Annotated in this window: 49 protein-coding genes (1 of these 49 running past the window's edge); 26 read left to right on the top strand and 23 right to left on the bottom strand. The window is 33.6% G+C overall.

What is annotated here, in order from left to right; genetic code table 11:
• The 4 genes from hemN to ABW636_RS14585 all read right to left on the bottom strand — a co-directional run.
• Positions 1-1,191, bottom strand: the 5' portion of a protein-coding gene (gene hemN, locus ABW636_RS14600; protein ID WP_367590803.1) for an oxygen-independent coproporphyrinogen III oxidase. 174 nt of this gene lie to the left of the window's left edge; only the first 1,191 of its 1,365 coding nucleotides appear in the window; its start codon is at positions 1,189-1,191; its stop codon lies off the left edge, out of view.
• Between the two features lie 56 nt (positions 1,192-1,247).
• The gene (locus ABW636_RS14595; RefSeq protein WP_367590802.1) at positions 1,248-2,090 is read right to left on the bottom strand and encodes a universal stress protein; all 843 of its coding nucleotides are present in this window, start codon (positions 2,088-2,090) and stop codon (positions 1,248-1,250) included.
• Between the two features lie 671 nt (positions 2,091-2,761).
• Entirely contained in the window at positions 2,762-3,820 is a 1,059-nt protein-coding gene (locus tag ABW636_RS14590) for a response regulator (RefSeq protein ID WP_367590801.1), read from the bottom strand.
• Positions 3,821-3,871: 51 nt separating this feature from the next.
• Positions 3,872-5,110 (bottom strand): PAS domain-containing sensor histidine kinase, encoded by a 1,239-nt coding sequence (locus ABW636_RS14585; protein WP_367590800.1) that lies wholly within the window; start codon positions 5,108-5,110, stop codon positions 3,872-3,874.
• A 102-nt stretch (positions 5,111-5,212) separates the two neighbouring features.
• Here ABW636_RS14585 and ABW636_RS14580 point away from each other — a divergent pair, with 102 nt between their 5' ends.
• The 4 genes from ABW636_RS14580 to trxA all read left to right on the top strand — a co-directional run bounded on the left by ABW636_RS14580 (position 5,213) and on the right by trxA (position 7,546).
• Complete coding sequence (locus ABW636_RS14580) at positions 5,213-5,620, top strand: hypothetical protein (protein ID WP_367590799.1); 408 nt, start codon at positions 5,213-5,215, stop codon at positions 5,618-5,620.
• Between the two features lie 81 nt (positions 5,621-5,701).
• Positions 5,702-5,986 (top strand): hypothetical protein, encoded by a 285-nt coding sequence (locus ABW636_RS14575; protein ID WP_367590798.1) that lies wholly within the window; start codon positions 5,702-5,704, stop codon positions 5,984-5,986.
• 314 nt (positions 5,987-6,300) lie between these two features.
• On the top strand, positions 6,301-7,173 hold the full coding sequence (locus tag ABW636_RS14570; RefSeq protein WP_367590797.1) for an RsiV family protein: 873 nt from the start codon (positions 6,301-6,303) through the stop codon (positions 7,171-7,173).
• 76 nt (positions 7,174-7,249) lie between these two features.
• Positions 7,250-7,546 carry a thioredoxin gene (gene trxA, locus ABW636_RS14565; protein WP_367590796.1) on the top strand — a complete coding sequence of 99 codons (297 nt, stop codon included), beginning with the start codon at positions 7,250-7,252 and terminating at the stop codon, positions 7,544-7,546.
• Between the two features lie 211 nt (positions 7,547-7,757).
• Here the strand turns inward: trxA and ABW636_RS14560 are convergent, their stop codons facing one another.
• The 3 genes from ABW636_RS14560 to ABW636_RS14550 all read right to left on the bottom strand — a co-directional run bounded on the left by ABW636_RS14560 (position 7,758) and on the right by ABW636_RS14550 (position 14,742).
• Positions 7,758-8,597, bottom strand: a complete 840-nt coding sequence (locus ABW636_RS14560) for a universal stress protein (RefSeq protein ID WP_367590795.1) — start codon at positions 8,595-8,597, stop codon at positions 7,758-7,760.
• A 170-nt stretch (positions 8,598-8,767) separates the two neighbouring features.
• On the bottom strand, positions 8,768-11,077 hold the full coding sequence (locus tag ABW636_RS14555; protein WP_367590794.1) for a GEVED domain-containing protein: 2,310 nt from the start codon (positions 11,075-11,077) through the stop codon (positions 8,768-8,770).
• 653 nt (positions 11,078-11,730) lie between these two features.
• Positions 11,731-14,742 (bottom strand): fibronectin type III domain-containing protein, encoded by a 3,012-nt coding sequence (locus tag ABW636_RS14550; RefSeq protein WP_367590793.1) that lies wholly within the window; start codon positions 14,740-14,742, stop codon positions 11,731-11,733.
• A gap of 418 nt (positions 14,743-15,160) precedes the next feature.
• Here ABW636_RS14550 and ABW636_RS14545 point away from each other — a divergent pair, with 418 nt between their 5' ends.
• The 5 genes from ABW636_RS14545 to ABW636_RS14525 all read left to right on the top strand — a co-directional run bounded on the left by ABW636_RS14545 (position 15,161) and on the right by ABW636_RS14525 (position 17,637).
• A complete protein-coding gene (locus ABW636_RS14545; RefSeq protein WP_367590792.1) occupies positions 15,161-15,295 on the top strand; it encodes a hypothetical protein in 135 nt (44 codons plus the stop codon).
• A 3-nt stretch (positions 15,296-15,298) separates the two neighbouring features.
• Complete coding sequence (locus ABW636_RS14540) at positions 15,299-16,435, top strand: RNA polymerase sigma factor (RefSeq protein ID WP_367590791.1); 1,137 nt, start codon at positions 15,299-15,301, stop codon at positions 16,433-16,435.
• A gap of 90 nt (positions 16,436-16,525) precedes the next feature.
• Positions 16,526-16,882: a YciI family protein gene (locus tag ABW636_RS14535; RefSeq protein WP_367590790.1), complete on the top strand. Its 357-nt coding sequence runs from the start codon at positions 16,526-16,528 to the stop codon at positions 16,880-16,882.
• A 12-nt stretch (positions 16,883-16,894) separates the two neighbouring features.
• A complete protein-coding gene (locus ABW636_RS14530) occupies positions 16,895-17,107 on the top strand; it encodes a hypothetical protein (protein ID WP_367590789.1) in 213 nt (70 codons plus the stop codon).
• A complete protein-coding gene (locus ABW636_RS14525; RefSeq protein WP_367590788.1) occupies positions 17,104-17,637 on the top strand; it encodes an SRPBCC family protein in 534 nt (177 codons plus the stop codon). The genes ABW636_RS14530 and ABW636_RS14525 overlap by 4 nt, the downstream gene beginning before the upstream one ends.
• Before the next feature lie 60 nt (positions 17,638-17,697).
• Here the strand turns inward: ABW636_RS14525 and ABW636_RS14520 are convergent, their stop codons facing one another.
• The 13 genes from ABW636_RS14520 to ABW636_RS14460 all read right to left on the bottom strand — a co-directional run bounded on the left by ABW636_RS14520 (position 17,698) and on the right by ABW636_RS14460 (position 35,303).
• Entirely contained in the window at positions 17,698-20,832 is a 3,135-nt protein-coding gene (locus tag ABW636_RS14520; RefSeq protein WP_367590787.1) for a TonB-dependent receptor, read from the bottom strand.
• Positions 20,833-20,971: 139 nt separating this feature from the next.
• Positions 20,972-21,655 (bottom strand): TIGR04282 family arsenosugar biosynthesis glycosyltransferase, encoded by a 684-nt coding sequence (locus tag ABW636_RS14515; RefSeq protein WP_367590786.1) that lies wholly within the window; start codon positions 21,653-21,655, stop codon positions 20,972-20,974.
• A 567-nt stretch (positions 21,656-22,222) separates the two neighbouring features.
• Positions 22,223-22,924 (bottom strand): sulfite exporter TauE/SafE family protein, encoded by a 702-nt coding sequence (locus ABW636_RS14510; RefSeq protein WP_367590785.1) that lies wholly within the window; start codon positions 22,922-22,924, stop codon positions 22,223-22,225.
• Positions 22,925-22,929: 5 nt separating this feature from the next.
• On the bottom strand, positions 22,930-23,376 hold the full coding sequence (locus ABW636_RS14505) for a FixH family protein (RefSeq protein ID WP_367590784.1): 447 nt from the start codon (positions 23,374-23,376) through the stop codon (positions 22,930-22,932).
• Positions 23,377-23,391: 15 nt separating this feature from the next.
• Positions 23,392-24,813, bottom strand: a complete 1,422-nt coding sequence (gene ccoG, locus ABW636_RS14500) for a cytochrome c oxidase accessory protein CcoG (RefSeq protein WP_367590783.1) — start codon at positions 24,811-24,813, stop codon at positions 23,392-23,394.
• A 95-nt stretch (positions 24,814-24,908) separates the two neighbouring features.
• Positions 24,909-25,868: a cbb3-type cytochrome c oxidase N-terminal domain-containing protein gene (locus ABW636_RS14495; protein ID WP_367590782.1), complete on the bottom strand. Its 960-nt coding sequence runs from the start codon at positions 25,866-25,868 to the stop codon at positions 24,909-24,911.
• Entirely contained in the window at positions 25,865-26,050 is a 186-nt protein-coding gene (locus ABW636_RS14490; protein ID WP_367590781.1) for a CcoQ/FixQ family Cbb3-type cytochrome c oxidase assembly chaperone, read from the bottom strand. Before ABW636_RS14490 ends, ABW636_RS14495 begins: the two co-directional genes overlap by 4 nt.
• A gap of 4 nt (positions 26,051-26,054) precedes the next feature.
• Positions 26,055-28,262: a cytochrome-c oxidase, cbb3-type subunit I gene (gene ccoN / locus ABW636_RS14485; RefSeq protein WP_367590780.1), complete on the bottom strand. Its 2,208-nt coding sequence runs from the start codon at positions 28,260-28,262 to the stop codon at positions 26,055-26,057.
• A gap of 1 nt (position 28,263) precedes the next feature.
• The gene (gene ccoS, locus ABW636_RS14480) at positions 28,264-28,464 is read right to left on the bottom strand and encodes a cbb3-type cytochrome oxidase assembly protein CcoS (protein ID WP_367590779.1); all 201 of its coding nucleotides are present in this window, start codon (positions 28,462-28,464) and stop codon (positions 28,264-28,266) included.
• Between the two features lie 355 nt (positions 28,465-28,819).
• Positions 28,820-30,250, bottom strand: a complete 1,431-nt coding sequence (locus ABW636_RS14475; protein WP_367590778.1) for a pyridoxal phosphate-dependent decarboxylase family protein — start codon at positions 30,248-30,250, stop codon at positions 28,820-28,822.
• 102 nt (positions 30,251-30,352) lie between these two features.
• Entirely contained in the window at positions 30,353-32,155 is a 1,803-nt protein-coding gene (locus ABW636_RS14470) for a hypothetical protein (RefSeq protein WP_367590777.1), read from the bottom strand.
• 138 nt (positions 32,156-32,293) lie between these two features.
• Positions 32,294-32,917, bottom strand: a complete 624-nt coding sequence (gene pdxH, locus ABW636_RS14465; protein ID WP_367590776.1) for a pyridoxamine 5'-phosphate oxidase — start codon at positions 32,915-32,917, stop codon at positions 32,294-32,296.
• Complete coding sequence (locus ABW636_RS14460) at positions 32,898-35,303, bottom strand: heavy metal translocating P-type ATPase (RefSeq protein WP_367590775.1); 2,406 nt, start codon at positions 35,301-35,303, stop codon at positions 32,898-32,900. The genes pdxH and ABW636_RS14460 overlap by 20 nt, the downstream gene beginning before the upstream one ends.
• A gap of 120 nt (positions 35,304-35,423) precedes the next feature.
• On the opposite strand from ABW636_RS14460, the gene ABW636_RS14455 reads away from it, so the two are divergent.
• The 7 genes from ABW636_RS14455 (at position 35,424) to ABW636_RS14425 (ending at position 40,823) form a co-directional block, all read left to right on the top strand.
• On the top strand, positions 35,424-36,275 hold the full coding sequence (locus ABW636_RS14455; RefSeq protein ID WP_367590774.1) for a universal stress protein: 852 nt from the start codon (positions 35,424-35,426) through the stop codon (positions 36,273-36,275).
• An 11-nt stretch (positions 36,276-36,286) separates the two neighbouring features.
• Positions 36,287-37,141, top strand: coding sequence for a universal stress protein (locus tag ABW636_RS14450; RefSeq protein WP_367590773.1), 855 nt, complete (start codon positions 36,287-36,289; stop codon positions 37,139-37,141).
• Positions 37,142-37,156: 15 nt separating this feature from the next.
• Positions 37,157-38,005 (top strand): universal stress protein, encoded by an 849-nt coding sequence (locus ABW636_RS14445; protein ID WP_367590772.1) that lies wholly within the window; start codon positions 37,157-37,159, stop codon positions 38,003-38,005.
• A 68-nt stretch (positions 38,006-38,073) separates the two neighbouring features.
• Positions 38,074-38,922 carry a universal stress protein gene (locus ABW636_RS14440; RefSeq protein WP_367590771.1) on the top strand — a complete coding sequence of 283 codons (849 nt, stop codon included), beginning with the start codon at positions 38,074-38,076 and terminating at the stop codon, positions 38,920-38,922.
• A 212-nt stretch (positions 38,923-39,134) separates the two neighbouring features.
• Positions 39,135-39,839 (top strand): universal stress protein, encoded by a 705-nt coding sequence (locus tag ABW636_RS14435; RefSeq protein WP_445012690.1) that lies wholly within the window; start codon positions 39,135-39,137, stop codon positions 39,837-39,839.
• Between the two features lie 58 nt (positions 39,840-39,897).
• Complete coding sequence (locus ABW636_RS14430) at positions 39,898-40,266, top strand: hypothetical protein (protein WP_367590770.1); 369 nt, start codon at positions 39,898-39,900, stop codon at positions 40,264-40,266.
• Between the two features lie 113 nt (positions 40,267-40,379).
• A complete protein-coding gene (locus ABW636_RS14425; RefSeq protein WP_367590769.1) occupies positions 40,380-40,823 on the top strand; it encodes an Hsp20/alpha crystallin family protein in 444 nt (147 codons plus the stop codon).
• Between the two features lie 148 nt (positions 40,824-40,971).
• Here ABW636_RS14425 and cls read toward each other — a convergent pair whose 3' ends face one another.
• A complete protein-coding gene (gene cls, locus ABW636_RS14420) occupies positions 40,972-42,393 on the bottom strand; it encodes a cardiolipin synthase (protein ID WP_367590768.1) in 1,422 nt (473 codons plus the stop codon).
• A 22-nt stretch (positions 42,394-42,415) separates the two neighbouring features.
• Positions 42,416-43,258: a universal stress protein gene (locus tag ABW636_RS14415; RefSeq protein ID WP_367590767.1), complete on the bottom strand. Its 843-nt coding sequence runs from the start codon at positions 43,256-43,258 to the stop codon at positions 42,416-42,418.
• Positions 43,259-43,938: 680 nt separating this feature from the next.
• On the opposite strand from ABW636_RS14415, the gene ABW636_RS14410 reads away from it, so the two are divergent.
• From ABW636_RS14410 to ABW636_RS14370, 9 genes are all read left to right on the top strand, one after another.
• Positions 43,939-44,415 carry a glycine-rich domain-containing protein gene (locus ABW636_RS14410; protein ID WP_367590766.1) on the top strand — a complete coding sequence of 159 codons (477 nt, stop codon included), beginning with the start codon at positions 43,939-43,941 and terminating at the stop codon, positions 44,413-44,415.
• On the top strand, positions 44,415-45,332 hold the full coding sequence (locus tag ABW636_RS14405; protein ID WP_367590765.1) for a hypothetical protein: 918 nt from the start codon (positions 44,415-44,417) through the stop codon (positions 45,330-45,332). Before ABW636_RS14410 ends, ABW636_RS14405 begins: the two co-directional genes overlap by 1 nt.
• 13 nt (positions 45,333-45,345) lie before the next feature.
• Positions 45,346-47,715, top strand: a complete 2,370-nt coding sequence (locus tag ABW636_RS14400; RefSeq protein WP_367590764.1) for a TonB-dependent receptor — start codon at positions 45,346-45,348, stop codon at positions 47,713-47,715.
• Positions 47,716-47,743: 28 nt separating this feature from the next.
• The gene (locus ABW636_RS14395; protein WP_367590763.1) at positions 47,744-48,955 is read left to right on the top strand and encodes a DUF4374 domain-containing protein; all 1,212 of its coding nucleotides are present in this window, start codon (positions 47,744-47,746) and stop codon (positions 48,953-48,955) included.
• The gene (locus ABW636_RS14390; protein ID WP_367590762.1) at positions 48,955-49,656 is read left to right on the top strand and encodes an ABC transporter ATP-binding protein; all 702 of its coding nucleotides are present in this window, start codon (positions 48,955-48,957) and stop codon (positions 49,654-49,656) included. The genes ABW636_RS14395 and ABW636_RS14390 overlap by 1 nt, the downstream gene beginning before the upstream one ends.
• A 50-nt stretch (positions 49,657-49,706) precedes the next feature.
• Positions 49,707-51,143, top strand: coding sequence for an ABC transporter permease (locus tag ABW636_RS14385; RefSeq protein WP_367590761.1), 1,437 nt, complete (start codon positions 49,707-49,709; stop codon positions 51,141-51,143).
• Positions 51,136-52,572: a DUF3526 domain-containing protein gene (locus tag ABW636_RS14380; RefSeq protein ID WP_367590760.1), complete on the top strand. Its 1,437-nt coding sequence runs from the start codon at positions 51,136-51,138 to the stop codon at positions 52,570-52,572. Before ABW636_RS14385 ends, ABW636_RS14380 begins: the two co-directional genes overlap by 8 nt.
• Before the next feature lie 82 nt (positions 52,573-52,654).
• Complete coding sequence (locus ABW636_RS14375) at positions 52,655-54,871, top strand: DUF5916 domain-containing protein (RefSeq protein WP_367590759.1); 2,217 nt, start codon at positions 52,655-52,657, stop codon at positions 54,869-54,871.
• A 2-nt stretch (positions 54,872-54,873) separates the two neighbouring features.
• A complete protein-coding gene (locus ABW636_RS14370) occupies positions 54,874-56,232 on the top strand; it encodes an MATE family efflux transporter (RefSeq protein WP_367590758.1) in 1,359 nt (452 codons plus the stop codon).
• Positions 56,233-56,250: 18 nt separating this feature from the next.
• Here the strand turns inward: ABW636_RS14370 and ABW636_RS14365 are convergent, their stop codons facing one another.
• Positions 56,251-56,865: a class I SAM-dependent methyltransferase gene (locus ABW636_RS14365; protein WP_367590757.1), complete on the bottom strand. Its 615-nt coding sequence runs from the start codon at positions 56,863-56,865 to the stop codon at positions 56,251-56,253.
• Between the two features lie 193 nt (positions 56,866-57,058).
• Between ABW636_RS14365 and ABW636_RS14360 the strand changes: the two genes are divergently transcribed.
• Complete coding sequence (locus ABW636_RS14360) at positions 57,059-57,436, top strand: Fur family transcriptional regulator (protein WP_367590756.1); 378 nt, start codon at positions 57,059-57,061, stop codon at positions 57,434-57,436.
• The last annotated feature ends 235 nt before the right edge of the window (positions 57,437-57,671 follow it).

The following is a 57,671-nucleotide window of genomic DNA, read 5'->3' as shown; positions in this document are numbered from 1 at the left end:
TTGTAATTCAGGGAAAATGCTTGTTTCCTCTGCCCAACTGGTTGTAAAATGGCACATTAGATTTAGAATATGTTTTCTAATGATTTCATCTTTTTTGTTTAATAGATGTCCACGATATACTGGAATAATATTTTGATGAACCAAATTTTGGTATTCTTCTATCCCTTTTACATTTTGAGCAAAACCATACCAACTATCACTAATAGAAGATGCGCCCAAACCAATCATTAATTGAGTTTTTGAAGCTGTATAGCCCATAAAATTTCTATGTAGTCTATCATTTTGCATAGATTGGTATAAGGTATCGTTGGTTAAGGCAAAATGATCCATTCCAATTTCTATATATCCTGCTTCTGATAAGAGTTTTTTCCCTGTTTCGTATTGATTACGTTTGTGCGCAGCAGTTGGTAAATCAGATTCAAGAAACCCTCGCTGTCCGTTTCCTTTTTGCCAGGGAACGTGAGCATAACTATAAAAAGCCAATCGATCTGGTAAGAGTTTTTTTGTTTTCAGAATGGTATCAATAATTGTTTCTTCTGTCTGAAAAGGAAGCCCAAAAATAATATCGTGTCCTACAGAAGTATACCCAATTTCGCGAGCTATTTCTGTAACATATTTCACATTTTCAAAAGGTTGTATACGGTGTATAGCTTCTTGTACAGTTTTATTGTAATCCTGAACTCCAAAACTGACTCTTCTGAACCCTAGATCATAAAGTTCTTGCAAGTGTTCTTTGGTAGTATTGTTTGGGTGCCCTTCAAAGCTAAATTCATATTTTTCTGCTCGTTCGGCATACCAAAAAATTCCGTTGATTAGATATCGTAAGTTTTCTGGTGAGAAAAATGTGGGGGTGCCTCCTCCCAGATGCAACTCTTTTATTTTGGGTTTGTTTTCAAAAAGATTAAAATACAATTGCCATTCTTTTAAAACGGCCTTGATATAAGGTATTTCTACGTCATGCCTTTTGGTAATACGTTTATGACACCCACAAAAAGTACATATACTTTGACAAAAAGGAAGGTGAATATAAAGACTGATTCCTTCGGAATCATTACTTTCTTTAAAAGACCGAATCACAGATGATTTCCAATCTTTTAATGAAAAGGAATCATTGTCCCAATAAGGAACGGTTGGGTAGCTTGTATATCGTGGGCCAGGGACATTATATTTATGTATTAGATTGGTGCACATTTTTTTGAGTTTTGAATTTTTGGTACTTCCTGAAAAATCTTTGGTATTATTTACTACTATTCATGCAGGACTAAAAAAGGGATCGAAATATGATAGCTTATTTTCTCTACGGTGGGTTGAAACAAAATGCGTTGAAAAAAATTAAGGTTTTTTGCAACCATAGTAATCATATCAATATCTCTGCTTTCTACAAAACATTGTACTGCAGTTTCAAGATCTACATTAGATAAAAAGTGAAAACTATACTTTTGATTTTGAAGTACATCTTCTAAAAAATATTTATTATTTTTTTGTAAATCAGTTAGATCCTGCTCTTTTTTTGATACATGAAGCACGCGTAAAGAACTCTTTGTTAGCGTTAGTATTTCTGTAATGGTAGAAAGTACTTTGTTTTTATAGTAAATGTTATAATCTGTAGGGAAAGCAATTTCATTAATACGTGTATAGGATGCTTTTTCGGGAATGACTAATAAAGAACATTTTACTTTGGTAATAACATCCCCTGTATTTGTACCAATTATTTTTTCTTTTAATCCTGATGCACCTTTGGTACCCATTACAATGTAATTGATGTTTCTGTCGATTACCTGTTTTCTGACGACATCTATAAATAGCCCGTATTCTATAGTAGTAAAAAAAAGATGGTTTTTATTATGAGTGATTTTTTTGATTCGCTTAAGAAACGAATTCATTTGTTCTTTGTTTTTCTGCGATGTTTTTCGAACTACAATTTCTTCAGGTTCGTATAAAGGGATATTAACCCTCATTAACCTTTCAGAATTTACAACATGTAATAAGTGAAAATTACAGTTTACATTTTCAAAAAAAGACAACGCATAACTAATGGCGTTCCATGAGTTTTCTGAAAAATCTATTGGTATTAGGATATTTTTTTTCATAGACACATCATAATACAACAAATGTATTGGTATGTGTTTATGAAAAGTATGACAAAAATCAGTTTACCATTTTATTAGTGAAACTCTGTTTTGAAAGTTTGCGTAGCAATGCATTCAAAATAGATAGTGTACCTTTTCCGTTCTTTAAGGTATAAAATACCTCAATGCTAATCTAAAGGAGTGATTTTTCATAATAAAATGGAGAAAAATTGTATCGAGAATAGCTTTTGAATACTTTGTTTTTCATAGGTTTATATATTATTGAATTTTACCTAACTTCCTTTGATTTAGCTTTCTGTTCATTTTCTTTGCTCGCCCAAAGAAAACGAACCAAAAGAAAAGGCGCTTTTTTCAAGGTATTTTTCAGTTATACTGAAAACCAGATTTGTTTTGCTAAAATCTTTCCAAGGTTTCAAGATTTTTTAACGCAAAACAAATCTTATACTGGTGAAAAAAGATGCTCAAAGCTCTGCTTTGGAACGTCAGTTTATTCACTGGATAAAACTTGTATTGGATGTCTCAAACTGACGCATTTCAGATTAATCGAACTCAGGTTAGTATAACTAATCCCGCTTTTTTAATGGGATCAGAGATTTAATACCTCGAAGTTTGTTTTGGAATATTAAAAATTATTTTTAGTTGAATGCTTTGTGGAATTTCCCGAGGATCATTTACTCTACCAATCGAAGTCCTTTAATGTCCAGAATTTTAATGTTACGTCCTTCGATTTCTATCAAACCATCTTTTTTAAAACTAGATAATGTTCTAATCAGACTTTCTGTAGCAATACCGGCAACACTGGCGAGGTCGTTTCTAGAAATCTTAATACTTTCTTCTGGACCTTTACTCAAAACCTCTGTAAATTGTAGAATGGTTTGAGCCGTTTTTTTTCGTACCGAGCTATAGGCCATTTGCAATAGTTGTTCTTTAATTTCTGATAAGTTGTCGGTAAGTAATTCCATTAACTCCAGAGATACATTTTTGCTTTTTTCTAATATTTCCCTAAGTGAGTTTTTGGATACTCCAGCAAGCTCACAATCTTCTACAGCCGTTGCAGACTCCTGATATGGGATATGGTCTACAAAAGAGGTAAATCCAAGAAAGTCATCTTCTTTATACAAAGCAGTGATTAATTCTTTGCCATTCTCATCCATTTTATGGGATTTAATAACTCCTTTTAAAATCAAATATATTTTGTTAGAATGATCCCCTTCTTTATAAATCAATCTTCCTTTTTTAAAAGAAGAAATTTCACCATAATCATCAAAGAAGTTTTTAAGTTCATGCAAACTTCTTAGGTTTTGCTCATCCTGAGCTTCTTCCTTCTGTATAGAAGGCACTCTTAGGTTACTGGCAAGGATTTGTGCTTTTGCCAATCGGCTCTCGACTGCACTTAATAACTCTTCTTCTTCAAAAGGTTTGGTTAGGTAATCATCGGCACCCAAATCCATTCCTTTTCGGATCTCTTTATGTTCTGTTTTGGCAGATAAAAAAATAAAAGGGATTTGATTGGTTAAGTGATCCTGAGATAATGTTTCTAATACGCCATAACCATCTACTTCGGGCATCATAATATCACAGATGATGATATCCGGTTTTTCTTGCTTTGCAGTAGCAATTCCAATTTTACCATTGGGTGAAGTAACTACTTTGTAGTTAGATAGCTCTAGTAGTTCTGCAGTGTTCTCTCTTAAAGCTGCATCATCTTCTATTAAAAGGATCGTTTTCATCTATTTTTGATTTGTGTGCTGTGAATCTAATTAACCTGACCAGTACTCATTTTATGATGATGTTGGTTTAGCTACTATAGGAATTTTAACAATAAAAGTAGATCCTATATTTTCTGTACTAGTAAAGGTAATAGTACCCCCTAAGTTTTCCAAATGACTTTTTACAATGTTTAATCCAATTCCAGTACCTTGATCTAATAAGGCATTTTCTGCCCTAAAATATCGTTTAAAGATAAACTCTTGTTCTTTTTTAGGAATTCCCATCCCTTGATCAATGATATGAAATGTTAACCAATCGTTTTCAAAAGCTACCTGCATATCAATCACGGTATTTTCTCCAGAATACTTGATCGCATTATTAATTAGGTTGGATAGTACTAGTTCCAAAATTTTTTCATCAAATTCTAAGGTATATTCATCTATATCATTTGGATAGTTAATTCGTTGTCCGTCTTTGAGTAACATATTGGCATCATATACTACTTCGTTAATCACTTTGCTAAGCGGAAACGTACTATACTTATAGGTTACCTTACCGGTTTCAAGCCGTTCTATAGATAAAAAATCATTTAAAATATTATCCAGATATTTTACCTTATTTTTAATAGTATACAGGTGTTTGTCACGTTTTTCCTGCTGCTCTTCTTTTTTGTACTTTCCCGCCAAAGTTGCAGAGGTAAGAATACCACTTAGCGGAGTTTTAAACTCATGAGAAACTAAAGAAAGAAACTTCGTTTTTAATTCATTAAGATCCTGTTCTTTTTTTAGAGATTCTTTAATTCTTGCCTCAGCCTCCATACGAAGCTTTACTTCTTCCTGGAGCTCTTCTATGGTTTGTCTTAGTTCCTCTGTTCGTTTCTCGATCTTCTTTTCGAGTTGAACATTTAATTCTTTTATCTGATGTTCTTTTTCTTTTCTTTCAGTAATATCTATTACCAAAGCCATAATATAACGGGTTCCATAAATAACAAATGGATTTAACCCTACTTCCAAAGGAAATTCTGTACCATCTTTTCTAACCCCATAAAGATCTCTTCCCCGTGCCATTTTTCTTTTTTCTGAATGTTTGGCAAAATTCTCAACATGACCCTTGTGATTATGATGGTATCTTTGAGGGATCAGGACATCTAGTCGTTGCCCCAGGAGCTCTTCTTCCTGATAGCCAAAAATATCATTCGACGAACCATTGGTGGCAACTATTTCTTGCATTTCATTCACTACAATGATGCCTTCAGATATTGCTTCGGTTAGCAGATTAAAAATATTATTGTCTTTTGAAAAAACCTTCATAGGTCAAATGTAATGATTTTGGTGAGTTGCAGAACCTGATTAATATCATAAAATAAAAGTATATCTCAGGTTATATTGGCATTAGAAATAAAATTATACAATATGATGAATATAGCACAAAACATACGAGTTACATTTTACCAACATCTGGGGCGATTATTTTATGCCGTTGCAGCATCAGATAGAGTTGTTCGCAAATCAGAATACGAATCACTACGTAAAATTGTAACATCAAAATGGTTACAATTAGATGATATCGAAGATGAGTTTGGGGTAGATGCTGCTTTTCATATCGAGATTGTCTTTGATTGGCTAGATTATAGAGAAGAGTTAAATGCAGAAGAGTGTTTTTATTTATTTGAAGAATACTATCATGAACATATTGATTTTTTTACAGAGGATATAAAAAAATTAATATGGGATACCTGCAGCGGAATTGCTAATGCTTTTTCTGGAAGCAATAAATCTGAATTGATCATGCTGGGTCGACTTAAATTGCTATTCGAGTAGAATTTTTACAAACCCTGACGAATATCATATTTTAAGATATCTGGTCATTCTACTTTTACAAAGAATATAAAACATTATGATATGACACTATATGCAAAAATAAATTCGGATTTCTCTGAAAACTATATCGGTTATTCTGCCTTGGCAATTATAGCATCGACCTGCCTGGGGTCGATTGCGATTATGACCACATTATTTGATGGAAACAATGCATTCCAAATGTTTCTGGTATTTATAACTGTAGCTGTGTGTAGTGCTCATAATGCCGCTATTCTTACTGTGCAAAAACCAAAATTGGTATTAGACTTATTAATTGCCAGTTTAATTATAAATACCCTAATAATTCTAGGAAACGGTTTGTTTTAAATCACATGTATTCTCTTTTAATACCAGTTCTGTTTTTAAAATACTCAAATAAAATATAGGTATTTTTAGTTTAGGCAAAAAAGAAAAAGCAAGCATAGCTTTAGTTACGTTTAAATTTTATTTTGAAGCATAAGCTAAAAAGAACAAATTTTAACGGGTAATTTTAAATCAGAAATGGTATAGGTTTTAGGTGAGTCTTTTTAAGCAGGCTCACCTTTTTTATATTCTTTGAAAGATTATAAGAGGGGATACACTTCTTCGTTTCAAGGATTTTATTTTAAAAGAATAATGAAAATTAAGTAAAACTACATACCATGAGAACCATAATAACTTGTCTTTTTTTATTATTTGTGATTGCATGTAATAAAAGGAATAACAATGAGAATCGGTATACAGAAACTTCGGAAGAAGTAGTGATCACTGAACAAGAAAAAAATGCAACTTTTTCTGAAGAAAACCTCGAACTTGACAAAGAAAAAACAAAAGCTATAAAAAGGCAACAATTGGTGAATAGAAGAGTGAAACCATTTGAGAATGAAGATAGTGTTATTGCCAAAGAACTTTATAAAGAACATAATCATTATATACTTGATTATCGATACCCTTATATAGATGAAGAAAAGAATCCGGGGTTTTCTGTGTTTAATAACTATATCAAAGAAGTTTATTTGAATATAATAAAAACAGGTAACCAAATTCTGGAGGATAAAGAATTGCTATGCGATACTCTTAAAATTAAAAAGCTTAGAGATAAAAGAATAATGGATTACAGGGTTCATGCTTCAAACAGAAATTTCTTGAGTATTGTAATGTACCGAGAGAATTACTATTTCGGAATGAAACATTCTGTCTATACTTTTGATTGTTTAAACTTTGATGCTAAGAAGTATCAGTTTATGTATTATCAGGATTTCTTTAGAAATGAATCAGAAGAAGAGTTATTTTTGATAATCAATACTACCATATCAAATGCTATAAGAGAAGGAGAATTGTATTATGACTGTTGGGAATTATCTGAAGGAGATTTTAAAGCTTACAAAAATAACTTTGTTATTAATGAAGACTCTATAGAGTTTTATTTTGATGATTGTGTTATTTGTCCTTCTTATACGGGTATGTTTTCAGTTAAGATTCCTATTTCAACCATTAATCACTTATTAAAAAAAGATACAGATAATTTTCTTTGATAGTAAGGTCATAATTTCATTTTAACTAGAACAGGTATTTAAAATAATGTATTTTGTAACAAAAATATGCATACTTATGAAAGATCGTTTTAGTAACATTATTGATTCAAATACCCCAGTATTGGTTGATTTTTTTGCCGATTGGTGTGGTCCTTGTAAAACGTTAGCTCCCATTCTAAAAGAAGTGAAAGATGAATTGGGTGATCGTGTAAAGATTGTAAAAATTGATGTGGATAAAAATCAAACGTTAGCTGCTAAATATCAGGTGAGGGGAGTCCCTACAATGATCATTTTTAAAGAAGGAGTACAACAATGGAGACAGTCAGGGGTACTACAAAAAGATGAGATTGTAAAAGTAATAAGTGAAGTATAAGTTTTACGGCAGATACTAAATAACCCTTATTGGTTTATAAAAGGATAGTTTTAAATTCCTAAGCGTTTTAAACACTTAGGAATTTTTTGCTTTTAACAAATAATTATCAGCTTATTAGAAAGCAAAAAATTAAAAACCAGAATACAGCCAAAACAAAGAAGACTGCCTAAATGTTTTTAGACAGTCTCTTCTTTCATCTTAATACACACACTTATATTTTAAAGGTTATTACGGGTTTGGTTGCATGATTGGCGATATCCTCTCCTATACTTATATTAAAGAAATGTGCTAACCCTCTTCTACCATGAGTAGGAATCGCTATTAAATCAGCATTTGTTTTATTACTATAGTTGTAAACGCCACTTTCGACAGTGTAATCATTATAAATGACAACATCTTTATACCTGTCGAGATCACCAAGTTCTGCCTTAAATAAAAACTCTTTTATTCGTTCTTCTATTTGATCTGAGCTTCTAAACTTATCACCAGGCAGATTTATGTATAGCAAATGTACTTTTGCAGCAAATAGCTCAAATAAACGTATTGCTCTTAAATATGCTTTAATATTCTCATGTTTGAAGTCGCACGCAAATACGACTTCTTTGATACCAAAGTTCTCTGTAGGTTTTTTTACCACTAATACAGGAATACTAGAAGTTCTAACTACTTTTTCTGTATTAGAGCCTATGAAAACTTCTTCACGAAGTCCACTAACCCCATGAGATCCCATAACTATTAGATCTGTTTCATGTTCGATCGCCAATTGATTGATCTCACTAAAAATCTTATAATTTTGTACAGTTTCAGAAACTTTAATTCCTTTTAAGTATTCTTTATCCAAAAATGTTTCAAATCTTTTTTCGGCTAACTTCATGTAGTACATAGCTTCTGCAACTTCCTGACTTTCATCTTTGGTTAGAATGGCTTCTGATAAACCAAGCATATGTAATACGACAATTTCTGCATCCAGTTTTTTGGCAATCATTGCTGCTGCTTGTAATGCATACTCTGAGTACTCTGAAAAATCTACGGGAACAAGAATTTTTTTCATGTTTTCGTTTTTAGTGTTTTATACTTCAAAAGTACTTGGTTTATTACCATATTACTATGATAAATGTCAGTTCTGGAGATATGTTTTGTTGAATTTTAGAGATTAAAAAAGAGGTTGTCTAAGCAGACAACCTCTCTTGTTATTAACCAGTAAAAAAGCAGTAGTTCACATTATTTTACAATAACGCTTTGAGTACCATTAGCTCCTTTTGTTTGTATCTTTACAAAATATAGTCCTTGTCTTAGTTTTCCATTAAGAGGTAATGACAAAGATTTTCCAGAAAGTTTTTGTTGACTAAAATCAGCCACTTTTCTTCCGTTTGTATCATATATTGCAATTTTTGCATTTTCAGCTTTAGAACCATTAAAGTTAATATCTAAACTTCCATAAGAAGCAACTGGATTAGCAATAGAGAAGAAATCTCTGCTATTAGAGTTGCCAGATTTACTGGCAGTTACTGCTACTGTATAATCTTCATACTCTCCAAAACGAACATCATTAGTACCGGTATCACAAGGGTTGTTTTCATTATCATAGTAAGAAACCAATACTCTCATTCTTGTTGACCCGACATTTGCTGTTTGTGGTACACTTATCGACACGCTACCCGCTAGATTAGATGTTTTTGTTACCGTATAATTCTCACCAGCATCTGCAAAATCACCATCACGATTCCAGTCGATCCAAGCATATATTTCGTCGGTAGATCCACCTTGATATCCTATGATGGTCACATTAAGATTATAGCTTGTTCCTCTGCTTACACTTGCTGTAGAGGAGGTATGATCTTCATAACCTGTAGCACCACGTGTTGATGAGTTATTAATTCCTGCAAAAGTAACATTCGATATTGCTTCTGGACCATCATTACCATTAGCAGTACAATAGGTTACTGTAACCTGACATGGTTCGCAAGAACCACCACAATCAATACCGGTTTCATCACCATTTTGTATCCCATCGTTACATGTTGGATCGGTACCTCCTCCTGTAATAGTTACTGTATAATCTTCTACCTCTCCATAGCTAAAAGACTCACAAGGAGTAGGTATTCCATTGTATTTCATAGATACTCTCATACGAGTATTCCCGTTGGTAGCAGATGCAGGTACTGTAAAACTTCCGCTTACAGGAGTATCTTGAGAAGCTGCTTTGCTAAATACTTGCTCTCCACTATCTGCAAAATCACCATCTCCGTTATAATCTATCCATACACTATATCCTTCATCATAAGTAGTACCTGACCATGTCGGAGTAATAGTGATTGTATTAGATGCTCCTTTAGACAGGGTAGTAGAAAGAGAAGTATAATCTCCATACCCTCCAGAAGAACCGGTAGTGGTATTATTAATGCTACCTAATGTTACGTTGCCTATATGTTCGTCTGCAACGCTTTGACCGTTCGAAGAACAATAAGTTGGATCGGTTGTATCGGTTAATGTAGTTACAGAAACGGTATTACTAAAGTCAGAAGTATTACCTGCAGCATCTTTTGCTTTTACTCTAAATTGATAGGCAGTATTAGCAGTTAATCCTGTTACTGTATGTGATGTACCTGTTACCGTTGTCACTACCGTATTACCCTGATAAACATCATAGCCAGTTACTCCAACATTATCGGTAGAAGCTGTCCAAGATAAACCTACTGTAGTTTGAGTTACATTAGACGAAGCTAAGTTAGCAGGAGTTGTTGGTGCCTGCGTATCGCCAGTGGTGTCTTCTGTATAAGGCTTAATACCGGTTTGTTCTTCTATCCAGCTTGCTGCATTAGCTACATTACCCCAAAAACCATAGTCAGAACAAGGGCTTCCTTCTCCGCCACTTACAGCTCCTACCAAAATCAATTCAGACTTATCACTATTATTTACAACTAATGGACCGCCACTATCTCCTCTACACACCATTCTTCCTTCGGTCTCTTCAACTCTAATACGTTCGTCTGATAATTGTACTTGTCCAAATTTTAATAGTGCTCCTTGTAAATTATCGGGAGTAGCACCAGTATTAGGATCTAACTGTCCCCAACCTGTAGCATAGCAATCCATATCTTTTTTAACATACCCCTTGGTAAAAACTACTGCCGAAGCATACCTGATTGCCTTGGCATATTTACCAGATAAATCTAAAGGCGTATTCAGTTCTAAGAGACTCAAGTCACATCCTGAACAAGGAAAATTAATGACTCTTTTTACGGTAGATGTTTGTCCTGTAGATTTGTCACTTCTTTTGGTATAACCAACCCCGACAGTACTTCCTACGATTCCGCCAACACAGTGTTCTGCAGTAAGAATCCAGGTAGGCCCAATAATGGTACCTCCACAGCCTCCTAAATCGGCTTGATATGGGTGATTTTCGATTAAAACATCTTCTCCATTTCTTATTCGAGACTGATTATTAGATTCCGTTTTTACTTGAGAGTGCAATTCAGTAGTAAATAAACAGGTAACCATGCTTAAAATAAGCACATAAAAATTTTTCATTGTTTTAAGTTTTAAAATGATTTGTTAGAGTTTAAAATACTTGCATTTACCTTATTGGTTTATGCAATAAAGGGAGCTGAAATTCAATTAGATGTAGCTTGTTGTTTGCCTATGTTTAGGTTTTTTTAGGGGGCTAAATCTAAAGAATATTTATGTTGATTCTGTGAAATTGAATCAAATACAATTGAAATATTTTTTTGAGAATTTACAACGCTTTTCGTCTAAAGAATCGGGCCGAGTAACCATGATTTTTTGTTCGAAAAAGCTTGTAATCGAGAAGATTAATCGCGTTTTCATAATTGAGTTGAGTTTAAGTTAGTGATAACTAAAATAGGATAACTGATTCAAATAAAGAAATGAAATCAAAAAATTAACGGTTTTTTCATTTTTATCTGTCATCCCATAAACAGATTATTAAATTGCTGAACTTTAGTGTGTTTGAGCTTTTAGGTTTTTTAAAATTACAGTAATAAAGAACTTTTTGAAGTACTAAGAGTAAAATAGTATAGTATTACCTAGGGTGAAGAATATCGGGTCACATTAAGTTTTTTTAGAACTTTAGTTTAGAAAAATATATGGATATCAAGACATGAAAAAGAGGTTACCTTTGCAGATAACCTCTAAAAAAAATGAGCAATGTGTTTACTTATAAATTACTCTTTTATAAAAGTAGCAGTGCGAACAGCATTACTTGTTGTTATTCTCAAGATATATGTTCCTGCCTTTAAGTTTGAAACATCCAATGTTGCTGATTTGTAATCTCCACTTTTTATTGTTCTTCCTAATAAATCAATTACACTATATACTGCTCTTTCTTCTGATGGCGTATAATTATTAATGTTTATTAGATTGCTTGCTGGATTTGGAGAGATTGTAATACCTCCGCTTGGCGGTGCTATTTTACTAGAAGACTTAGCTCCACAAGATGAAACAAATACCCAACCTCTGTCTGTACGTTGCCATAGGTTACCTTTGTAAACTATTTTATCTCCAGAATTATAAGAAGTACCTGATTTCCAATCATCAATTCCTTCACAAGAACTTGCATTACATCTACCAATAAACTTCCATCCTCTTTCTAGTTTTTCAAAAAGATTCCCTCTGTACACTACTCTGTCTCCTGTTTGGTAAGGTACTCCCCATTGCCATGGCGCTACTCCCTCACAAATATTGGCAGTATCTTCATCTTTGGTAGTAGCAGTTGCTAGATTACTAGCCTCAGACATGTTTCCTGCCGCATCCATAGCAACTACTGTAAACTGATAAGTAGTAGCTGCTGTTAATCCTGATACATTAAATGAGGTTGTAATAGAGGTACCTATCATGGTTGTACCTTGATATACATTATATCCTGTTACTGCTACATTATCTGTAGAAGCCATCCAGTTAAGTGTTAAGGTGGTTTGCTTGATATTAGAAGCAGCTAATTCTGTTGGTACAGTAGGTGCTTCGGTATCGGCAGTGTCTTCTGGTAATGTAGAAGCTGTTGCTGTGTTACTAAATCTTGACTTGTTTCCTGCAGCATCCATTGCTAATACGCTAAACGAGTATTCGGTTCCTGGGGTTAATCCCATTACCTGATATCTAGTTCCTTCTACAGTTGCGATCATCACATCTCCCTGGTATACTTCATATCCTGTAACACCTACATTATCTGTAGAGGCCATCCAGCTAAGATCGATGGTCGTTTGTGTTTCATTATTTGCTATTAACTCTGTTGGTACAGTAGGTGCTTCGGTATCGGCAGTGTCTTCTGGTAATGTAGAAGCTGTTGCTGTGTTACTAAACCTTGATTTGTTTCCTGCAGCATCCATTGCTAATACGCTAAACGAGTATTCGGTTCCTGGGGTTAATCCCATTACCTGATATCTAGTTCCTTCTACAGTTGCGATCATCACATCTCCCTGGTATACTTCATATCCTGTAACACCTACATTATCTGTAGAGGCCATCCAGCTAAGATCGATGGTCGTTTGTGTTTCATTATCTGCTATTAACTCTGTTGGTACAGTAGGTGCTTCGGTATCGGCAGTGTCTTCTGGTAATGTAGAAGCTGTTGCTGTGTTACTAAACCTTGATTTGTTTCCTGCAGCATCCATTGCCAATACGCTAAACGAGTATTCGGTTCCTGGGGTTAATCCCATTACCTGATATCTAGTTCCTTCTACAGTTGCGATCATCACATCTCCCTGGTATACTTCATATCCTGTAACACCTATATTATCTGTAGAGGCCATCCAGCTAAGATCGATCGTTGTTTGTGTTTCATTTGCTGCAGCCAATCTTGATGGTACAGTAGGTGCTTCTGTATCGGTATTGTCTTCTGGCAAGGTAGAGGCAGTAGCCGTGTTACTAAACCCTGATTCATTACCTGCAGCATCTTTTGCTTTTACTCTAAAAGAATATTCGGTACCTGCTGTTAATCCAACGGCTTGGTATCTTGTTCCTGGAACTGTTGCAACCATGGTATCTCCTTGATATACATCATATCCTGTAACAGCGACATTATCTGTAGATGCTTCCCAGGTAAGATCGATGGTTGTTTGTGTCTCATTTGCTGCAGCCAATCTTGATGGTGCAGTAGGTGCTTGTGTATCTTCTTCTGGTAAAGTAGAAGCAGTAGCCGTGTTACTAAACCCTGATTCATTACCTGCAGCATCTTTTGCCTTTACTCTAAAAGAATATTCGGTACCTGCTGTTAATCCAACGGCTTGGTATCTTGTTCCTGATACAGTAGCAATCATTGTATTACCACGATATACATCATATCCTGTTACTCCTACATTATCTGTAGAAGCTTCCCAGGTAAGATCAATCGTTGTTTGTGTTTCATTTCCTGCAGTCAATCTTGATGGTGTGGTTGGTGCTTGTGTATCACCAGTTGTATCTTCGGTATATGGTTTAATCCCCGTTTGTTCTTCTATCCAACTTGCTGCATTAGCAACATTACCCCAAAAACCATAATCAGAGCAAGGAGAACCTTCTCCACCACTTACAGCACCTACTAAAATTCTTTCAGACTTATCAGAATTATCTACTACCAATGGGCCACCACTATCTCCTCTACAAACCATTCGACCTTCGGTTTCTTCAACTCTAATGCGCTCGTCAGATAATTGAACTTGTCCAAATTTTAACAATGCTCCTTGCAAATTATCTGGAGTAGCACCGGTGTTTGGGTCCAATTGTCCCCAACCTGTTGCATAACAATCCATATCTTTTTTTACATAACCCTTTGTAAAAACAACAGGCGATGCATATCTAATCGCCTTGGCATATTTACCAGATAAATCTAAGGGAGTATCTAGTTCTAAAAGACTTAAGTCACAACCAGAGCATGGAAAATTAATAACTCTTTTTACGGTAGATGTTTGTCCGGTAGATTTATCACTTCTTTTGGTGTATCCAACACCAATAGTTCTTCCCACGATACCACCAACACAATGTTGAGCCGTAAGAATCCAGGTAGGGCCAATAATTGTACCTCCACATCCTCCTAAATCAGCTTGATAGGGGTGATTTTCGATTAAAACATCTTCTCCGTTTCTAATTCGGGATTGAGTGGATGAAGAGTTTTCAGTTTCAATTTTTTCTTGAGCGTGAAGTTCTGTAGTTAATAAACAACAGATAACCATGCTTACAATAAGCGCATAAATTTTTTTCATTGTTTTGAGTTTAAAATGAGTTAGTTAGTATTGTAAACACTACTTTTTGCAAAATATTTTAGAGATTAAATTTCTTGCTTAGAACAAAAATGTAAGATTTAACTTCACAGATATAAAAAGAGAAGCGAGTATGGATATTTATCTATAATTCATGTGTTTATGTCTAATTTTTAAAACTTAAATATTGTTTATAAAAATATGTAATTAACTCTTTTTTAGTGTTTTGTCTATTTCTTACAATGGTTTTGTTAATTTTTAAAAAAGAGCTTTGTACAAACAGTATTTAGGTAGTTTTCTTGCGTTATTTTTAGTGAGGTTTTATTAATACTTGGATAATATTGTCTAGCTTTTTTATTGGTTATTGTTACTTTTATATTTCAACTAACAAATTATATAGTATTGTTGTAACAAATAATGTATGACCAACGATGAAACCAACATAGCTAACAAGATCAACCATTTATTTAGACATGAATATGGGAAATTGGTTTCGATACTAACCAAAACATTTGGGACTGCTAGAATAGAATTGGCAGAAGACGTGGTGCAATAGGCTATGCTCGAAGCTTTAAATAAATGGACGTATAGTGGATTACCTGATAATCCTATCGGTTGGATATATAAAGTGGCGAGATATAAGGCTTTGAATGTTCTTAAGAAAGAAAAGTATGAGAGGGAATATATGTCAAAGATCATAATTCAATTAGAATCAGAGCAAGCGGCATCTTTAGATCATATTTTTACAGATAAGGAAATTGCAGATGATCAATTACGAATGATATTTACCTGCTGCCATCCTTCTATTTCGTCAGACTCCCAAATAGCTCTTACTTTAAAAACCCTTTGTGGATTTAGTATTCCCGAAATTGCCAAAGCATTTTTAACCACAGAAGAAAATATTAATAAAAGATTGGTAAGAGCAAGAAAGAACATAAAAGAGGCCAAGCTTTCTTTCGAAGTTCCTGTGGGAAAGGAACTCGAACGTAGACTCTCCAGTATTCTGGAAACCGTGTACTTATTATTTAATGAAGGGTACCATGCTACTTCTGGCGACAAATTCATTCGTTATGAGCTTTGCGAAGAAGCTATTCGCCTTGCCCAAATTATTGCATCTCACCCTTATGTCGCATCTTCTACTACCTATGCCTTATTAGCATTAATGTCATTTAATTCATCGCGTTTTGATTCCAGAGTAGACGAATTTGATAACCTTTTGGATTTAGAAAATCAGGATAGAGGGCAATGGGATAAAGAACTAATCAAAAAAGGACTCTATTATTTAGAATTTGCTGCAGCACAGAATGAGATCTCTATGTATCATATTTTGGCAACCATTTCTGCACATCACTGTACCGCTTCATCTTATGAGAATACTGACTGGAAAGGTATTTTATCGTTATACGATATGATTATTGAAATAGATAAATCTCCTATTATTCTGCTTAATCGGGCAATTGTTATTTCTAAAACAGATAATACCAAAAAAGCGCTTGAAGAACTTGATACTATAAAAGGCAATACTATCTTTCAATCTTATTTACCATACTATACCACAAGGGCAGCACTTCATCTTCAAAATAATGAACCAACAATCGCCATCACTTTTTTAAAAGAAGCTTTAAAATTACCACTTCAGGAAAATCAAAAATTACTTATAAACAGCAAATTAAAAGAGTATTCTGAGAAAAAATAATTTTTTTTAAATCCGATGTCCCTTTTCTCATTTTTCAGTTGACTTATGGTTGTAAACAATTTATTTAATTAATAGTAAAGAAATCTAATTATGCAAGAATTCATGATTTTTATCAAAACCAAAGGCGACCATCTAGAAGGACTTTCACCCGAGCAACAGCAAGCTCATGTTCAGAAAATAGCTAAATATATAGGAGGGCTAATGGAATCTGGAAAACTAAAAGGAGCTCAGCCTTTAGAAATGAATGGAGCTATTATTCACGGTAATAAAGGTGTTTTTAAGGATGGACCTTTTAACGAATCTAAAGAAGTGATTGTTGGTTACTTTCATATTGTAGCCAAAAACCTTGAAGAAGCTGTAGAAATAGCAAAAGCCAATCCAATGTTTGATGATGCAGAAGGTACAATCGAAGTTCGCCCTGTTAAACAAATGGATGGGATTAATTAAAGACATAACATTATGAGTACTTATAATATAGAATATAGTGGTAATTGTGCATTTGCAGTTAGTACAGGAAAAACAGCTATAGAAGCAAATACTAAATATATTTTGACGAAAAACGGTAAGCACTATGCATTTTCGAATCTGGTTGCAAAATTTTTGTTCAATGTATTACCAAATCGCATTAAAAAAGCAGATAAGGCCTGGAAATCTAAAAACAAAGAGACATGAAGAAAGTAAAAAAGATAGGAGTGGTATTAGGAATACTAATACTTCTAGTGTGTCTTGTGTCTCTTTTGTTTCCCACAAATGTAGAGGTAAGTAGATCTATAGCTATTAATGCTTCAGTAGAGAATGTATTTGACAATGTAAACACCATAGAGCATTGGAAAAAATGGGGAGGACCCTGGCATGAAGAAGGCATGGATTATACTACCGTGATTAAAAGAACAGAAGGAGCTTCTTCTGGGGTTGGTTCCAGACTTATTTATAATCAGGGAAAAGGAGAAGGAAGTGTTGAAATAATAGAAAGTAACATAAATCAAAAGATTAAAACATTAATTTCTTTTGAAGATGGAGGTTCTGCAAATGGTATTTGGTTATTTGATCAAAATAATAATAAAACAAATGTTACCTGGACCATTTATATTGATTTGGGATATAATCCTCTTAAAAGAATAATGGGTAATCTGATGATGGAGAGTAAGGTAGGACCTCTTTTTGAAATAGGGTTATCAAACCTTAAAAAGGTTTCAGAATAAGTTTAATGATCACAGTATATAGGGGGTAAGCGTGTTTAAAACCGTACCCCCTTTTGTAATTTAAAAATGATATTTCAATCCAAATTGTGCACGCCATCGAGAATTAAACAAGTCGGTAATATATGGTTTTGCATCTACTGGGATATTAAATTGAAACTGAGGTTCGTTATTTTGGATACCTCTAAAATTAAGAAGACTAAAGCTAGAATTCACTACATTAGGTACAAATACTAAGCGTCCCCAGTCTTTATTTATAAAATTGAAGACGTTAAGCATATCGAACGAGAGAGAAATTTTATTACCATTTTTTAGATCCAGACCGTATTCTAGTTTCATGTCAAGCTCATGATTCCACGGGGTACGAGCACCGTTACGTTCTGCTATTTGGCCACGTCTTTCTTTTAAATAAGAGTCACCTTCAATAAAAGCATTTAAACGTTCCCATTGTTCTGCTGCACTCACAGTTACATTTCCTGTGGCATCGGTAATATCAATCAAATTGATTTCTGACGCATTTCTAGGTACATATATTACATCATTTCTAGAAGATCCATCACGATTTAAATCTCCTTGATAAACATAAGAAAAAGGGCTTCCAGCTCTTCCGTTATACAAAAAAGAAATAAACCCTGTACTGCTTTTACCAATATCAAAACTATAAGAATGACTGCTTACAAATTTATGTCTAAGGTCAAAATTCGAAAAAGAAAGCGATGGGTTATTGGCGAAAACGGCTTGATTCCATTCAAAGTTTGCAGCTGGTGAACTTCGTACTGTACTGGATATATCTTTACTCATTCCGTATGTATACCCCAGGTAACCACTATAATTTCCCAGTTGCTTGCTCAACCCAAAAGTAAGATTATATCTAAACCCTTTATCTGTATTGGTCAATAAAAAAACATTAGTGAAGTTCGTGTTAATTTTGATTGCATCACCAGTCTCAAGAAAATATGAACGATTGTCTGCACCGCCAAAATTACCCAGGTTGTCCCTTCGGTTAATAGATTGAAAGAATATACCATTTACGACCTCTGTATAGGTTCCTTCTAAATCGATAGTCCATCTATTGGGTAATTTAGCCTTAATGGCAATATTGGTTTTCCAGTCACGAGGTAATGAAAAATCGGGATCCAAAAGGTTAATCTCGGTTACATCTGATTGAACACTTCGTAAATCTTCTAAATTTTCGGTTAATGCAATAGAATCATTTGGTCTGATATCAATATTAAAGTATTCGGTACCCGAGATATATTCTGCATATGCAAACCATAAATAGGGGATACGACCCGAAAAAAGCCCTGTTCCCCCACGTAAAGTGTATTTACCTTTGTTGTCAATTTTATAATTAAAACCAAATCGTGGATTTAATTGCGGTGCTTTAGAGATGGTATTATCATAGTTGCCAAATTCTGAAGTTGCCCGTACCGCTTCGCTTATGGGTAATTGCTGGGTTAGATATTGCCCATCTAGTCGCAGACCTGCGGTTATTTCTAGTTGATCATTGATACGAAAATTGTCTTGAAAAAATGCTGCTGCCTCGAGCACTCCTATAGTTGCAGATGGACGATTACTCACAAATGCAAAATCATTGTTGTTAACATTGTAGACACCTCTGATTCTTGCCGGATTATCGTTTAGAAAATCTTCTACAGATCGGTACTCCCATCTTCCGTTCCAGGCAGATAAAAACCCATAGTCTACATCATGTAATTGCCCGAATACCCCTGTGGTAATATGATGTTTGTCAATATCAAAGGTATAGGTGTCTGCAAGTTGCAGTGTAGAAAAGTTTGTGTTGTAAACTGATGCTTCGCGATAAGTACCAGCAAATATTCGACCTGCAGACGAAGTGGCTATCTGGATATGTGGAAATACACGGCCATCAAAATCTCGATGTTCTTTTACGATATTATATCCGAATGAAAGTTTGTTAGTATGTCCATTTTTAAAATTTGATTTCAACTCGACAGCAAGACTATTGGCAACACTATTATGTCGATATCCTTGATTTCCAAAATTAAAAAAAGTACTGTTCCATTCGAGGTTATCAGCAAAACTATTAACGTAATTATTACGTAATGTAAGTCTATGTACATCGGATATATTATAGTCTAATCGGGTAAACAGTTTACTACTCCCTGTTTTTAAATCGGCACTTTGAAACGCTCCGGGGTCATAGTCATATACATTTAACAATCTATCACGAATCGCGGATACATCGCTTAGTGAAATATCAGAGGTTGCACTTCCTGGCGCATTCAAAACAGGAGTTTTTGATAATGCCTGTTCAAAATTCACGTAGTAGAAGAGCTTATCTTTGACCAAAGCGCCACCAACACCACCTCCAAATTGTAGATCATAAAAAGATTGTACTTCTTGCTCGGCACCGTTGGCAAATTTTCCTATCAGATTTTGATTGTTCCCATATCCATATACGGTAGCTTTGATAGTATTGGTTCCGTTTTTGGTAACCAAATTGATACTCGCTCCATTAAAATTACCTATACTGGCATCAAAAGGAGATAGCTTTACACTTACTTGCTTTACTGCTCCAAGCCCTATAGGTTGACTTCGAGATAGGCTCCCTGGTGTTCCATTTGCAGATGAGCCAGAAGCACCACTGGCCGGTTCCTGAAATCCTATAATATCGTTATTAGCAATTCCATCGATATTTAGATTGTTAAAACGATTGCTTGCACCACCAAAAGAATTTAGATTGTTTTCGGGTAAGTTTTTGGTTAAGTCCTGGATACTTCGGTTAATGGTGGGGGTACCTTTTATAGCATTTTTACCCAATAAGTTTTCATTACCATTCTTTTTAGGTGTTGAAGCTACTGTAAGAACTACTTCCTGAAGCGTTGTACTTTCTTCTAATATTATAAAATCTCTTATTGTTGTGCTTCCTAAGTTAATAATCAGGTTATTTTCTTTGATAGTTTGATATCCTACAAAAGAAACTTCTATACTATAGGTATTTCCTGGTGGAATATTATTGAGCCTATAAAATCCGTTTTCTTGCGATATTGCCCCATAGGTAAAATTGGTTTCGATATCGGTTAGGACCACATTAGCGAAAGGCATTGGGTTGTTTTGATTGTCTTTTAAGGTTCCTTGAAGATTACCTGTTGTTTCTTGCGCAAAACTTGTTAAAATTGATAGTATTAAAAGTAAAGCCGTTAGAATTTTTTTCATTCGGTATATTCGTTATCATTCCAGCACATGACAACCGTAAACCGTTTGGTTGTATGGCTGGTGCTATTTTTATAAATGTTAGATTAATGTGTGAGTAGAAATGGTCTTACTTCTGCATAATAGCAGACCTTATTCTTACTTAAATAGCCAATAAAAGAGGAGATCCTTTGTTATGTATTACTGGTTGTAAAAGTTTAAGCTCAGAAATGTAGATGAAATCATAATTTTGAATAGGGGTAACTGTTAATGCCTGAATAATTTTACGTAATGCTACATTACAAATGTTTTGTAGATTAAGTTTTTCTAAATCAGAGAAAAAATCAATATCACGTAGCTTCTGGAGCGTATAACAGTGATGTTGATTTTTTAAAAAATCATTCTTAATTTCTTCAAAAATACAATCCGTACCCCAAGAAAAGATGTTAAATGTTGTAGGGTTAAAGTTTTCTCTAGAAAGACCTAATAAGTAGAATCCACCATCATAGGTTGGCCCAAGTACTGTATTGCCATTTTCTAGTACTTTTTTAGCTTCAATAATGTGTTTAACCTGTAAAAAAGGGCAATCATTACCAATGGTAATCAAAGCATCATATCCTTTGTTAAATCCTAGTTTTAACGCATTAGAAAATCGAGAACCAAAATCAAAACCTGTTTGTTTCGTTTCATCAACATATATAACAGGTAGCCCGCTTTGAGTTGCTATGTTTTGCGTGTGTATATTTAAGGATTTTGCAAGAGACCTTTTCGCAAAAAAAGGCTTATGCTTTGTCTCCTCTTCTACAGAGCGCGCAAAAACAAGAAGTGCTATATTTTGAATTGGCATTTTGTTCGTGTAGTCGTTTTATAGCTATTGAACTGGTTTAAACTTTTTTCAATTCGCTATAAAAACGCCCTTTTTTACTCAATTTTCATCTTTTTCTTACTTCGTAGCGCCACTATGAAGTGCAAAAAACATTTCAATTGACCAAAAAAACATCATTTTTCGCATGAATCAAAAAAGTTCAAACCAGTTCATTGAAAAATTAGGTCGGTATTGTTATTATTTCATTACAAAATAGTTAAAAATAATAATTTTTGAGATTTTATATTTGCTGAATTCATCTTGACTTTTTGGTTTTGACCGAAATCGAAGATTCATGAACTCTTTATTATAAAATATAGGCTTCGTGAACTAAAACGAGTTGAAATTTGACCAGATGAGACACTTTTTGAAAATCATAGTAGCGTTACGGTTAAGAAAAGTAACGAAATATGGGTGAATATCAGTCATTTTTTAGGGAATAGAAAAAGTCAAGATGAGTTCATAGATGAAAACTGAGGGTATTGAAAAGTACTCTCAGTTTTTTTATCTCTTATTTCCTAAATAGCATCCTTGGAATTGGAATAAACATTAATGACATTCAAAGCTCGCAGAAACTGTTTCGGTAATTGGCTTGGGAGAAAGATAAGGGACACCCAACCCCATTCCACGTATGATAAATAACAACCCGATAATAACTACTATTGCAGGAATTGCCTTTTGTAGCTGCTGTCTAACACTACCTGATAAAAAACCACCAACATAAACAACCGTGGTCATTAAAGGAATGGTTCCCATTCCGAAAAATATCATATACATACTTGCCTGCCAAATTTGTCCTGTTGCAATCGCCCCAAAAACAGCCAAGTATACAAGCCCACAAGGTAAAAATCCATTAAGAAAACCAATAGTCAAAAATGTATCAGATGTTTTTTTGTTCAATTCTTTACCTAAAGTAGATTTTATCTTTGCGATGATCACATACAAGGGTTTTGCAAATGAAAAGTATTTAATTTTTTGAGTGGGAAAAAAAATCCATAAAATCATAAACACACCGATTACAATCGATAATGACTGCTGTAACCCAAAAAGGTGAAGGCTTTTGCCAATAACCCCAAAAAGCAATCCAAGAATACTATAGCTTAATAATCGACCTAGGTGGTATAGCAAAACCCGAAAGATTTTTACCATACCTGTTGATTGGCCCAGAGGTAACATAAACGCAATAGGTCCACACATTCCTACACAATGAATGCTTCCTGCAAGACCTAAGATAAACGCTGATACTAACATAGCACTTAATACACAAATGACTTTTTAAACAAATAGGGAGTCTCCTCATGTCTCCAATCAATAGTAATATTCCATCGCCCTTCGATCATACGATCTTTGGGTATTACCAAGGTATGGCTCTTTAATACGATAGGAATTACAAAATCTAACCTTTTATTAGATGGTCGATACAAGGAGATGGTCCCTATAATTTTATCATATTCTATTTCTCTGGGAAATGTAATCAACAACCCCCGAGCGGTTTTTTGGATATCAATATCATTATTTAGTGCTCTGGCATTTTTTTCTGCATCGATCTCTCTTTGATAAGCGAGCTCCTTTTTATAATACTCTTTTGTTACCAGATCATGCTCATATTTTTTATCAGTATTCATTTTAATAACAAAAAACATAATAAAGGAAATGAACCCTATAAATACCAATACTATTGCTGTTCCCCAGTTAATTTTCATAATTAAATGTATTTATTAGCGATAACTTCTTGGCCCCAGAAAAGTCGCCATGGTTGTTTCTATAAGTTTATCATAGCTATATACTCCTATTTTCACTTTATTCTTATCTCTGCCTAGAGCCGCTGCATTTATCTCTATAAACAAAGTTCCTTCTGACAGGCTTTGTTTAGGAATGATAAAATTTTTATGGGTTACCTGTTCTATTTTTCCTTTATGAGAAAGCAACACGAAATGAACATCCTCTATATCTTCGATAGTTTTATTTACCAGTTTATAGGTATATACATTGCTAATGATATTATTATCTTTACGTTCATACAATTGCCCTGGTAGTCTTAGAATAGTAGCTTCGAGATCATTTCGTAAAAACGACATTCCTAAGAAAACGCCAATAAGTATAATGAGAACTGCACTATACCCTTTTAATCTGGGCCCGAACTTGAATTTTTCTTTTTTAGAAATATTATCTTCACTGGCATATCGTATTAATCCTGTAGGTAGATGTACACTTTCCATCATATGATCACATGCGTCAATACAGGCCGTACAGTTTACACATTCTAATTGTGTCCCGTTACGAATGTCAATTCCTGTTGGACACACATGCACACATTGAAAACAATCAATACAATCACCTTTACCGGTAGTAGAACGATCTTCATTTTTCTTAAACCTGGCCCTCCCCTTTTCTTTTTCTCCTCTTTTATAATCATAGGCCACCACGATAGATTTCGAGTCTAATAGCACCCCTTGCAATCGACCATAAGGACATGCTATGATACAGACTTGCTCTCTAAACCATGCAAATACAAAATAGAAAACTGCGGTAAAAATCAATAGCGAGATTAAAGTATTTAAATGTTTAGAAGGACCATCAATAATATATCCTACCAATTGATCGCTACCAATAAAATAAGCCAGAAACACGTTGGCTATTAAAAACGAGATGATAAAGAATATTGCCCATTTCAAGGCTTTTTTTCTTATTTTTTCGGTATTCCAGGGTTGCTTATTTAGCCTGATTTGCTTCCCTCGATCCCCTTCTATCCAATATTCGATTCTTCTAAAAACCATTTCCATAAAAATGGTTTGCGGACATACCCAACCACAAAACAATCTTCCGAAAGCTACCGTAAATAGAGTCACAAAAATAACTCCTATGATCATTGAGATCACGAACAGATGAAAATCCTGTGGCCAAAATGGAGCTCCAAAAATATTGAAACGTCTCTCTAGTACATTAAATAGTAAAAATTGATTCCCATTAATTTTGATAAAAGGAGCTGTAAACAGAAAAATTAACAACCCATAACTCACCCATTTACGATACGAGTAAAACTTGCCATTTGGTTTTTTAGGGTATAACCAGGCTCGTTTACCTTCTTCATTGATGGTCGCAATCGAGTCTCTAAATTTTTCGTTTACTGGTGCTTCCAAGGGTTCACTTTTTTGATGAACTGGTTTAAACTTTTTTCAATTGGGTAAAAAATCATCATTCTTCGCATGAATCAAAAAAGCTTAAACCAGTTCGATTATTTATTCAGTAGGGCTGTAGTCGAGTCAGAAACAATTTTGGTAGGTGTCTCATCGTTCGATTTTTCTTCTATTGGAGCATAGGGATCTATCCATAATTCTCCTTGTTTTTCTTTGGGCTCTGCAGGGGTTATTCCCCTCAATGACATAATATAACTGGCGACTTGTGCCATTTCCAGAGGTTTTAAGGTTTGTTTCCAGGCTACCATTCCTTTACCATCTCTTCCTCCTTCAGAAATTGTTTTGAAAATATTCTTAATTCCTCCTCCCAAAATCCAATAAGGATCAGTAAGATTGGGGCCAATACCACCACCTCCATCGGCTTTATGACATGCTACGCAATTTGTAGCAAAAACAGCTTTCCCTGCATTTATATCAGATGGCTCTGTAAGCAAGGTTACCGTATTAATATCTACCAGGTTTTTAGCCGTTTTTTTATAAGTTTCGATAGCTATTTTGGCTTCGGCAATTTCAGATTCATATTCTTCTGCTTGTGTATAATCATTAAGAACATGAAAACGAACCATATAGATGACTCCAAAAATAATGGTAGCGTAGAAGGAATATACCCACCAAGGAGGAAGATTATTATCAAGTTCTTTAATTCCGTCATAATTGTGATCCAGAATAATCTCTTCCTCTTCTGCTATAGGTTTGCTATCCAATAACTTCAGATACTGGGATTTTACCCATTTAAATCGGTTTTCATTTTTTCTTTTCTCTGCCAGTAAGTATCGTTGCTGTGCTTCAGGCTTTAAAGAATGAAAGATAATGTTTTTAAGAGCCGCCAGACTAACTTCTATAGCAATTGCAAACAAAGCGACCATACCCAATGCCAACCAACACAGAGGTTCTGTAATGAATGCAGAGGTGGTTCCTGTATCTACTGTTACTTCAATAAGGATATATGCAATTAGTATAAAGCAAAATATGCGTATATAAGATATGGTAGTTCTCATAATTTAATGTCTTTATCGGTTTCTAAGGGAATACTACTTACTTCTTCGATATGTTCTTTTTTTGCGGTGAATACCCACCAGAACAAGATTATAAAGAAGATAAAAAATATGAGTAGTGAAATCATAGGGTATATTGCTATACCTTCGATATTTTCCATATGGCCTTTTACAAATTTTAACATGACTTTATTCTTTGTTTTGAGCAATGATTTCTTTGTCTTTTTTCTTAACCTTGATATCGGTTCCCAATCTTTGGATATAAGCAATCAATGCAACCACCTCACGATTTCTCATTGCTACAAAATCCAACCCGTTGTCTCTGGCATATTTTTTATCGGCTTCGTAGGTTTTTACAAAATCTGGGTCGGTATATAAGTTTTTTTCGATGCGAGTAGCTTGCTCATCCATCCATTCTTCTGCTCTGGCAATTTCTTCGGGAGTATAGGGAACACCTAATTTTACCATGGCCTCCATCTTGGTTTGAATTTTTGATCGATCGAGTTCATTTTGTATTAACCATTTGTAACTTGGCATAATAGAACCCGATGAGGTACTTTGTGGATCATAAAAGTGATTGAGGTGCCAGTTATCAGAATACTTGCCTCCTATTCTCATCAAATCGGGCCCTGTACGTTTACTCCCCCACAGAAAAGGGTGATCGTATACATACTCTCCAGCTTTAGAGTATTCGCCATATCGCTCGACTTCACTTCTAAACGGACGAATCATTTGCGAATGACATGATACGCAGCTTTCTCTAATATAAAGGTCCCTACCTTCTAGCTCTAATGGAGTATAAGGTCTTACACTCGTAATTGTAGGAATATTAGAATCGACTAGTAAAGTAGGGATTATCTGAACTGCGCCTCCAATTAGGATTGCGATGGTAGCAAAAATGGTTAATTTTACAGGTCTTCGCTCTAACCAGGTATGATATCCTTCTTTGACAGTTCTATGTCTTGTAACCTTGGTAAGTGCTGCTGCTTCAGCCAATTCATCTGTAACTTTTTGACCACTTCTTATGGTCTTTACTATGTTATAAAGCATGATAAAAATCCCCAGGATGTAAATACTTCCTCCAATGGCACGCATCCAATACATCGGGATAATTTCATTTACTGTTTCTAAAAAATTTCCATAAACCAAACTCCCATCGGGATTAAACTGTTTCCACATCGAAGCTTGTACAAATCCAGCAACATACATAGGTAGTGCATATAGTATAATACCTAATGTTCCTAACCAAAAATGTACATTGGCTAATCCTGTAGACCATAATTTGGTTTTGGTTAACCTTGGAAGTAACCAATACACCATTCCAAACGTCATAAAACCATTCCAGGCAAGGGCTCCCACGTGTACATGCGCAATTACCCAATCACTAAAATGTGCAATGGCATTTACATTTTTAAGAGATAGCATAGGGCCTTCAAAAGTTGCCATACCATATCCGGTAATAGCAACAACCATAAATTTAAGCACAGGATCTGTACGCACTTTGTCCCAGGCGCCTCTTAATGTAAGTAGACCGTTGATCATACCTCCCCATGAAGGTGCTATAAGCATTATTGAAAACGCAACTCCAAGATTTTGAGCCCAATCGGGTAACGAAGAGTATAATAAATGATGTGGCCCTGCCCAGATATATATAAAAATTAGGGACCAGAAATGCACAATAGATAATCGGTATGAATAAATGGGTCTATTAGCTGCTTTAGGAATAAAGTAGTACATCAACCCAAGAAAAGGAGTAGTCAGGAAAAATGCTACAGCATTATGACCATACCACCATTGCACCAACGCGTCTTGCACTCCTGCATATACCGAATAACTTTTTAAAGCACTTACAGGTAGCTCCAGGCTATTGAAAATATGAAGGACAGCAACGGTAACCACTGTGGCAATATAAAACCATATTGCTACGTATAAATGTCGTTGTCTTCTTCTTAAAATGGTACCGATCAGATTCCACCCAAAAACTACCCAAATTATAGCAATAGCAATATCAAAAGGCCATTCTAATTCTGCATACTCTTTTGAGGTAGTAAATCCCAACGGAAGTGTAATGGCTGCTCCTACTATAATTAATTGCCAACCCCAGAAATTAATATTGCTAAGGGTATCACTAAACATTCTGGTTTTTAATAGACGTTGGGTAGAATAATAAACTCCTGCATAAATAGCATTACCCACAAATGCAAAAATCACAGCATTGGTATGCAAGGGCCTTAATCTGCCAAAACTTAACCAGGAGATACCATCGGTAAGGTTAGGGAATAAAAACATAAATGCCAGTAATAGTCCAACCGACATTCCTACAATACCCCAAAGCATTGTAGCGTACAAGAATTTTTTTACGATGTTGTTATCGTAATAGAATTGTTCCATTTCCATTTTAAGATTGTTTAGTTTTGGGGGTTACTAAAGGGTCTTCTTTTTTAGTAGTTTCTTGTACTACCTCATCATCAAAAAGCATTCGTACTGATGGTGTATAGATATCATCATACTGACCATTTCTTACCGAAAGAATAAAGGCTATAAAGAAGACAAGAGCAACGATGATACTAATCGTTAGAAGCACATAAATAACACCCATACTTATTTTGTTATGGATCAAAAGTAGGTGTGAATCTTTTCTTTAAAAATGATATTTATCAGCTTTTCCTGAAGTTTTTAAAAGTATAAAGAGTATTCCAATTTTATTGAAACACTCTAGTAATGAAGTATTTTTAGATGTTTTTATGAAGTAAATCGTTAGCCTTGATTTTTATCCATGTATAAACAACTCGACCCGATAGTTTCTTAAAATCTAATACCTCAAAATCAGCTAGAAATTCCAAAAACTATTTTGGGTTGAAAACCTTGCTGAATTACTTTGAGGTATATTAGCTTTTAACTATGCATTTGTTATAATGCAAAATGGTTGCACAATAAAATTGTTTATTTCAAATTTATGTAAGTAGTTCTTCTGCAATTTTCTCGCAAAGTTCGAATGTTTCTTTAACGTCATCAAGAGTAGTTCTTGGATTTATCAAGCACATACGTAGTACTATTTGGTTTTGTAAAACCGTGGTGACCAGCAACGCTTCTCTGGACTGCAGTACTTGTTTAGAAATATTTTGATTTAAAGCGTCTATTTCTTTTTCAGAAAGGGTTGTTCCTATAGGGTTGTATCTAAAATTAATTACCGCTAATGTTGCCGGAGATACTACTTCCCATTTAGAGCTTTTTCTTAAAATTCCTTCTACTTGTTCTGCCAAATCAATAGAATAGCTTACAGATTTTTTAAAAGCTTGTATACCAAAAGTTTTTATTGACATATAAAACTTTAAAGCTCTAAATCTTCTGGTTAACTGAATTCCGTGATCGTAAAAGTTAATTTCGGATTTGTTTCCTTCGATATCTCTAAGGTATTCTGGTTTTTCGCTAAAAGCTTCACTTAACCATTTATGGTTTTTCACCAATAAACATCCCATTTCATAAGGTTGATATAACCATTTATGAGGATCGATGGTAAGCGAATCTGCTTTTTCAATTCCTTTTAAGAGTTGACTTCCTTTTTTAGATAAAATTGCAGCACCCCCATACGCTCCATCAATATGAAACCATAACTTTTCTGTTTTACAGATAGTTCCTATTTCATGTAAAGGGTCTACTGTTCCCGTATTTGTTGTTCCTGCAGAGGCAATTATACAGAATGGCTGAAATCCTTCTAACCGATCTTTGGCAATAGCGTTTTTTAATTTATTGATTGCCATTTTAAACTCTATGTCTGTCGGGATAATACGTACTTGCTCCTTCTTAAATCCTAACACTCGTATAGCTTTGATGTTAGAAGAATGTGCCTGATCTGACATATAAATAATAGCTTTCGAAAAATCATCTCCACAACGTTGTCTTCTGGCAGTTACCAATGCCGTTAGATTGGCCATTGATCCACCACTCGTAAAGATCCCCCCTCCTTTTTTGGCAGGAAATTTAAAAAGTTTTAGCAACCAGTTCATGGTAATAATTTCTAACTCTGCAGCAGCAGGAGAGCCAGACCATCCTCCAGAAAAAACATTAAACCCGGTAGCTAATGTATCTGCCATCACACTTACATAATTGCTGGGTCCTGGAACAAAAGAATAGGATTTTGGATGGGTAAAAATATTGCTATTGGGCAATACATTATCTACTACAAAATCTAAAACATCTCTAAAATCAGCAGGTTTTTCGGGAACTTCTTCATAAAGAAGTGCATCCATTTCTTTTCGAGAAGCATAGGCTACAGGTTTTTTTTCATTTTCTTTCTCAAAATGTTCTACAATAGTATCTATAACCTGATACCCAAATTGTTTCATTTCTTCTTTACTTAACTGTAACCTCTCTGACTGGTTCATAAACTACCCTTTACTTTTTTTAGGGTACAAAAATAATGTTATTCGAGCTACAAACATCATTATAAATGCAAATAATAATATTTGTAATTTGCTAAGAGTCTTCTATGCGGTAAGCACATCAATCTCTTTACGAATTTGAGAAAGAGTTCTTTTATTTTTGTTAAGAGATTGTAAGATTTGATCTTTACTATGTTTGAATCTATTTTGTGATTCTTCGAACAGCAACTGATAATACAAAATTCCTGTTTTTAGGTTATTTGCAAATGTGGCTATATATTTTTGTTGTTTTTTATCTATGCCTGTTTCTTTTATTTCTTCTAGTTTACTTTTTAAATAATCAATATAAATATGTAACTCTTTTATGAAAAAATTGGGCCGATCTGTACGTGTAATCATATTATCACGACCATAAATATGGTCTGTAATTTCATATAAGCACATTACTTTAGAAAAATAAGCCATATTGGGCCCAGGGCATACAGAAACACCAGTTCCTTCTTTTTTTGTGTTAATATTATGAACTAACAATGCAGTGGTACCTAAACCAACACAGGTACACGATTTTTCTACTATTTTATTATATTTTTTTTGATATAATTCTGGAGATAAATTTTCCTCTTTTAATTGTTTTATTTTTAGGTGTTGATATTGTCGCGAAGCTGTACAGATCCCTTTTTCTGTAAATTCTTTATTAAGGGCCACATACTTTTTTGGGCAAGAGCTTCCAGGTCTTCCTTTATCAATCAATTGTTCTTTTTCTGTATCTTTTGTATTTCCGTTAAGACTATTAAATGGTATTCCCAGCGGAGATATTGCGCTTAAATACAAATCCTCTTCTTTTGCGTTTACTAATTTTTCTAAAGTTATATCATCTACTGTAGTTACTTCGGGAACTAATAAAAATGGAGTTCCCCACCCTACAGAATCCACCTGGTAATGATCTAATAAAAATAGATGCTCTTCTGGATTACCGACACCTCCTTGAGCCGTAATTTTAAGAGGTAAAGGAGATAAAGGTACTGGATACTTTTTGGCAGCCAACGCCTTGATTAGAATATCATGAATAGAAGTTATAAGCTCTTCTCTTGAATCCCTAAACTGCGCTAAAATAGGCCCCATTAAATAACCATCTGTAGCAAAGGCATGTCCACCACAATTTAACCCAGATTCTATTCTATATTCAGACACCCATATACCTTTCTTAGCTAGAAATTTACCTTGAATTAATGCCGATCTGTAATCACTTACTTTTAAAACAATTTTCTTTTTAATTACTCCTTGTTCATTTGGATAAAAATCATCAAAATGTTCTAAATAGCTATATAATTTGGGGTTCATTCCTGCAGATAAGATTAGAGATGAACTTAAATTGCTATTTGCATACCCTCGTAAAGCAGCGTGCGCATCATTATAAATAGTTGGCAATTTGTCATTACTACAATAATTCTCTTTATCAACTTTGGTCATTATATTAACATCAATACTACCCATAGATAAGTTATGATCGACCCACTCTCTAATCTTATTGGTATTGAAATGATCCCACTTTAATTGAGAAAATTGCCGTTTTATATCCGAAGTATCTGGTAATAACTCAATATACTGCTTTAGATCATCACCATAGTTACTGGTAATATTTTTAAGCTCTTCAAACTTTTTTTCTGCAAGCATACCAATCATATTGAGGTAAGAAGTGATTCGTTTTGCTCTAAAATCTTCTATATGTTCTGTGATCTCTGTATAGGTCAGTTTAAATTTAGAACAGTATACTTTTCGCAATTTTTCTATTAGCATATCATCAACCAATGAGATTGAAGAATCTATACCTAAATGAGCAACTTTTAATGGGGTATCAATGGTAAATCCAATTCCCATTACCGGAATATGAAATGTGTGTGTATTCATTCGTTTTTTATCAAAAAAAGAATGCTTTATAGTCTCGATAAGCATTCTTTAGGATTAAAATAGACCTTTGACAAAGAACAACACTCGACGTCTCTTAAAATATGATTTTTATCATTTTTTATTACAAATATGGGTAGATTATACTACAGAAGTATCGTCAACAAAATATGACACATCTTTTGACCAACTATAATCAGGTTTTAATCTGTAGGAAATAACTTTACTACTACCTTTAGAGATATTGAACTTTTTAAATTCTACAAGAATTGGTTTGATGATATACCCTCCCCAATAGTTGGGCTTTGGGATTGATTTACCTTTGTACTTTTTTTCATAATATTTTAAGCGTTTCTCAAGTATCATACGAGAAGGAATGATTTCACTTTGGTTAGAAACCCACGCTCCTAACTTACTGCCTTCTGGGCGAGATTCAAAATATCCTTCTGAAAGGTTACTGGCAATTTTTTCAGCTTTACCTATAATAAACACAGTACGTTTCGAATTTAACCAATTAAAAAAAACCGAAACCCTATTGTCTTTTGAAATAGCCATTCCTTTTTCACTTTGGTAGTTAGTAAAAAAAACAAAACCCTCCCAGGTAAATCTTTTTAACAAAACAATTCTGCTTTTGGGATAACCATCTACTCCAATGGTAGAAAGCAACATTGTATTGGTTTCTATTTCTGGATGAGCAGTATCTACTTCATGAAACCATTTTTGAAAATGTTGTATAGGATTATGATCAAGGATTGGATTTGTCATATTTCTTAATTAAGATAGTACTATATATATTGGTAAGTATAGTAACATATACCACGATAGAAATTGAACTTAAGGGCATTAATATAGCAGCAATAATTGGTGATAATTGCCCTGTAACCGCAAAATACAGTCCTACTGCATTATATAAAAAAGAGAAAATAAAACTAGTCCTAATAACCCCTATAGCTTTTTTAGAAATACTAAAGAAATCTATGATCTTTTCGAATACAGAAGCATCCAAAATACCATCACAAGCTGGAGAAAATACATTAACATTTTCTGAAATGGCAATTCCTACATCACTTTGTGCCAAAGCACCTGCATCGTTTAACCCATCTCCAATCATGACAACTACTTCTCCTTTTTCTTGCAAACCTTTTATATAATTTAATTTATCCTCGGGTTTTTGATTAAACACCAAACTGGTTTTTTGAGGAAGTTGCTGTTGTAAATATTCTTTTTCCCCTTCGTTATCACCAGATAAAATAAATAACTTATAGTTTTTGGATAAGTTATTAAATACTCTTTGAACACCTTTTCTGTACCGATTGAAAAAAATATAATGTCCTTTATAGGTATGATTCGTACTAATATGTACAGATGTGTCTTGGGTAGTAAGATCATGAGTGCCTTTTACAAAACTTTGAGATCCTATTTTGATAGTATTTTGGGCAGAAGTAGCCTCTATACCCTTACCTATAAATTCTTGATATTGATCTAGTGTAATGATCTCTTGTTCTGCAAGCAGATCATATAACGCCCGACTAAGCGGATGATTTGATACACGAAGCGTATTTTTCAACAAGTTTTGTTCTTTATCTGATAAAGGATGACCATGATATTCTATTGAATTACTTTTTTTATGAGTTGTTATGGTACCAGTTTTATCAAATATGATAGAAGTCGCTTTTGCCAACTGCTCTATAACATTGGCATTTTTAAGATAAAATTTATTCCTACCAAATATTCTTAAAATATTCCCTAGTGCAAAAGGTCTGGCAAGTGCCAAAGCACAAGGACAGGCAATAATAAGTACTGCTGTAAATACATTGATTGCTTTTGTTGGGTCTACTAATACCCAAAAAATAGTTGCAAGAAGTGCAATACATAGAATAGTAATTGTAAAATACCGACTAATAGTATCTGTAAGATTGGTAAACGAAGTGCTTTTATCTTTCGTAAAAACATCGTTACTCCATAATTGTGTCAAGTAGCTTTGCTCTACCGATTTTAACGCTTCGACCTCTATGGCTCCCTCTAATTGCTTTCCTCCTGCATACAATTTATCTCCTGATCGTTTGGTTACAGGTTCACTTTCTCCTGTCACAAAACTATAATCTATTTTAGTAGTTGCATTCATTAAAATACAGTCTACAGGAATTAACTCTTCGTTTCTAATTAATAACCGATCTCCTTTTTTAATTTCATATACCTCAATATTTTCTTCTATCTGATTTTTAATAGAGATTCTCGTTACCGCAATTGGGAAATAAGATTTGTAATCTCTTTCAAAAGAGAGAAATGTATAGGTTTTTTGTTGAAAAAACTTACCCAATAACAAAAAGAAAACTAATCCGGTAAGGCTATCAAAAAATCCCGTTCCCAAATCAAACATTATTTCTACTGTACTTCTTATAAAAAGAACCAAAATACCTAAAGCAATGGGTACATCAATATTTAAAATTCTGGATCGTAAACCTCTATATGCCGAAACGAAATATTCTTGAGCAGCATACAACACCACGGGTAAGGAAAAAAGGAACATTAACCACCTAAAAAGGTACTTATATTGTTCTAACCAATATTCTGAGACTTCGAAATATTCTGGAAACGATAAGAACATCACATTCCCAAAAGCAAAACCGGCAATTCCTAATTTATAGGATAAACTTCTATTAACTTGTTGGCTCTTCTTAGTATAATCGTCTAAGCTGATATAAGGCTCATATCCAATAGAACATAACAAGATAATAACTTCTTTTAGAGCGATTTTTTCTGAATTAAAAGTAATACGCACCGTCTTTTTAGGAAAATTTACCTGAGACACTGTAATAGATGACTGAAGTTTATGTAAATTTTCGAGAATCCATATGCACGAGCTACAATGTATATGTGGTATGTAGAGATTAACAACTTGTATATTCTGATCACTAAACTCTATTAATTTTTCTATAATAGAAGAGTTCTCAAGATAATCGTATTTCTCTTCTACCGCTTTTGGAATAGCACCTGGAGCAGATTGCAACTCATAATAACTTGATAAATCGTGACTCGTAAAAATCTCATACACAGTTTTACAACCATTGCAACAAAAAGATTTATGGTCAAACGCTATAATTGTTTTATCACAATGATTTCCGCAATGAAAACAAGTAGATTTTACCATAGATATATTATTATTTGTTACAAAGGTGAATAAGTTTAAACTGATGGGGTATGATAATTATCATAGTTTTTAGACCGTTCATTGCCTAGTTTTGGATAAAACGTATAAAGTTTTTTCTTGATGAGAAGAATATTAATTCCCACAGATTTTTCAGAAAATGCAATGAATGCAATTCGATATGCAGTCGAGCTATTTAAATACGAACAGAGTGTTTTTTATATTATACATACATACGCAGATGATGTATATAATCATCTTACATTGGTTTCGAGAGATAATTTTGAAGAAATTAAACAATCTACAAAACAAAACTCTGACAAAGAACTACTTACTACTCAAAAAATCATATATGATATTTCACCAAATCCAAGGCATGAATATAAGGTACAATCGATTTTTGGAAATTTGGTAGATGAAGCAAATGATATTGTAGACAAAGAAAATATAGATATCATTATTATGGGAACGCAAGGAAAGCAAAACGACAAGCAGCTTACTTTTGGGAGTAATACATTGCAAGTGATTAAGTATGTAAAATGCCCTGTACTAGCAATTCCCAACGAATGCTCTTATCAAGCTCCCAAAAACATCTTGCTTCCTACAGATTTTATATTACCCTATAAAAGACGCGAACTCAAGTTGCTTTGTACGTTGGCGAAAAGTTTTAGATCTAAAATCAATTTTTTATACGTTTCTGATTTTGCTAAACTTTCTATTAGACAAGAAGATCATAAAATATTCTTGAAAGAATGTTTACCCGACATAGCACTACAGTTTCATAGAGTTGCCAATGATACTAATCTTACCAGAGTGATTAATGAATTTATAAGAACACAGCATATCGATTTTCTGGTGATGATAAACTCCAGGTATTCTTATTTAGAGACAGTTTTATATCAGTCTACGATAGATAAAATAGGCCTACATATCAAAGTTCCTTTTTTAGTCATGCAAAATTTACAACGATATTAAATTTCAGGATCATGAAAAGAATATTATTACCGACCGATTTTTCTGATAATGCATATAATGCAATTAGATATGCAATGCAGTTTTTTAAAGATGAAGAGACTATATTTTATCTTCTTAATACGTTTACACCTGCCTCATACCATGCAGAGTATCTTATAGAAAACCCAACAGTTTATGGTTTAGAAGATGTTGCCTTAGCTAATTCTAACAAGGGGCTCGAACGCATTGAAATTAAATTAAAAAAAGAATTTGCTAATCAGAAACATGAATTTGTTCGATTATCGGCTTTTAATACTCTAATCGGTGAAATCAAAGAAGTTGTTGACACTTATAAAATTGATCTAATTGTAATGGGAACCAAAGGGGCTACTGGCGCCAAAGAAATATTTATAGGGACTCATACGATGTATACTATAAAAAAAGTAAAGTGTCCCGTGATTGCAGTACCTTCTGGATACCAGTATCAAACACCTAACGATATTTTATTTACTACAGATTATAACTTTAACCCTAAAAATCCTTTTATACCCTTACTTAGAGAAGTTTGCGGCAAGCATCATAGTAAGCTTCATGTTCTTAATGCATATGCTGGTGTTCTACTACATGAAAAGCAAGAAAAAACCAAAATGTTTTTGGATAAATACTTAGAAAAGAACACCCATGTATTTCATATAGCAGAAGATGTTGATGTATTAGAGGCTGTAGAAGGCTTTCTAGCTAAACACACTATAAACTTATTAATCATGATCCATAATAAGCACTCATTTTTCGAGAATTTATTATTTACACCAGTAATTAATAAAATAACCTATCATACCAATATTCCATTTTTGGTAATCCCCTCTGAAAAAAGGATTCAATCTTAATCATAAATAGTAAAAATGAAACAAATTCTTATACCAACTGATTTTTCTCCAAACTCATGGAATACATTAAAGTATGCATCCAATTTGTATAAGAATGTTTCATGCAAGTTTCATATTGTAAACACTTATGAAGTACCTTCATCACTATTGTCATCAACAGTAAGTTCGCAAAAAATTGGGCACCTGTACGATGCCGTTAAGAAAGTATCTGAAAAAAAATTAGAGCTACTTTTTACGGATATTGATCAATATTTGGCAAATCCGAAACACATTTATGAAACAATATCCAAGCCTGGAGCTTTTGTAAAAGTTGTTCAACAAATGACAATCCAGACACTGTACGATATGATTGTTATTGGTACCAAAGGTGCTACAGGGGCCAAAGAAGTATTTATAGGAAGTAATACACAAAATTTGGTAAAGCATATCCATAATTGCCCGATTTTGATTATTCCCGAAAGCGTTTCTTTTACACCCATTTCCGAAATAGCATTCGCTACAGACTTTGAAAGAATATTTTTTAAATCAGAGATAGTACCTATTATAGATTTGGCCAAACGATGTAATGCTACTATACGAATGATACATGTGTATGATGAACCAAAGTTAAGCGAGGTGCAGCACTATAATTCTAGTTCGTTAGAACGGTATTTTAAAAACCTTTCGTATGATTTTCATGTAATTCAAGATTTTTCTACTATAGAAAAAGCAATTGAAGCATTTATTGAAGAGTTAGACATCGATGTTTTAGTGATGATAAAATACCCTCATAGTTTTATAGAACAATTAACCAGAGAAGCAATTATCAAAAAAATCACTTTTCATATAGAAATTCCTTTTTTAGTAATTCCTTCTGATGACTGAGAATTGTCATAGTATTTCATGGGTTTTGAGTTTAGTTTTAGCTAGTAATTTATAAAACATACGCTATCATGCAACGAATACTAGTACCTACCGACTTTTCTAATAATGCATATGCCGCACTCTTGTATGCTACAAGACTTTTTCAGGATCAAAAATGCAAAATTTATATACTTAACACTTTTGATGTAAATACTCCTGTTTTAACCAGCAGAATGAATACTGAAAGAGGGAAAATTTTATATCAAAAACTAAGTAATGCATCAAAAGAAAAACTAGAAGAATCATTACATAGAATTATTAGGGATACCGAACACCTAAATCATTCTTTTGAAACAATTTCTGTTTCCAAAGATCTAACCGAAACTATTAACAAAACTGTTACTCATAAAAATATTGATTTAATAGTAATGGGTACTAAAGGTGCTACCAGCGCCAAAGAGATGTTTATGGGCAGTAATACTGTTAAAGTAATTAGAAAAAACAAAAACTGCCCTGTACTGATTGTCCCAGATGAGTTTGATTTTTGTAAGCCAAAAGAAATTGCTTTTGCCACAGGTTTAAGAAGGTCTTATCATGAAAATGAAATAATACCTATGATCACCATTGCAAAAGTTTTCGAATCAAAAATTAGAATTTTTCATATTCACAAAGAAGAAGAGCTTGATTCACAACAAAAACATTCTCTTAAAGCCCTAAAGCAACATTTAAAGAACTTTGAGATCAGCATGCATTATCTTCATAAAGACGCTAAAAAAGCATTTCATATACAAGAATTTATTAAACAAAAGAATATTAACATGTTGTTTATGATTCGCTATCGTCATAGCGTATTAGAAGAGTTCACTAAAGAGGCTGTTATAAAAAAGATTGGATTTGCACCTACAATCCCTTTTTTGGTAATTCCCGAGCTAAATTGATAATTGTCATAGTTTTCAGTTTTTGCACGTCATACATTTATAAGAGTAAACTTCTAAAACTTAAAACGATGAAAAAGAAGATTTTATTACCCACAGATTTTTCTAGAAATGCATGGAACGCAATAAGCTATGCAGTAGATTTATTTAAACATTAGGAGTGTGAATTTTACATTCTTAATGTCTTCAATACTCCTGGTTACGCACTGGATAGCATGATGATTCCAGAGCCTAACGAAAGACAATACGAAGAAGCAAAAGAAAAATCAGAGCAAGGGTTACGCAAAATATTAGAACGATTAAGCTTTAGGGATGAATCTCCTATACATACATTTTTTATGATCTCTCAATTCAACAATCTGTTAGAGGCCATAAAAGATGTCATAGAGAAAAAAGATATTCAGATGGTTGTAATGGGGACCAAAGGTGCCACCGATGCCAATAATCTGGTTTATGGGAGTAATACTATTCTGGCTATGGAAAAAATAAGAAATTGTCCTATACTGGCGATTCCTAAAGAAGTGGTTTATAAAGAGCCAAAAGAAATAGTTTTTCCTACCAATTTTAAAACTTCTTTTAAGCATAGAGAGTTACAATATCTTACAGAAATTGCCAAAATCAGTAATGCGGCCATACGAATTTTATATATCTCCAAATCTGATGAGCTAACATTAGAACAAGAGAATAATAAAGGTTTACTAGAAGAGAACTTTGATGGGTTAACCTACTCTTTCCATACACTTCATAATGTAGATGTAAATGGAGGTTTAAGTGCTTTTGTAGAAAGTAGAGATAGCGATATGATCACTTTTATCAACAGAAAACATAGCTTTTTTGGTAGTATTTTTTCTAGACCCATGGTAAAAGACTTGGGGTACCATGCAAAAGTACCTGTGCTTACATTACATGATATAAATTAAAAAGTAAAAAAATGAAAAGATTAGGAATTTGGATGGATAAAGAAAAGCGTATGTGGTAATGATTAAAGGAGAGGAAGAAGAGATTATAAAAATCCCCTCGAATATAGAAACGTATCATGTGCATGGTGGTTCAGGAACTCGTCTTAAAGGAGGTCCCCAAGATGTTGTTCAGGATAGTAAGTACTTAGAAAGAGAAAAACACCAATTCAAGGCTTATTTCAAAAAAATTGTTTCCTATCTCAAAAGTGTAGAAAGATGGGTGATTTTTGGTCCGGCAGATACTGGAGAAAGGTTTAAAAAGGAGCTAAATCTAAATTATAAAGAAATAGCCACAAAACTTGATGGAGTCTACAAAGTAGATAGCATGACCAGAAATCAAACCAAAGCATTGATTAGAGATTACTTCAAAAAAGAATATACCTCGTAAACAATTAATTGATTACAAAAAATCAACAAAAGGTATAGTACACTGACAATTATCATTTTTTTTAATGCTTTGCGAAAGTATTTTTAAAGTAAATAATAATAAAACCAAACGTTATGTCACTAATTAAATTTAATAGAAATCGGTTTCCCTGGACCAATGATAGAGTTTCTAGCTGGCTAGACACCAACGATTTTTTTGCAGATGATTTTTTTGTAAGAGATAGAAATTTGCCTGCAATGAATGTTAAAGAAAATAAGGATAACTTCGAGATTGAGCTTGCAGTTCCTGGTTTTTCGAAGAAAGATATAGAAGTATCTATAGAAAACGATATGTTGCATATCTCTGCCGAAAAAAGTAAAAAAGAAATCGAAGAAGAAGAAAACTATACAAGGAAAGAGTTTAGTTATAACACATTAGACAGAAGATTACAATTACCGTCTAGCATTGGTAAGGATACAAAAGTGAATGCTGCATACAAAGATGGAATTCTTATGCTTCACCTTACCAAAAAAGAAGAAGCTAAAGAGCTTCCTAAAAAAATAATTGATATTGCATAATTGAGCATGATTATTCAATATCATTTCTAGCTGCATAGAGTTTTATCATGCGTGATTTTTTTGTTAAGGCAGAAAGTAACTTCTTAAGTTTACTTTCTGCCTTGTTTTGTATATAAAGTGACCTATTTTTGGATACGACAAAGGAAGACTATAAAATAGGGCTAAAAATTTTGGCTGCACCTTCTTTTAATTTATGACGCCAGGGTCTTTGTAAAAATGTATGATAATTTAACCGAGTACTTTTATTACAATCGATTAAAAAATCATTTTTTAACCCAATGGCAAAGTCGTCATGATAAATCACCGCATTTACTTCATAATTTTGTTCAAAACTGCGTATATCAAGGTTTGAAGAACCAATAGATGAAACCGTATCATCAGAAACGATCATCTTACTATGTAAAAATCCGCTACCAAAAAGATAGATTTTTACACCCGCCTGAAGCAACCTTTCAAAATAAGATCTTACACACCATCGTACAATTACATTATCTGATTTTTCAGAAAGTAATAAACGTACATCTATATTACTCATGGCTGCGACTTTTAGAGCATCAAGTATAGAGTCTCCTGGTATTATATATGGATTAGTAATATAGATATATTTTTGAGCTTCATTAATAATAGAGAAGAACATTTGCTGGGATGAAGAAAAATCATCATCTGGTCCGCTATGAACTATTTGTACAGAGGATTGTCCTTCTATATTTATATTGGGTAAAGAAGGTATATCTAATATAGACTCATCCTTACTGGTTAAGTACCAATCTAATGCAAAAATAGTTTTGAGATGATGTACCACCGGACCCTTTATTTTTAAATGCATATCATACCAAACTCCTAGATTAGTATCACCATATAGATATTTATCAGATACGTTAATCCCTCCTGTAAAAGCAATTTCACCATCTATAACCACAATTTTTCTATGATTTCTATAATTAATAGAAGATAAGAAATGACTAAACTTGATAGGCAAAAATTTACGTATCTCTACTCCTATATCTTTTAGTTTATCAATGTACATTTTTCGTAGAGATAGACTACCAATACCATCATAAAGAATATAGATTTTTACACCCTCAGAAGTTTTTTGCTTAAAGAGTTCAAAAAGCTTTGTTGTAAGCTTTCCTTCTTCAAAAATGTAATATTCTAAGAAAATAAAATGTTTGGCATTGTCTAACGCATTAAAAATTGCTTCAAAAGTTGCTTTTCCTTTTTTAAGAAGTTTTACTTTATTACCAGTACTAGGAGGAAAATGAGAATTTCGGGTTATTAAAGAAATTAGTTTGTAATGATCCAAATGCTCTTTATCGCTTAGAGTGATATGCTGCTGCAATGCTTTTTTAATAAAATCCCGAACGACTGGAGTTCCTTTTAATTGAAAGAGTTTATTTTTTCTACGGTTTCTACCTAAGATTAGGTATAACAACATTCCTCCTACAGGAATAGTAAAAATAGCTAACAACCAAGCTAATGTTCTGGTAGGTCTCATCCCATTAAGAAGCAATCTAAAAATAATTAAACCTACTATTAGGATGTATATAAATAGTACCAGGTAAATAATCACAAGAAAATATATTTTGAAAATATTAGGTCCTAGTGTGCATAATCAATAAAGGCACACGCGTACCATAACTTATTTTAGAAGTGTTTGATCCTTTGAAAAAACGTTTGAAAAACGTTTCTTTTTTAACAAACATTGCGGTCATATCTATATCCATAATTTGTACAAAACTATTGATGGCCAAAGCGGCAGGTACGTTGGTTATCGAATGAAACGTATGATCCTGGTTTTTAAAGAAAATCCTCATACTTTTTTTATCCTCAAATTCTGAAATAGTTATACTATCATCATTTTTAATTCTAAGTATTTTTAAAGATGATTGATGTTTGTCTATCATTTTTGATAAAAGTTGATGATCATCTTCTACAAAGTGATCATTATGATCTATTGCGTATAATATTGTTTTTGGCGTGGTAAATTTGAATCCTTGGGGTATAATTATAACAGGGCAATCAATTTTTCTAATTACATTAATCGTATTACTTCCAAACAATACTTCTTCTGCACCTGTTACACCATTGGTTCCCATAATAATCATATCTATATTCTTGGATCTAATAACCTGATTAAAAGCATCAACCAATACATCATAGTCGATAAGTGTATGAAACGTATAATCCTCTGTAACATATCGTACTTTGAGTTCTTCTAGTATTTGGTGAAGTTTCTTTTTTGTAACCTCAACAACAGATTCGTGAATTGTTGTATTTGAAGAAGCGGTCATAAGATCATCTGTGATATAATGAGAGGCCTTTTGAACATGTAATATGTAAAAGTGACAAACTTCATTTTTAAAAAACTGCATGGCATAGTTGATAGCGTTAAAAGCATTATCAGAGAAATCGGTAGGTAATAAGATTTTTTTCATAGTAATTTCATTTAATCCTTTAAAATTAAAGGTCTGATGACTAACATACTATGACATTTATCAAGTCATTAAAGTTTTTGAAGCAATACTTTAATAAGCTTGGAGTTTAACACAACCCATTGCTTATCTACAAATTAATTTTAAGGGAAATTTTAGGTGTTTTTTGGCTTTAAGGCTTTGTATTTTATTACATTCTAGAAAGTAAATTAATGTATTTTTTTACTCTAAATACATCCAAATAGTACTGTATTTTTATACCAAAACAAATAACCTCTGGGGAACTTTTCTTTACTAAATGACCAAAATTATTTAAAAAAAATAACAAAACTCTCTGAGAATTCACAGGTTACCAAAACACTTATCGTTCACATAATTTAACTTTTTTTTACAAATGCAACATTATTGCATTTGTAAAAAAAAGCATATAATTGCACCTCTGTTGCAATAGTAAGGCTAAAGCTGACCGCCTAAAAAAATGTTGGCATATGTTTAATCATTTTAAATTTTTTCATCATGCAAAAAGAAATCTTAATTGCTCAAATCATTGAAGAAAGAGTAACAAAATCATCTCTTGGAACTCACTGCAGCAACTGTGGACATTGTTCATCAACGCTGTAACATTGCTTTTGTTTGGTGGCATGATAAACCTCATGCCACCAAACCACAAAATATTTTAGATCATGCAGTTAGATAAAAAACAACTTACCCAACTACTACAGTTTAAAGATGAAAACATAATTTCTCGATTTTCTGACATGTACCAAATTGAAGAGGAAGAAATCAATGATATATTGCAAGAAACATTAAAGTTTCTTTATATCAGTCAAATTCCTGGGGTATTTATCCCCGATGAACTTTTAGTATTAGATGAAATGTGGCATAATCTAATATTGTTTACTCCATTATACCATCAACTAAGTGAACAATATTTAAATGCTGATTATTTTCATCATATTCCAGCCTCTAAGAAAGAAAAAGAGGTCAGAACTCTTAAGATGCAAAATGATCCCAAAACTGCAAAAGAGGAGTATGCAAAAAAACTAGAGTTTTTATTAACGGTGATCTACGAGCATCTAGGAGAAGAAACAGTTATCAAATGGTTTAGAGATTATCCAAAAAAATACAGCAAAGAGCGGTTGAAACTAATACGTAAGTAATGAGTATTTTCCCAAAAAGAACTATTCCAAAAAGTACGGTAACTATACATTGGAACTTTAATATAGCCCACCTCAATGAAGTACATATCTTTCCTTGGGTGCGAATTGGAGTAAAAGACCCTAATGGAAAAATAACCATGTTATTTGAAAACAATGTATTGGGGCTTCCTAACAGTAACCAAAAAGTCGATGTAAATGGAAAACCTGTTTTACAGTTTTTAAATAAAAACATTCCACTTTTGGTCATCGCAGAATACTTACAGGGACAAGCTAGTAAAGAAAAGTTAGTCGAAATACTTCAAAACATACAATCAGGAAGACACTATTATTTTACATACCATGTCCCAGAAGATGCACCTATAGGAAAATACACCTTGGTATCAGAAATACATAGTAATGGAAATGTTCGACTCTCTAAAACCCGAAATGATGATTTCTTTTTTGTAGAAAAAATAAGCCTTAAAAAATGTGATCGCACCACCCAGAAAGCGATTGTTTATAATCACTCTGAAGAAAAAACACCTGTAAAAATTGTAAGCTATTATAAAGACGACCAAAACAAAACCCAAATCAAAATTCGAGTATTTGAAATGCTTCCTCAAGCAAATACAGAAATTGCCTTATTGTCTGCAAATGATTATCTACTATACAATGAAGAGCGAGAGGCGATTCCGTTGACTACCGTTTCTAACAATTATATCATCAGAAATCAAGAAATACTTCAGTTGATTAAAACCAACGGGCAATCATTTCTTATAAAGAAAGACAATGATGAGGCTTATGAATTAAAAGATGAGACTAAGAATCTCTGGAACAAAGCAGATGGGTTACTTCCTTTTGATACACTCAATCCAGAAGAAACTGAACAGTTTAAGGAATTACATAAAGAAGGAGTATTAAAAAAAATAAAAATATAGCAGCACATTGATTATGGGTATTACCAAAGAGCATATTATTTTATTATTGCTATTTCCTTTGACAGGATTTTGTCAACAAGGGAAAATTTTTGGTATTGTAACAGACTCTTCTAATACACCGCTGGCCGGAACCCATATATACAATAAAAATACATCACAGAGTACCATTAGTGATAATGAGGGAATGTTTGAGTTAAAAAACCTGCCTTTGCAGCCTCAAAAAATACAGATCAGCTATACTGGGTTTTCTTCAAAAACCATAACAGTTTCATTATCTGCCAAAGTTCAAACTAAAAAAGTAAAAATATCATTATCAGAAAATACAGAAATGCTTAACGAAGTCATTCTAAATAGCAATTCTGATGCTAAAAAACTCAAAGAATCTTCACAGATAGTCTCTCTTATTAAAGCCAATGATTTTAAACACCGATCTATTGCCACAAAAGACCTATTGGGAGTCGCTTCTGGTGTTCAAATAAGAGAAAGCGGGGGTATAGGAAACAACGCAGAAATTTCTATACAAGGGCTTACTGGGAAACAAGTAAAGTTATTCTTAGATGGAATCCCTCTTGAATTTCTTTTTCCGGTTCAGGAATTTGGAATAGGCCCTTCTTTGGCCATGTTACCAATTCAAACCATCAAACAAATTGAGGTATACAAAGGCACCGTTCCTGTACATCTGGGGTCAGATGCTCTGGGAGGAAGCATCCATATTATTTCTAAGTCAGAACAATTTGATTTTATAGAGGGTACCCAAGGATTCAGCTCTTTTAATACCTGGCAAACCACCATAAGCGGAAGAAAAGTACTTAAAAATAATTGGTCTATTGGAGTCAATGGATTTTATACCGATACAGATAATAACTATGAGATAAATAATGTGCAGGTGATTAACGAAAATGGTAATCCAGAGTTTATAAACAGCAATAAGTTTCATGATGCTTTCAGCAGCTACTCGGTTCAGGCAAACATAAATACCAGTAGTAAAAAATGGGCTGATTATTCGAGTCTTAAGTTTGTTCTTGCAGGGTTTGATGACGAAATTCAGCATAACTTCGAAATGCGACAACCTTATGGAGAAGCAACAAATAGTGCCTCCTCATTAAGTACAATTTTTGATTATCGTAAAAAAGAACTCTTCAAAAACTTAAACCTAGAAACACAATGGTCTTATAACTTTTTAACTTCCAAATTTAGGGACACCTCATTAAACATATATGATTGGACAGGTAATATTGTAGGACAACGGGTTTCTGGAGGAGAGATTACCACTTCTGGAAATGATCTTACCTATCGGGCAAATACCTATAGTGGTCGATTTTTGCTAGAGTATAATCCAAAGGAAAACACACAGGTATATCTAAATACAACTTCTTCTTTTTTTCATAGAACCGGCAAAGACCCTGTCGCTAATGCTTATTATCAGCAAGACTTTTTTCAAACTCCTACAGAAGTTATTAAAAACGTTGTAGGAATAGGAGTATCAAAAAAAGTTTTAAACGAAAAGTTACATAGCAACAGCTCTGTGAAATGGTATTATTATGATGCCAGTGGGCCTAATGTAGGTAATTCAGATATTACTCAACAGGAAACTAACGATGCCGCTTTTGGAGTGGGTCAAAGTTTTTCTTTTAAAGTATCTAATTCCTGGTTATTGAAAGCCTCTTACGAATACGCTACCCGATTGCCGGATAGAACAGAGAGCCTGGGGGATTTTAGATTTGGTATCGCATCAAACCTAAACCTAAGTCCAGAGAGAAGTCATAATGCTAATCTGGAAATTAACCTAACCAAAAAAAGATGGAATTTAAGCCTAAATGGTTTTTTAAGATCTGTTTCGAATATTATCATTTTACAGCCAGTTCCTCCTCCTGTTTTACCTAGTTATGAAAATTTACTTAAAGCTAGGATTTTAGGTGCCGAAGGTAGCTTATCATATAGTCCTATTCGTGCTATAACTATAAGGAGTAGTCTCACGTATCAACAAAGTACGGATCGATCTGAAAAAGATAAGGCAGGAGTTTCTAGCAATCGATATTTTGAAGAACAACTTCCTAATCGCCCTACTCTCTTTGGCAATGGAGAAATAAATTCTAAGCATAAAAATATATTACATAAAGAAGACTCTCTAAGCTTTTGGTGGCGTACCAACTATGTGAAAACATTTTTTAGGTACTGGGAAATAGACGGTCGAGAAGAAGATAAATTAAAAATCCCAACACAATGGCTTCACCAGATAGGGATGTCGTATACAGATCAAAATAAACATTATACATTCAGTCTGGAAACACATAATCTTTTTGACACAGAAGCCTACGATAATTTTGGAGTACAAAAACCCGGAAGATCATTACATCTTAAAATCAGAACTTATTTCAATTAAAAACTTTCACACAATTAAAACCATAGTCATGTTAAAAGTAATTAAAAAACCCCATACACTAATCATCTTATTGGCAGTTATCGTCACTGCTCATTTAACTTCTTGTAATAATGATGATGATACTAACCCTGTTACTAATACAACCACTCCTATAGATGATCCTGTTGCAGAAATCAACTACGGACTTGCAATGGTATCGGGATCGGGAAACACTGTTTCTACCTATGTGCAAGGATTAAAAGATCTTGGCGCCACCGAAATAAATAATTCGAACGGAACAGAAATTGGTCAATTTGCTGCTATTTACACAGAAGGAAGCTCTTTATTTACCGCTGGATTTGGAGCACCTGCTACCATGCAAAAATTTGTTTTCAATGACGAAGGCATTACTACTTTAGATCAATCTATTGTAGTTCCCGGTGCCAATTCTTTCTCTACTGTCGAAATTGTTAGTCCTACACAAGGGTACGCTACTGTAGGAGGCGGATTGGCCCGAGTTGTTATTTTTAATCCTACCACCATGAAAATCACTGGAGAAATAGATATCTCTGATGCTGGAGAAGGATTGTTTTACTCTGATATTCTGGTAAGAGATAGTCATATGTTTATTGCACTTAATGATTTTGGTGGTGCAGCACAAGCAAGCTTAGCCGTGATCGATCTGTCTGAAAATAAATTAGACAAAATTATAACTGATGAACGTACATCAACTCTTTTCAACACGCTGACATCAGAAATATTGACTTTAGCAGATAATGGAGATATTTATGTACAAGCAACAGGTTTATATACAGATAAGCCAGGAGGAATCCTTCGTATAAAAAAGGATCAAACCGATTTTGATACCGAATACTTTTTTGATCTTGCCGCGACAGTTGGCAAAACTTGCTTCGGGCTTTATCATTTTGGTGATGGTCAAAGCTTCACTCTTACCTCTGATGATGATGCAAACTTTTTTGGTACCGATGGTGCAAATCCGGTTTTTTCATACCACAAACTTAACTTGAGTACCAAAGAAAGTCTTGGTGTTTTATCAGAAAGTTTACCCAAAACATTTGCCGCTTCTAGAACTGCATTTATGATGCAAATAAGTGATACAGAAATACTATTTCCGATCGCAGGAACAGACTTAGACGCTATCTATAGCTATAACCCAGCTACGGGAGAAACATCACAAAAATCAAAAAGCTCCAGTGGCTATATTACAGGCATTGTAGCATTAACAAAACAAAACGACTAATGTTACAAGCAATTGATTTAACCAAAAAATATGGGGATTTTACAGCTGTAAAATCCCTGAACCTTTCTATCGATCCGGGGCAAATTTTTTGCCTTTTGGGAGCAAATGGAGCAGGAAAATCTACAACCATTAATCTATTCTTGAACTTTATTGGTGCAACTAAGGGAAAAGCATTAGTTGGTAATATGGATGTAAAATCCAACCCACAAAAAACAAAAGGACTGATTTCTTACATTCCAGAAAATTTAATGCTCTATAAAAGTCTAACTGGGTTAGAAAACCTTAGTTTCTTTTGCGGTTTGTCAAGAAGCCCATTGAACAAAGATGAATTGGAACATATCTTACTTAAATCTGGTTTACAACCCGATTTTATAAATAAACGAGTTCATAGTTATTCTAAAGGAATGCGGCAAAAAGTAGGGATCGCATTGGCAAGAGCACGTAATTCAAAAATTCTTTTATTAGATGAACCCACCTCTGGTCTGGATCCTAAGGCCAGTAATGAGTTTTCTGAACTGTTATTAGAGATGAAAGAAAAAGGAGTAACCATACTTATGGCGACCCACGATCTGTTTAGGGCAAAAGATACAGGTACTCATATTGGAATTATGAAAGAAGGACAATTATTAGAAAAGTTTGATACCGGCTCTGTAAGTTTTATGGATCTAGAAAGCCTTTATTTAAAACATATGAAAAACTAACTTTTATCAATTGTATTCACTCCTAAAAGTCATTATCAACTTTTTTAAAAATGAAAGTTTTAACATTACTTATTAAAAAAGAAATTAAAATAGCCTTACGACAACGCTTGATAAGGATCATGGCTATAATTATCGTACTATTATTAAGTACAGCATTATGGGCTGGATACATTACTTATAACCAACAACAAGAAAATGTTGAACTAGCACAGGAGCAAAGAAGAATCGAGTGGTTGCATCAAATAGATAAAAACCCGCATACAGCCGCTCATTACGGCACCTTTGTTTTTAAACCTAAAACGCTTTTAAGTCTATTCGATTTTGGACTAGATACCTTTACAGGAACTTCTAAATATCTGGAGGCTCATTACCAACATGAATTTATGTTTAGACCTGCTCAAGAATATAGTAGTACTATTCGTTTTGGGCAGCTTAGTGCTGCATTGGTTTTTCAACTTCTTATACCTTTGTTAGTTATTTTTTTATCCTTTAATTCTTTTACATCAGAAAGAGAAAACGGAACCTTACGTTTATTAATGAGTCAGCATATTTCCTATGGCACTATTGCAACGGGAAAGATTGCTGCTATTTTACTAATTCTATTCTCACTGCTTGTCCCACTTTTTACCGTGGCTCTTATTTTTTCTAACAGCTATATAAATGCAAATGTTATCCAAGACTTGTCGTTTCGTATTCTTTTATTACTTGTTTTGTATGCATTGTACATTGTTATTTTTGTTTCTCTTTCGGTTTGGGTTTCTATGCTTTCAAAAACGGGACGTAATTCATTACTCATACTATTATCCATTTGGGTGTTTTTTGCTGTTATTGTTCCTAAAACTGCTACTGGTCTAGGAACACAATTAACTCCGTTACCATCCTTAAAAATTTTTAGAAACACCATCGCAGATGATATTAAAAACGGATTAGAAGGAGATCTCTCTGCTTCTGAAAGAAGAAAAGAATTAGAAAAAACCTATTTAAAAAAATACCAAAAAGATTCCTTACATCAACTTCCTATAAATTTTTTAGGAATTAGTTTACAAGCCGGCGAAGATTATGCTGCAAAGGTATACGATCATCATTGGCAAAAGCTTGAACAAACTATAGAAAAACAAAATGCCATAAGTAGTTGGGCCAGTTTTATTAGTCCTTATATCGCCATAAGAAATTTATCAATGGCACTTACCTCGACAGATGTAAACGCCTACTTTCATTTTCATAAACATACTGAAGTATATAGAAGAAACCTGGTTAAAAAAATGAATATGGATTTGGCTAAAAACTCAAGAAACGGAGAATTCTTTGAGTATAAAGCTAATCAAAATTTATGGAAGACTATTGCTCCCTTTGCATACACGACAACATCTGTTAACCGTGTAATTGCATCTTATTTTATAGAAATCGTTGCAATTTTTACATGGATTATACTATTGCTATTCGCAATTTATAGTTATTCAAAAAAAATCAAAGCTAGTTATGTTTAGTGTTTTCAAGATTATCATAAAAAATGAGTGGCTTCATTTTATCAGAAATAAGTTTCAGATAGGTTTATTGGTTGGGGTCTTGATTTTAGGAGTAGCAGCTGTATTTAACGGAATATTGTTGGTGAATTCGCAAAAGGAAACTATTGCAGAAATTTCGAAAATAGAATCTAAAGAATTTCAAGAGTATGAAGATGCATTCAAAAATGAAATAACCAATCAAGAACAAAAAAGGCATTATACAAATGCTACCAACCCTGCTTTTGCCTGGCACCGTCACACATATAATGCAATTTTTCCTATACATGATTATGCATCTTTGTCTATTGGGCAATTAGATCTTAATCCCTTTTATTTTAGACTTACGGGTATGAGTCTCTATTATCAAATTTTTGAGAATGATATTGCCAATCCGTTAAAACTGTTTGTAGGAAACTTTGACCTATCTTTTATCATTATTTACCTTTTTCCATTACTTATTATAACTTTTACTTATAGTCTCTATGCCCAGGAAAAAGAACAAGGAATTTTACCAATGCTTAAACTTCAAACCTTGGGAGTTGATAGAATCGTTATATCTCAATGGGCTTTTTATTTTATTCTTATTACAGGATTGGCTTTAGGGGTTACCCTATTAGGGTTGTTGTGCAGTGGTAATATCTTAAAAGCAGATAATCAATATCCTGTTTTTATATGGCTTGTGGGAGTATTTATGTATTGTTCATTTTGGTTTGGAGTGATGTTATTGATCATAGGGCTAAAAATGAGTTCGGCTTTTAATGCTATTATGAGTTTGGGTATTTGGTTGGTATTATTAATTGTTATTCCGGCTGTTTTAAACATATGGGTGACGATTCAATATCCTATTGATAATACTCCTCTTGCAGCCATTTCCAGAAGAAATAGTATGGATAACGAAAATGATCCTAATGAAGCACATCAAATTATTCAGGATTTTTTCAGGCAAGCCCCTCGTTACTACAGACCTAAAGACTCTGTTTCTAATAACTTGGCTGCAAAGGCATATGCAGGGTTAACATCTTTGCAAGATATTCATAATACGCTTCATGTAACTACTTACAGACACCAGGTGCGACAAAGGGATTTATGGACAAAAAAAATGAATTGGATCAGTCCGGCAATAAATATTCAAGAGTTGTTTAATCAAGTAGGACATACCGATGTTAGTTCGTATCAACATTTTCAACAATCAATTAAAATATTTCATGATCAAATCACTGCATTTTATTTCAAAAAACTGTTTTGGGATAAAAAAATTCAACAAAGTGATTACAAAAACCGCCCTGTATTTCAGTTGGTAGAAGGAAAAACCCTAAGATTCTATGCACTAATAGATTTAGGAAAAATAGTAGGTGCTTTTTTCCTATTCGCAACTATAGGATGGCTTCTCTTAAAAAGAAAAAATACTTAAAAAAAGAAACGGTATGAACTTATTTTAATCCAAACATTCATCAAAAAACTAACATTTATTTCTTAATTAAAACTACTATTTAGTGAACTTTACTTTGCATAAAATATGGTATATTCTTCTGGTTTTCTGTTGGTCTATAACAGGTATAATTGCACAAACCAATGATTTTTCACCACCAGAACATTCTTTAATTATCCAAGCTAAAAAAGCTTCAGAAGAAATTAAGATAGATGGAAAACTTATTGAAAGTGATTGGCAACAAGCCCGTGTGACAAAAGATTTTTTTAGAAGAGAGCCCAGACAAGGAGGAGCCTACAAATACGAGACAGAAGTAAAAGTTCTATTTGACGAAAAAAACATTTATTTTGGAGTCTTTTGTAAAGACTCCTTAGGAAAAAAAGGAATTAGGGTTCAAAATCTTCAGCGCGATTTTGATGAAAGAGAAAACGATGTTTTTGCAATTCAAATAGATGCGCAAAACCTGAAACAATACAGTGTTTCATTTCAAACTACGCCTTTTGGAAACCAAAAAGACCTACAAGATTTTAATGATAGAAGTCGTGATGCTAACTGGAACGCTCTTTGGACTGTAAGAACACAACGAACACCAGAGGGATATTATGCAGAGTTTGCGATACCATTTAAAGCTCTTCGCTATGAAAAACCAAAAAATGGAGAAGAAATCACTTGGGGTATTACCATGAGTCGTCTTGCCAGAAGAGATTATGAACAAACTGTTTTTCCTCCTATACCACAAGCGGCGAGTCAATATCGAATGACCTATGCGGCTCAGTTAAAAGGTTTAGAATTACCAAATGCAGGTATTAATCTAAGGATAGAACCCTATATGTTATCCAAATATACCCGAAATGAGTCTATAGACCAAACAACATCTGACCATGATCCAAAAACAGGATTAGATATAAAATGGGCTTTTAACCCCAGATCTGTACTTGACCTTACAGTTAATACAGATTTTGCACAGGCCGATGTCGACCTTACAGTTAACAACCTGGAACGTTTTAACCTTTTTTTTCCTGAAAGAAGGTCATTTTTTTTAGAAAACTCGGGGATTTGGGCAGGAAGTTCTAGTAGATCAGTACTTCCTTTTTTTAGTAGAAAAATTGGATTACAAGGAAATTTTAATGCAATACCAGTTCCTATAGATGTAGGTGCTAGATTTACAGATCGCAATGAAAAGCGAACTCTGGGAGCCTTATACATTCGACAAAGAGAAACAGACAATAGTGCTGCTGCCAATTTTGGAGTGTTACGCTATACCCAAAACTTTGGTAAAGAAAACAATATTGGCATTATGTATAATCATCGACTCGATGAACCCAATACTACAATCGATACACAACAAAACAATAACTCTACAGTTACTGTAGATGGTTTTATGAGGTTTGATGATACCTGGTCTCTTTCATACTTATTGTCGGGTACTTATGATGAAAATCAAGATAAAAAAGGAATTGCAGGAAGTCTTCTTGCAGCGTATCGAAGTAGTCATATGTATTGGGGCTGGTCTACAGATTTTGTAAGTAAGGATTATCTACCGGGTACTGGGTTTGTTTTTCAAAATAACGCTGTTCATCATGATCCTGGTGGGTATTTTATCATTCGGCCAAAAAAAATCAAATGGATACGACGTTGGGACCCTGGTCTTTTTATTAACTATTATCATGATTATGAAAACCCTGAGAACTTTCAGCAAGCAAACCTATATTTATTTCCTGTGTATGTTTTTTTTAGTGATAATAGTTTTTTGGAATATTCAGTTATCCCTACCTGGCAAAATGTAAATTTTGATTTTAGTCCTTTAGGGATTCCAATAGAACAGCAACAATATTTTTACAATCGACAAACAATTCGGTATCGTAGTGATCAGTCAAAAAAACTATCAATTTCTTCTTCCCTGTCTTGGGGAGGGTTTTACAATGGAAATCGTACCATCATAAAATCAGGAATCCGCTATGCTCCCATCCCACATATTTCTATTGGTACAGATTATGAATACAACGCATTACAAGACTTAGGTATCTCAAAAGAAGATAAAGACACTCATATATATACCGCAAACTCTCGCTTAGCCATTTCACCACAACTACAACTTACAGGGTCTTACCAATACAACTCGTTTAGTAAACAAGGGTTTTGGAATGCACGATTTAGTTGGGAATATGCTCCATTGTCTTTTCTTTATTTGGTTTTTAATGAAACTCGATCTACCGATGATCTAGATCCAACCAATAACCAACAGTTAATCGGAAAACTTACTTTTTTAAAGCAATTTTAGAAATGTCCAAAATAGATTTACAAAATACTCCTTTAAAACAGTTGGTACTAAAGTTATCCATTCCAAGTATAATGGGTATGATGGTAGTAAGTCTTAATACACTAATTGATGCTTTTTATATAAGTCATTTTGAGAGTCAGGAAGCTTTTGCCGCTATATCTATTTTATTTCCATTTACATTAATTATAAATAGTATTACCGTATGTATTGCTTCCGGAAGTGCTTCACTGCTTAGTCGTTCGCTAGGATCTAAAGATCTAAATACTCAAAAAAAAATTCTTCCAAATATTAGAAGTATATCAATAGTAAGTGCTTTTATTTTGTTCATAGTCTGTCAATTATTTGCTGAAGAATTAGTTGATAGTTTAGGGGCAAAAGATACCGTAGCACTTTATGCGATATCCTATTTAAAAGTTTATAGTACTGGATTTTTCTTTTCGATCTTTGGATTAGCTGCAAATGGTTTGATACGAGCAGAAGGTCATATAAAAGAAGCCATGCGCTATACCATGTTGTCGGTGATTATAAATGTAGTATGTACCCCTATTCTTATGGAGGTTCTAAAATTAGGCATTGTCGGGGCGGCCCTAAGTAGTGTTCTTGCCATGGGTGTTTATGCTATTGCTACTTCGCTTTACTTACTTTCTAAAAAGTCACAATTTCCCTCAGGAAAATTTTTTCAGTTCAATATAAATAAACCCATCCTTTGGGAAATCTTAAAAATAGGTTTTTCTTCAAGTTTGATACAACTATCGAATACTGTAAAGTACTTCTTTTTATTTCAGGTTTTGACCACATTGGGAACTGTTACCGATATTACTTTATTTAGTGGAGTACTACGTGTATTTACTTTTATGGCCATTCCTATACTGGGCTTTTTACAACCATTGCAACCCATTGTAGGTGTAAATTATGGAGCAAAGAACTATGATAAAATACATAAAGCATTTGCTTTATTCACAAAAGGCGGAATTGTTTTTGCAATAGTTTTATTAATTCCTGTTCTTTTTTTTACCGAGTGGATGTTAAAAATTGTCGTAAACCAGACCATCCCAGATATAGCCACCCTATGGAAGATTCGTGTTGTATTTTTGGTTTTACTTATTTTACCGATTGGTTCTAGTGCGATTATTCTATTTCAATCATTAGGAAAAGCAAAAGAAGCTAGTATACTTCCTTTATTGCGTCCAATCGTGTTATTTTTGCCTTTGTTGTGGGTTTTTAAACATTTTTATGGGATAGATGGATTATACTATGTCCTTATTGCAGAAAACACCCTTTACGCAATATTTGCCTGGCGATTGGTTCTAAGTGTAAAAAAGAAAATAAAATTACCTATTCTGAAATCTAAAATAGCCTAAGTAATACCCATTTGATGGTTATTGTTTTCTGGCAACAATATGAAATACATGCCAAAATTTTGAAGTTCCAGAAATGGTTTTTCCTTCGGCAGCTACTTCTTTTTTAACAATAATCGAAAAGTTTTCTAAAAGTTCAGAAACTTGAGTATTAGAATGAAACGTCATATGTGACATTTCTTTTGTATTCCAACTATCTTTGGGTCCAAAAAAATGTCCACAAAAAATTGCTTTAGAAGGTAATGCCTCTACAATTGCCTGCCACAATGACTCAAAGTTTGTTGGAGCACAAAACGGAAGACTAAAACTAGCATTAACCAATTGGGCTTCTGGCAATTTAGTAATCTGGTTAAAATCTAATAAACAAGTCTTCAGATGTTTCTTTAGATCATTTGGTACCGAGTTTGATAAGTGTTCCAATCCATCTATTTCTTTATCTATGGCAGTGACCTTCCAGCCAGCTTCTAATAGTGCAAAGGTATCAATGCCAGTACCACACCCCAGGTCCAATGCATTCTTAACTACAAAATCATTTGAGCCTATTGATACAATATCAAGTGCCTTCTGTAATGTTGCAGCTGGTGAATGTTCATTTTTGAGAAAAGAGACGTAGTGATTTTTCCAGGTAGTTGCCATAATTTATTTGCTATAAAATTTTGATAGTAAACATAGTTTTGGTCTTTATTTATTACACATCATCATAAATAAATGTTGCTTAACAAGTCACTATAAAACCTTAAAAAGACAATAACAAGTATTCTTTGTATCTTTAGAACATGAGTTAATTGCAACTTTACTGCAATAATAACAAATTATTTCATTTTCAACTATGAAAAAAAGAAGGAATACCCAAAAACAGGAATTGGTACTGGAAATTTTGGCAAACGCATCTCACACTATGTCTGCCGAAACGATTTTGGAAGCAATGCCTATTAAGATAAATAAAACCACTATCTATAGAATATTAGAGCGATTTACAGAAAGTGGAAAAGTTCATTTTGTTACCGGAGATGATGGTAGAGCGTATTATGCGCTTTGCAAACAGTGTTCTTCAGAACATGACTTACATAATCATATTCATTTTCAGTGTAAATATTGTAATCAAATAGCATGTTTGCCTTATACCATTAATGTTCCCGAATTAGAGAATTATGAAGTGCAGGAAACCCAATTTCTGTTAATAGGAAAATGTAAAGAATGTATCTAACATCATGGTATCTTAAATCTATGATATTCTTTGTCTGTTGATTGTTCTTTACTATTATAAAAATACAATTGGATGCATAAAGTTTAACGCATCCCCTCAAAAGAATTATTTTTTAGGGTTACCCATATAAGTCTCAAATTATTGTAAATGAGTATGTTATTTTGTAAATTGTATGTAAATACACAAAAGATGAAGATATTAAAATCACTTGACAGGCAGGTGTTTACAGATCGAT

Source organism: Aquimarina discodermiae, assembly GCF_040786235.1.
In the GTDB taxonomy this organism is placed as follows: domain Bacteria; phylum Bacteroidota; class Bacteroidia; order Flavobacteriales; family Flavobacteriaceae; genus Aquimarina.
This window is presented reverse-complemented; position numbering and strand designations above follow the sequence as displayed.

What these genes read in the sequence shown, in the direction of transcription:
- ABW636_RS14360 (WP_367590756.1), top strand. Translation starts at nt 57,059, where the DNA reads ATGAAAAAAAGAAGGAATACCCAAAAACAGGAATTGGTACTGGAAATT.
- ABW636_RS14425 (WP_367590769.1), top strand. Translation starts at nt 40,380, where the DNA reads ATGTCACTAATTAAATTTAATAGAAATCGGTTTCCCTGGACCAATGAT.
- ABW636_RS14395 (WP_367590763.1), top strand. Translation starts at nt 47,744, where the DNA reads ATGTTAAAAGTAATTAAAAAACCCCATACACTAATCATCTTATTGGCA.
- ABW636_RS14450 (WP_367590773.1), top strand. Translation starts at nt 36,287, where the DNA reads ATGAAAAGAATATTATTACCGACCGATTTTTCTGATAATGCATATAAT.
- ABW636_RS14400 (WP_367590764.1), top strand. Translation starts at nt 45,346, where the DNA reads ATGGGTATTACCAAAGAGCATATTATTTTATTATTGCTATTTCCTTTG.
- ABW636_RS14515 (WP_367590786.1), bottom strand. Translation starts at nt 21,655, where the DNA reads ATGCCAATTCAAAATATAGCACTTCTTGTTTTTGCGCGCTCTGTAGAA.
- ABW636_RS14560 (WP_367590795.1), bottom strand. Translation starts at nt 8,597, where the DNA reads ATGAAAAAAATTCTTGTTCCCGTAGATTTTTCAGAGTACTCAGAGTAT.
- ABW636_RS14585 (WP_367590800.1), bottom strand. Translation starts at nt 5,110, where the DNA reads ATGAAGGTTTTTTCAAAAGACAATAATATTTTTAATCTGCTAACCGAA.
- ABW636_RS14580 (WP_367590799.1), top strand. Translation starts at nt 5,213, where the DNA reads ATGATGAATATAGCACAAAACATACGAGTTACATTTTACCAACATCTG.
- ABW636_RS14505 (WP_367590784.1), bottom strand. Translation starts at nt 23,376, where the DNA reads ATGAAAATTAACTGGGGAACAGCAATAGTATTGGTATTTATAGGGTTC.
- ABW636_RS14570 (WP_367590797.1), top strand. Translation starts at nt 6,301, where the DNA reads ATGAGAACCATAATAACTTGTCTTTTTTTATTATTTGTGATTGCATGT.
- ABW636_RS14575 (WP_367590798.1), top strand. Translation starts at nt 5,702, where the DNA reads ATGACACTATATGCAAAAATAAATTCGGATTTCTCTGAAAACTATATC.
- ABW636_RS14370 (WP_367590758.1), top strand. Translation starts at nt 54,874, where the DNA reads ATGTCCAAAATAGATTTACAAAATACTCCTTTAAAACAGTTGGTACTA.
- ABW636_RS14410 (WP_367590766.1), top strand. Translation starts at nt 43,939, where the DNA reads ATGCAGTTAGATAAAAAACAACTTACCCAACTACTACAGTTTAAAGAT.
- ABW636_RS14415 (WP_367590767.1), bottom strand. Translation starts at nt 43,258, where the DNA reads ATGAAAAAAATCTTATTACCTACCGATTTCTCTGATAATGCTTTTAAC.
- ccoS (WP_367590779.1), bottom strand. Translation starts at nt 28,464, where the DNA reads ATGGGTGTTATTTATGTGCTTCTAACGATTAGTATCATCGTTGCTCTT.
- ABW636_RS14390 (WP_367590762.1), top strand. Translation starts at nt 48,955, where the DNA reads ATGTTACAAGCAATTGATTTAACCAAAAAATATGGGGATTTTACAGCT.
- ABW636_RS14545 (WP_367590792.1), top strand. Translation starts at nt 15,161, where the DNA reads ATGACCAACGATGAAACCAACATAGCTAACAAGATCAACCATTTATTT.
- pdxH (WP_367590776.1), bottom strand. Translation starts at nt 32,917, where the DNA reads ATGACAAATCCAATCCTTGATCATAATCCTATACAACATTTTCAAAAA.
- ABW636_RS14455 (WP_367590774.1), top strand. Translation starts at nt 35,424, where the DNA reads ATGAGAAGAATATTAATTCCCACAGATTTTTCAGAAAATGCAATGAAT.
- ABW636_RS14555 (WP_367590794.1), bottom strand. Translation starts at nt 11,077, where the DNA reads ATGAAAAATTTTTATGTGCTTATTTTAAGCATGGTTACCTGTTTATTT.
- ABW636_RS14435 (WP_445012690.1), top strand. Translation starts at nt 39,135, where the DNA reads ATGATGATTCCAGAGCCTAACGAAAGACAATACGAAGAAGCAAAAGAA.
- ABW636_RS14445 (WP_367590772.1), top strand. Translation starts at nt 37,157, where the DNA reads ATGAAACAAATTCTTATACCAACTGATTTTTCTCCAAACTCATGGAAT.
- ABW636_RS14530 (WP_367590789.1), top strand. Translation starts at nt 16,895, where the DNA reads ATGAGTACTTATAATATAGAATATAGTGGTAATTGTGCATTTGCAGTT.
- ABW636_RS14550 (WP_367590793.1), bottom strand. Translation starts at nt 14,742, where the DNA reads ATGAAAAAAATTTATGCGCTTATTGTAAGCATGGTTATCTGTTGTTTA.
- ABW636_RS14590 (WP_367590801.1), bottom strand. Translation starts at nt 3,820, where the DNA reads ATGAAAACGATCCTTTTAATAGAAGATGATGCAGCTTTAAGAGAGAAC.
- ABW636_RS14460 (WP_367590775.1), bottom strand. Translation starts at nt 35,303, where the DNA reads ATGGTAAAATCTACTTGTTTTCATTGCGGAAATCATTGTGATAAAACA.
- ABW636_RS14490 (WP_367590781.1), bottom strand. Translation starts at nt 26,050, where the DNA reads ATGTTAAAATTTGTAAAAGGCCATATGGAAAATATCGAAGGTATAGCA.
- ABW636_RS14405 (WP_367590765.1), top strand. Translation starts at nt 44,415, where the DNA reads ATGAGTATTTTCCCAAAAAGAACTATTCCAAAAAGTACGGTAACTATA.
- ABW636_RS14525 (WP_367590788.1), top strand. Translation starts at nt 17,104, where the DNA reads ATGAAGAAAGTAAAAAAGATAGGAGTGGTATTAGGAATACTAATACTT.
- trxA (WP_367590796.1), top strand. Translation starts at nt 7,250, where the DNA reads ATGAAAGATCGTTTTAGTAACATTATTGATTCAAATACCCCAGTATTG.
- ABW636_RS14365 (WP_367590757.1), bottom strand. Translation starts at nt 56,865, where the DNA reads ATGGCAACTACCTGGAAAAATCACTACGTCTCTTTTCTCAAAAATGAA.
- ABW636_RS14430 (WP_367590770.1), top strand. Translation starts at nt 39,898, where the DNA reads ATGATTAAAGGAGAGGAAGAAGAGATTATAAAAATCCCCTCGAATATA.
- ABW636_RS14385 (WP_367590761.1), top strand. Translation starts at nt 49,707, where the DNA reads ATGAAAGTTTTAACATTACTTATTAAAAAAGAAATTAAAATAGCCTTA.
- ABW636_RS14475 (WP_367590778.1), bottom strand. Translation starts at nt 30,250, where the DNA reads ATGAACCAGTCAGAGAGGTTACAGTTAAGTAAAGAAGAAATGAAACAA.
- ABW636_RS14440 (WP_367590771.1), top strand. Translation starts at nt 38,074, where the DNA reads ATGCAACGAATACTAGTACCTACCGACTTTTCTAATAATGCATATGCC.
- ABW636_RS14520 (WP_367590787.1), bottom strand. Translation starts at nt 20,832, where the DNA reads ATGAAAAAAATTCTAACGGCTTTACTTTTAATACTATCAATTTTAACA.
- ABW636_RS14535 (WP_367590790.1), top strand. Translation starts at nt 16,526, where the DNA reads ATGCAAGAATTCATGATTTTTATCAAAACCAAAGGCGACCATCTAGAA.
- ABW636_RS14510 (WP_367590785.1), bottom strand. Translation starts at nt 22,924, where the DNA reads ATGTTAGTATCAGCGTTTATCTTAGGTCTTGCAGGAAGCATTCATTGT.
- ABW636_RS14495 (WP_367590782.1), bottom strand. Translation starts at nt 25,868, where the DNA reads ATGAGAACTACCATATCTTATATACGCATATTTTGCTTTATACTAATT.
- ABW636_RS14540 (WP_367590791.1), top strand. Translation starts at nt 15,299, where the DNA reads ATGCTCGAAGCTTTAAATAAATGGACGTATAGTGGATTACCTGATAAT.
- ccoN (WP_367590780.1), bottom strand. Translation starts at nt 28,262, where the DNA reads ATGGAAATGGAACAATTCTATTACGATAACAACATCGTAAAAAAATTC.
- ABW636_RS14595 (WP_367590802.1), bottom strand. Translation starts at nt 2,090, where the DNA reads ATGAAAAAAAATATCCTAATACCAATAGATTTTTCAGAAAACTCATGG.
- ABW636_RS14470 (WP_367590777.1), bottom strand. Translation starts at nt 32,155, where the DNA reads ATGAATACACACACATTTCATATTCCGGTAATGGGAATTGGATTTACC.
- ABW636_RS14380 (WP_367590760.1), top strand. Translation starts at nt 51,136, where the DNA reads ATGTTTAGTGTTTTCAAGATTATCATAAAAAATGAGTGGCTTCATTTT.